Here is a 43623-nt window from a genome sequence, read left to right as displayed (position 1 = left end):
ACCCACCGAGCTGTTGGGCTCCCCAAACAAAGAGAGTAAAACATCCTAGTTCGTAGCGAGCCAGGGCCTTATTAAAGATCGCGAGGTGAACTCGCTCCTACCACCGCATCAGTACTGAGCTGCATGGTCGGAGGTGGTTTACCCGCCGAGCTATTAGGCTTCCCAAACAAAAAGAATAAAACATCCTTCTTCGTAGCGAGCTAGGGCCTTATTAAAGATCGCGAGGTGAACTCGCTCCTACCACCACATCAGCACTGAGCAGTATGGCTGGAGACGGTTTACCCGCCGAGTATTTGAGAGCATGAGGCAGCTATATGGTTTTATGCAATAAGGGCTATAAGGAAAGGTTAATTAACGATATGATGGGTTAAAAACAGGGGCCTTAGCGTGTCATTTCATTTAATTGCACTGTTGGTAATATTTGCATTGTTTGGCACTTCAGCCACTTACTTAATTCGTTTTATGTATAGCTATTGGATTAAGAAGAGGCTTGAAGTGAAGTATATTGTTAACGCGAGTATTTGTGCGGTTTTAGTGATGGTGATCTCAGTGATCAATGAGCTTGTTCGATGACCTGAAGGCTCACTAGTTTATAGAGGTACTGCCTGACAGGTATGCGCAATACATAGTGTTTGTATTGGCATCACAGGTTCACAACTAACCGCTGGTGCTTTTTCTTTGTTATTCAGCTTTTCTTGCTCTGTAATAGCGCTAACAACAGTTTCTACATCTTGCTCATCAGTATGCTTCGTTGAATAGATCAGATATTCCCTTGGTCCACCACAGGTTAATCGTTCACCTACCCCAATTACTTTACACTGGTAGCTTGCATCACAGCCTAAATGTGCTCTTATCTCGGTGAGTGTATGCGCAGTATTAGAGCGACTTGTGGCATCGCTTGGCGTCATTTCACAGCCTGATAATGCCGCAATTAGTGTACCGATGCAGGCGAGAGAAATAGCTAACTTCATTATTGCCTCTAGTATGTAGGACGACTATTTTCTAGTTTAACACACTTATTTTCAACGCATTGCGTTGCGGGTTCAATTAAATGCTGACAGATACTCATCATTTGATTTTGCATATTATAGGCGCGCTCTAATGTAGTAATTTGCTCCGCTAATTGTTTTACTTGTGCCTCATCTGCTGATTTAGTTGAATAAACCTGATAAGAGGAAGGGCCGCCACAGGCGCGATCGCCAACGGCAATGACTTTACACTGGGTATCGTTATCACAGCTTTTGTCGGCCACGACGTTTTCCAATGATTGTTTATGGGCTTTGATATCAGAGGTGTCGAGCTTTTTACCCTCTTGTTGAATAGGTAAGCTTGCTTCTTTTGATTCTTTAATTTCAGTGTGCTTTTCGCTTACAGGTTTGGCTTCCTGCGCTTTTTGTTCAGTGGTTTCTTTTTTAGTTACCTCTTCTTGGCAGCCAAACAGCAGAAAGGTTGCGAGTAAAGTGGGGATCATCTTATTCATTATATGCTCTCCTAATGTTTGCTAATTAAACTACGCAAGTCTTTAAGGAATAGCAAGTTCTGCAGCCTGCATACACTATATGTGATTGCAGGCTGTGAACGATAGCGTTATAAACCGCCTTTGGTGAGTTTTTGCGGATCGAGTAATGATTGGAGCTCGTGTTCACTCAGATCGGTTTGCTCAGCAGCGACCTCAATAATTGGACGCCCTTCTTTGTAAGCAAGCTTGGCAATTTGTGCTGCTTTTTCATACCCGATCACAGGATTTAACGCGGTAACTAAAATCGGGTTTTTAGCGAGCGCCTTTTGAATATTCTGCTCATTCACTTTAAAGCTTGAAATAGCTTTGTCTGCAAGTAGCCTCGAGGTATTCGAGAGGATCTCAATACTTTGCAAAATATTTAATGCAATCACTGGCAGCATAACATTCAGCTCGAAGTTGCCTGACTGGCCCGCAACACTAATCGTTGCGTCATTACCGATGACTTGAGCACTGGCCATTGCTGCCGCTTCTGGAATAACGGGGTTTACTTTACCTGGCATGATTGAAGAGCCGGGTTGTAGCGCCTCAAGCTCGATTTCACCTAGGCCAGCAAGCGGTCCTGAATTCATCCAGCGTAAGTCGTTGGCTATCTTCATTTGTGCTACTGCAAAGGTTTTAAGTTGGCCAGAAAGGCCCACAATCGCGTCTTGTGAACCGATGTGATAGAAAAAGTTGCTACCTTTACTGAAACGGATCCCGATGTTAGTGCTCAGGTTTTGGCTAAATAATTTTGCGAACTGTGGATCGGCATTAATACCTGTGCCTACCGCTGTTCCACCTTGACCTAACTCGTAAACCTTTTCTAAGGAATGAACAATGCCCTGACAAGCGTTATCCACCTGCGCCTGCCAGCCACTTAATGTTTGTGCAAAGGTCACCGGCATTGCATCCATCAAGTGCGTCCGGCCAGTTTTGACATGATGACCAACTTGCTCTGCTTTTTGTTCAATACTACGAGATAAGTGTTTTAGTGCTGGCAGAAGGTCATACACTGCTGTGATTGCACTACTCACGTGAATCGCTGTTGGGATCACATCGTTTGAGCTTTGGCCCATATTAACGTCATCATTAGGATGAATTGCTACGCCGCTTAATTCAGTAGCCAACGTAGCTATCACTTCGTTGGCATTCATATTGGAACTGGTACCAGAACCAGTCTGAAAGACATCTACAGGGAATTGGTCTAAGTGTTTGCCATCAATTAGCTGCTGACATGCACTCACAATTGCTTTTGCTTTATCACTTGATAGATGGCCAAGGGATTGATTGGTTTCTGCTGCAGCTTGTTTGATATAGGCCAATGCTTTGATAAAGCTAGTTGGCATTGTGATCCCGCTAATAGGAAAGTTATTTACAGCGCGCTGTGTTTGCGCCTTGTAGAGCGCATGCTCAGGAACATCTAATGTTCCCATACTATCGGATTCTTGACGAAATGTAGTCATCGTTGCTCCTAATAAAAAGGGTTAAACTGTTGGCAGGTTTGGCACGCATCTCGCTGGAGCTTCAGAAATTGCTGTGACGAAGTATGGTGCTGTTTATAAAACCGTTTTAATGCCAGCAAAGGTTTAAATAATTGATCCATGCATTGTTTACGTATGGCTGTATCAACGAGTGGATCGGCAATCTGTTCTAACAGTTCGGACAATGTATTTTTAAGATAAAGCTCTTGCAGCAGCGGGTTATTATGGCGCTCGTACCATTTCGCCATGCCTATGCCTGCCGCAATATATTCCGCAACCAAGAGTGGTGCTTCAAGTTGTGGTCGCTGGCAGTGGCGATTAAGCTTCGCACGGTAAGTCTGTAATAAAGTAGCTAGCTGCATGAATACAAAACCAAACGATGTAATGATAATGGTTATCATTACATCGTTTGTTTGGCAATTCAAGCTTTAGTATTTGCATTGCCAATCAATTTGTTTAGCATTCACCATAGCAGCCCACTATGAGTCTGAAATGAATTTAAAAAGAGTGATTGAGTTAATTATAGCCGAGGAGATATTGCTGCTCTGAATGCTCTTTCTCTTGTTCTTCGAGTTGCATTAGGTTGGCGACTTCTTGTCGGTAAGCGCGACCTTTAGTGAAGGTATTTTTACGCTTCTTCAGGACGAGTCCCTCGCTTTTAAGTTGGCTTGGCATTTGGGTGATCTCTGAAATTTTCATGCTCGCTTCTCCTCTTGGTACACTTTAAACTTAGCAGAAGTTGTACCAAAATAAATTTCTTTTCTAATTTTAATTGCTTAGTAGAAGTTTTAGCTGTTTGCCTTGCAATTGAGATAAATTCTTGCCTCAATGAGGCGCATAAACCGATCAAAATAGTGCAAACGAGATGACAAAACCTTACTCTCAAGCGTGTGAAAACAATAAACAGCCAATATTAGAAAAGCTCACTCCTTATCTAAACAAGTCTTTGGAAGTGCTAGAAATAGGCTCTGGTACGGGCCAGCATGCGGTGCACTTTGCTGCGACGTTACCACATTTAACGTGGCAGACAGCGGACCGAGAGGTCAATCACGCCGGTATTCAAGCGTGGCTTGATGATGCAGAACTTGAAAACGTTTTACTGCCACTGGCGCTAGACTTACACCATGCGTGGCCTGTTAATCAGCGTTATGATGTGATCTATACTGCTAATACTTTGCACATTGTGTCATCAACGCTCGTTGAGCGCTTAATCGCAGGAGTTGGACGACACCTTAAAGAAAGCGGCTACCTGATAGTTTATGGGCCTTTTAATTATCAAGGTGAATTTACCAGCGAGAGTAACCGAGAGTTTGATACGTATTTAAGGTCACAAGACAAAGAGAGTGGCATTCGCGATCAAGAATGGGTATTGGCGCTTGCGGCAGAGCAAGGACTTACACTACAGCAAGACTATGCGATGCCGGCTAATAATCGCTTATTGGTGTTTAAACGGTAGTTTTGCTCGACACTCGGTAAAGTAATGCTCGAGTGCGTCAGCTTCGCGCTTGGTAAAATCCTCAAGCGCTCGCTGAAAGTCAGGTTGAAATAAGCGGTGATACGATTGCCTCCACACCGGTTCAAAACCCCTCACTAACTTGTGCTCGCCTTGAGCACCTGCGTCAAAGACAGCAAGCTGATTCGCAATGGCGTACTCTATGCCTTGATAGTAACACAGCTCAAAATGCAAAAAGTCGTAACTATCCTCAATTGCGCCCCAATAGCGACCATACAAGGTATCACCATCCACAAGATATAAACTGGTGGCGATAATTTCGTGGTTTAAGTAAGCGCAGCAAAGACGAAGCTTATCTGGCATTGAGGTGATAACTTGCTGAAAAAAGTCGCGAGAGAGATAGCCGTGGTGCCGCGAGCGTTTAAGATAGGTGAGCTGGTAACTGAGAAAAAACGCATCGAGTTGTGCTGTGCTTATTTCTCTGCCAACAGTCCATCTTATGTTAATACCTTGGGCGGTCACAGCTTGGCGTTCTTTCATGACCATTTTACGCTTTCTTGATGTGAGTCGAGCGAGAAAATCATCGAACTCGGCGTAACCTCGATTATGCCAATGAAATTGCACATTGCGCCGCATCGTTAAATGACTTTGAGTGAGAAAATCGCTTTCACGACAAAAATTAATATGGACTCCACTAATGCCTAGTTGGGCGAGGCTCATGAGCGTAGTGTCAATATATTCAAGCAAGCAAGAAGATAGACGTTTCGTTAATATTCTTGGTCCTTGAGTTGGCGTAAAGGGGACGCCACACAGCCATTTCGGATAGTAATCTAATCCATGGCGCTCGTAAGCTTCAGCAAAAGCCCAATCAAAAACGTACTCGCCATAAGAGTGCGATTTAATATAGCCTGGTAAAATTGCAATCAACTCGCCCTGGCGTTCAATCATTAGGTGATGTGGTATCCAGCCAGTCTCTTTGCTGGTGCAGCCGCTCAACTCTAATGCAAGCAGCCACGCGTAGCTCGTAAATACATGTGATGGTGAAACGCAGTCCCACTGTGCTTCTGTCACTTCAGTTAGAGAATGAATAAACCTATGTTGGTACTCAGTCATTGTGGCCGTCAAAAAATGCGAGCAGTGCTTGCTCAAAGTTGCTGTAATCAGGGTTAAACGTGATCCGCGCAAGAGCAGTGTATTGCGTCATGCTTTTCTCGTGACGCTCGCCAAAATGGACGGTTTTACCTGTGCGGCAGTTAATAAAGGCCTGGTCTTCTAAGTGGTAACTGGTGCAGTTACGATAAGGCCCTTTGCGGCCGTAAAAAATATGTTCAGGTGGTTGCAAAATACCAATATGAGACATATCGATAATATTGTCGGCTTTCACACTCCGATACTCCACTCCTTGCTTAGTCGATAGTGTTTCCGAGTAGATAAATTGGGTCAATGTTGATTTAGGTTGCCACTTTTCTAGCAGCTTTGCCGTTGCGTGATTGTCTATGGTGGTATCGACATCGCTATAGCTGATAAACATCGGTACATCTGGCAAAGTGGTGAGTGATTTGAGTGGCGCCATAGCTTGATGGGCTAACGTTGCGCCATGCCATGGGAAAGATTCATATTTGGCGAAATCCAAATCTGCGTCTTCATCTATCCAATTGACAAATGGCACGTAATCAATCCATTTGGCTAGCCAACCGTTCTTATTATGTGGCTCCGTAGCGGGTGAGATAAGTGCAACAGAGCCTAAATTATTAGGCTTGTGCTTCGCTATGCTACTTAGCACCAAGGCAGCACCAGTGGAGTAACCAAGCACGGAAAAATGCGTAAAATCTTGGCTCGTCTGTGCGATGGCATAATCCGTGTGGGTTTGCCAATCGTCAATATCAACTTCGGTTAAATCGCTTGGTGCAGTCGCGTGGCCTGGCAGTAACATGGTTCTGACATTGTATCCTGCTTCATAGAGTGCTGCCGCAAGGTAGTGAAAAGTAAAAGGAGAATCGGTCAGACCATGGATAAGTAAAATGGCTTGATCTTTGTTGTCATGCTCAAGTGAAAATGGCGCGATTAAGTCACTTACCTTGGGGGTTGTCAGGTTGAGTAATGTTGCAGTGGGCGTCATTAACGGGCACGGCAGTGTGGCGCGGGGATTGCGGCTTTCAATAAGTTGCTTGGTCGAACGAATATAATCGTTATAGTTTTTTATATCCCCTACATCGACTGTGACGGGGCCTTTATCGATTGCGTCGCGGAATAATCCCGACTTTTTGCTCTTGGTGAATAGCGACATATCACTCACTTGGGTAACACAGTCTTGTGCGATGACCAAAGGTGAGGCAAGCAGGCTAAAAGCAAATACTGTGGAGGTAAGGTAGTGGCGCATTGTCGGTCCTTATGAGCATAAAATCACATGCAGTATAGCGAGAACAGATGACGATAAAAATGGTTAGCGGATCGGTAATATGCGTTTTGCAAAAGTTTGCTTTAGTACAATCGTTGATTCAATCCCGCTAATTACCTTACAGGCCCCCAGTTGATGTTTGGCAAATTGTTCATAGCTGGGCAAATCCTTTGCTACGATTTCCAGTAGGTAATCATAACTTCCGGAGATCACTGAACAGCTGATCACCTGATCTTCAGATTCCACGTGTTGTTCAAATAAATGCGCTGCAGTTGCGGTATTTTCACTGAGTTTTATAAATGCATAAACCAAAATACTTAGGTCAACTTGCGCTCTATCCAGTGCCGCATGATAGCCTGAAATTACTCCTGTATCTTGCAAGCGTTTTACGCGTCGAAGACAGGGAGTATCGGAAAGGTTTGCCTTTTCGGCAAGTGAGGCATTACTCAAACGTGCATTATGTTGCAAGGCGTTAAGGAGCAATTTGTCCTTGGCATCTAAATTTACCGACATAAACCAAATAAAAGAGTGATTCTTGCTAATCAGTATTAAACTTTTAGAGAAAATTGGCAAATTATGCTCGTGGTGATTTGCTAGCCTTAACTGTGGAATAATCACGAGAAGTAATCATGAGTCCATTAGCCGTACAATTTGACGCTTGGATTAGAGGTCCGTTTGTCGACCTTAACGACAAGCTTGAACATCTTTATTGGCAGCAGCAGGATAAAGCAAACGTTGAAGGCGTTGGTGAAACGCTAAAAGCACAGTTATTAGAAGAAGGTAATCAACTGATCCAAGCCTTGCTAGAAGAAGGCAATACCGACGAAGGCTTTGAGCAAGCATTCGACTTACTCGGTAACGTTGGTCTATTTATGGCTGCATGCAGACGCCACGAAATTACCGAGCCAAGCCGTGAAAAGGTGTCTCCACTAACGCAAGCATCGGCATTGGCCATGCACATTGGTGCCTCTTTGGGGGTTACGCCGCGCTTCGCAACGGCTCATCTCACCACACATAACCGCGCAATCAACGGCGTGTATAAGCGCTTTACTTCTCATCCGGCAGAGCGCTTATTCATCGACTACAATACGCAGGCCATTCTTGCCTATAAACGTGCGTCTGAATCGTTAATGAAAGTGCATCATTTGGGAATTTCTCATCCCATGTCATTGGTGCTACTCAAACAAGTTAAGCAAGCGCTGCTTGAGGTGATAGAGTCTAATCGAGAGTTATTTAAGGAGCTAGATACCGAGGCATTCTTTTACGTTGTACGACCCTATTACAAACCTTACCGAGTTGGTAAAGAGGTCTATCGTGGTGCAAACGCTGGAGATTTTGCGGGTATCAATGTTATCGATATGATGTTGGGGTTATGCCCAGCTAATGATATTAGCTATGGTCAAATGCTGGTGGAAAAATTCCTCTATATGATGCCAGAAGACCAAGCAACCCTGCGGGAATGCATGCGCACGCCTAATTTAATGGATGCGTTTCTGAGTGCATTGAAAGGGCCGAAAAGTGATTGGTTTGGCCCCGCCTGTAGTTTGTTTGTACAAGTGTGTAAGCTGCATGGAGATACGGCCATACAACATCACAATCAACTCGTCGAAAAGTATATCGCCAAACCTTCGCAAGCAATGCAGCAACAGCACTTAAGCAAAGTGACCGCCAGTGGTCCACCGATTGAAGTCTTACTCAAAGAACTCGCAGACTTAAGAGATAGGCGAGCCGCTGCCGAGCGCGATGATATCTTTACTCGGCATCACGACTTAAAACGATTACGCCAAGCAATAGGGATTAAGCATGAAGCAATATAAGGATGATTTTCACCTGTCTACGGGTCCCTATTTATTGAGTCATTCTGTTGGTCGTATGTTGAAATCTGCAGCGGAAGATTTTCATCAGCAATTTATGGTGCCGTGGCAACTACAAAACCAGGAGCCTTGGCAGCAGTGGCTAAGCGGTATTGATCGTTTTACTTCGTCCTTAGCCTCCCTATTACACACTGATCCTCGCTTGTTTTGTCCGCAAGCAAATCTTTCCAGTGGTTTAACGAAGTGGGCGATGAGTTTACCCGAAAGTGGCATTCGCAAAGTGCGCGTGTTAATGAGTGAGCAAGACTTCCCCAGCATGGGGTTTGCGTTACAAAACGCGCTGGACAATATTGAGATTGTTTATATTCCCGAAGCGATGAATATGCACGACCTTAGCGTGTGGCAGCAATATATTGACGAGCAAATTGACTGGGTATTTGTCAGTCATGTTTATTCGAATAGCGGTCAGCAAGCCCCTGTCGCCGACATCATTGGCCTTGCTAACCAATACGGCTGTAGAAGCATTATTGATATCGCTCAGTCACTTAGTGTATTACCAATAAATTTAAGCGAATGGGGCGCGGATTGCGTTATAGGCTCTTGTGTGAAATGGAGCTGCGGTGGCCCTGGCGCCGGTTTTATCTGGGTGAATGAGGATGTTTTGCCTTATTGCGAACCAAAAGACGTTGGCTGGTTTTCACATCAAAATCCATTCGAGTTTGATATTCATCATTTTGCGCTGAGTGAAAGTGCGCTGCGTTTTTGGGGCGGTACACCAAGTGTGGCACCTTATATCTATGCGGGGCATAGCCTTGGCTATTTTGCTGAGCTCGGGGTTGAGCAAGTAAGAGCGTACAACTTTGCTTTGTTGTCTGGGTTACAAGCGGCATTACCTGAATTTTATCGCTCTCCTACAGCACAGAGTGCTTGCTCTGGGACCGCTATTTTGCATTTTGGCTCGCGGCATGAGGCAGTGATGGAGCAGCTTAAGCGTGCAGGCATTGCTGTGGATAATCGTCGCTACGGTATTCGCGTCTCACCACATATTTACAATAGTCAGGAGGACATTGCGCGGTTGGTGCAGGTTATAAACGAAAGCTAGCTTCCTAATCCTAGTGCTTTTTTGGTCTTCTTCTTCACCGAGCGCCAATGTGTCATTGGCTGCTTGGGCGCGTGCGCTATCAATGCGTTAAAATCAATTTCTTCAGCAAGTACCTCTCCTTGGTGTGCCAAAATCACGGAGTGGGGTTTTAGTGCCTTTACTTTGGCAAGAGATTGGCGATACAAGCGTGGATAGAATACCGGAAAAGGCGCAACAAATTGTCCTTTCACTTTTACCGTCAAATCCGCCACATAGATGCGCTTACTGGGGAGATGATACAAACTCAAATCTCTATCCGTATGACCGGGTGTGTGTATCGCTTGCCATTCGTTAAAGTAGGGTAAGCTATCACCATCAGCTAGGAAAAAATCTGGTGATAATTGTCTTGGATACCAAAGGTTACGTTTGGCCTTGCGCTTTCGCCCAGCAACCCAAAGTGCCAGCGCCATATCGGAGAGATGCATCATGACACCATCAATACCTCGATACCACTGACTGGGGGCATTTGCGGTCGCAATCTTTGCGCCCGTGAGTTTTTTGAGTTTGTGCGCGCCACCGGCATGATCTGGGTGCATATGCGTGACCACAATCAGCTTTAGTGCGCTTAATGGTTTTTGCAATTGCAGGATGTAGTTGCAGACCAACTCAACATCGGCACGACAGCAACCATCGAGTAATAGCAGATCCGTTTCGTGCTCGACCAGATAAATATGTTGAATATAACCTTCTAAGACATGGATTTTCATTCGTCACACTCATTTCCCCAATCAGATCTCAACATAGCATAGGATAAAGACATCTGACCAGTTGTGTATGGCAGTGATAAATCGCAGACATAAAAAAACCGCAATTAAGCGGTTTTCTTATAAGTGATGGCGGAGAAGGAGGGATTCGAACCCTCGATAGGGCTACAAACCCTATACTCCCTTAGCAGGGGAGCGCCTTCAGCCACTCGGCCACCTCTCCGACGCAATACTTTAAAAATGGCGGAGAGATAGGGATTTGAACCCTAGATACGCTATTAACGTATGCCGGTTTTCAAGACCGGTGCTTTCAACCACTCAGCCATCTCTCCATGGGCAAAGATAATACTTAGCGATTTAGGCGCTGTAAACCGTTTTTAAACTGTTTGCTTAAAAAATGTTCTAAAAGTGAGGTTTTTTTTAAAATTGTGCTAGAAATTAGCGGTTTGTCGAAGAGGTTTTGTACAAAAGTGCTGGTTGAATAGGTGCTTTTATGGTCTATTGAAACAAATGCTGACGAGAGCATGGCGGGTTGGGGCGCCATGCTCTGTGCAGACTTACTTATACATAATCACGTCTTTTAACGCTAAGTGTTGACCACATACTGCCAACCACTTCGTCCAATTGATACGACGTTGTTTAGTTGGTTGTGTTTGGTTAAACGTGTTTTGTGATGGGCTGCAAGGTGCAGCTGAATTAAGCATGTCTGGCTCCTAATAAGTTATGATTGAAAACGAGGTTATTTTGCCCGCAATTTGTTTAAATTTAAAACGATAAAAATTGATGTTTTCGGATAAAAATAACTAATGAATTAATGCTTTATTCATTTTTGTTTTAATGGCTTTTTTGAATGGTTATGCATAATTGTGATTGTCTTAACTAGGCTTTACCCCAGTTATTATAGGTGTTTGTGGTTTTTGCTTTTTATTTTTGGTTTTAGTTTTGGTTTTTTATTCATATAAGTTGAGTTTTTGTATTTAAGGGGTTTTATGCTGGTGGTAGTCAACCCTTTAGCGGGTGCTGAGGGGAAAGCGCAAATTGCATGGTTAAAGCAACAATTAAAACAACAGCAGTTGACAGCAACTTGGTTTAATACCACTGGAAACTTTGTCGCAGATAGGGAGGCAATTGCTCAAGCCGCGACGGCGGGAGCTAGCGTGGTGGTGATTGGGGGAGATGGCACTTTGCACCTAGTCGCCAATGCCATTGCTGAACGGGATAACACGCTTGCGCTGCTGCCAGCGGGTACTGGCAACGATTTTGCTCGGCAGTTTAATTATTCCAAAGTACAGTGGCGAGCAGCTGTATTTTCAGACAAGTTTACAAGTATTGATTTGGGTAAAGTGGACGGACGCTGGTTTGTCAATGTTGCTGGGATTGGCTTTAACGCGCATGTGATGAATAACCTAGGACAAACCAAACGCTTGGGAAAGTTGAGCTATACCTATGCGGGACTAATGTCGCTGTTTACTGCCAAGCTCATTCGCTATCGCAGCAAAAAATGGCCTGAGCAGGGTATGATGTTGTTACTTGCGAATGGCAAACACTTTGGGGCAGGGTTAACTCCCGCCCCAATGGCTTGTCTTGATGACGGTCAGTTAGAGCTGCTGTGGTTCACGCCGCAAACGCATTGGCAGCGAGTGATATTATTTGTCAATATGCTGCTGAAACGTCATATGGGCACGAGAAATGTGCATCACAGCCGCATTACTGAGCTTTTTATCGCACAAGAGGGGTATGACATTGAGGCGGATGGTGAGATTGTTGGGTGCACGCCTGCAACGATAACCTGTCGCCGCCGGGCGCTGTGCATAAAAAAAGCGCCATTATAAAATGGCGCTGGAAAGTAAGAAGCTAAAGCATTGGTAAGACTTCAACTTCTAACTGGGGACCGAATGGACAGCCAAGCGTAGATGCGATCTAAAGGTGTGAGTACAATCGCATTACCTAGGATGACCAAAATAAACCCAATAAAGGTGTTTTGCTGCCACTCAAAGCCTTCAAATAAGGTACTCAATGCCACGGCAACAAAAGGAAATAACACTATCAAATAACTCGCTTTCTCAGGCCCAATATTCTTGAGTAGTGAGAAATAACAACCAAAGGCAATAACGGTGCCAAACACGCTGAGGTAAATCAGAGACCACCAATATGATGCCGGCGCTTGGTTGATAAACTGATGTTCACTCAAGGCGACATAGGTTGCTAACATGACAGCGCTGTAGAGCATGCCCCAAGCATTTCCCGCCATAACATCAATTTGCTGATTGGAATTGCGTACGCTCACCATATTTCCGAGTGATGCGACCACTGTTCCTAATAAAGCTAATGATAATCCCAAGAAGGCCTCGCTTTGCAAATCAAATGCGACCAAATCGTGCCAAAACAAGCTGACTATCCCAAGCGTGCCCAATGACGCACCAAAGTAAATTCGTTTTGCAATAGGTTTGGCAAAAAATAACTTAGTATTGACAATGTTAACGACCAATAATAATGAAAACGCAATTGATGCCATCGCTGACGTTAGATGTGCCTGAGCCCAATATAAGAAGAGATAGTTGGCACCAAAATTACATAGCGCTAAGAGGATAAAAAAGCCGTGATCTTGGCGGGAAAAGCGCATTGGCACACGCTTATAGATAACAAATGCCCACATACAAATCGCGGCGAGACCAAATCGGTAAAACAGTGACACAAACTCGTTGATGCTGCCAAGTTGATATTCAATGGCAAGCCATGTTGATCCCCAAATCAACACAGTGATGGTGTAAAGAAATAGATTTTTCATGATCGGCTCTAGATTTAAACAGCAGTGGAAGTCTGTAGTTTACGCTGTTATTCTGTATAAGCTATATACAGAATTTGCTAATTTATACCTATACAGATTATTGCTTATGAGTACCGTTATTCAACGCCAACATTCCGCCTTTCTCTATCAGCAGGTGATCCAAATGATCTTGTCGATGGCAGAACAAGAGTCCATTTTACCGGGCGAAAAGCTTCCTTCATTGCGTGTTATGGCGCAAAACTTAAATGTCAGTATTCCAACGGTAAAGCAGGCCTATCAAGCACTTGAAGACCAAGGAAAAGTGGTTGCCAAAGAAAAGTCAGGCTACTTTTTATGCCAAAGAGCTTCGCACAACGACTCGCCAAAGCGTGCAAGATTACCCGCCAAACCCGTAGTGGTTAACAAGCAGGCGTTGATTGAACAAGTCTATAATGGGATCCATCAGCCACATACAATCCCTTTAGGTATCGCTAACCCCATTGCCATCGCTGGTACTGAGCAAGTACTTGCCAAAATTATGCGCCGTGTAATGAAAGAAGCTGGGAATGAGCTCATCAATTATGGTCCTATGGATGGTTTAGATAGCTTAAAAAAGCAAATCGTGCGGCGTTATTTGGATATGGGCTTAGCAATAGACATGGATGAAGTGGTGATCACCAATGGCGCGCAAGAAGCATTAGCGATTGCGTTACAAGCGGTAACTAAGCCTGGAGACGTGATAGCGATTGAATCTCCTTGTTATTTTGGCATTGTTGAACTGGCTGAAAACTTGGGACTAAAGGCCATCGAAATCCCTGTTTGTCCGGATGACGGCATTTGGCTGAGCGACCTTGAGCGTGCGCTTGAAAAACATGATATTCGAGCTTGCGTGTTTTCTACCAGTATTAGTAATCCGCTCGGTAGTTTTATGCCAGATACGAGACGTGCGCAGCTGGTGGCACTATTAGAGCAACGTGGCGTGGTGTTGATAGAAGACGATGTGTATGGCGATTTATACTTTACTGAGCAGCGTGGCATACCAGCACAAGCATTTAGTCAAAAGGGCTTAGTGATCACCTGTGCCTCATTCTCAAAAACCGCTGCACCTAGCTATCGAGTGGGCTGGATGGTTGCCAGTCAATTTAGTGCAAAAGCAAAGCGCATAAAACGTGCGTTGAGCTGCTCGTCATCTTTAATGAATCAATGGGCTCTGGCGGACTTTCTCAGCTCAGGGGGTTATGAGCGCCATTTAAAGTTGGTTCGTAAACGGTTAATTGAGAATCGAGATCGCATGATCCAAGCGGTGAATGCCGCATTTGGTAGTGAGGTAAGAGTCAGCCGCCCGCAAGGTGGTTGTGTGCTGTGGCTAGACTTAGGTAAGCATGTTGACGGAGCCTTGCTGTTCCAAAGAGCTTTGGAGTGTGGGATCAGTATTACGCCTGGTACGCTATTTAGTGCCAGCAAAAAATATCAAAATTGTATACGTATCAGTTATGGCTTGCCTTGGGGGAATTCGGTAGAGCAAGCGATTAAAACCCTGGGTGAGTTGGCCGATGCACAAAGAAAAGGGTTGGCATAACGTACCCTTAATTAAATTGTAAGTTATGCCAACGTCGGATTATTTAAATTTAAACAGTTGGTACTCTGACATGGCAGGGATAGACTTTGCGACAATGGCCTCGTTTTTCGCTATTTGTTCAAAGTCGCCACACAGTGCATCTGCTTTTTTCTCAATAGATTCTGCTTGTTGTTCGACCTTAGTTTCAATTTGCGTTGCGAAGTTTTCCATCCGTTGTTCAAAGCTGCTTATATCACCGTTTGCATCCGACATTTCGTTGCCAATTGCAACCAGTAAGCTACCTATCGATTGCATCATGGCCCCCTGTACTGCCGTTTCGATTTTTTCTTCAAACTGATTATCGAAATTTTGGCCAAACTCATCAAAAGTTTGCTTGCCCATCACGAACGCACCTTGCTGATAAAACGTATTTTGCACTTCTGTTTCGAGGTCATCGATCACTGCATGAATACTATCTAAACTGGTTAAATTAAAGGTTTGCGCTACTTCATTAAGGGCAACGCCCGCTAATTTTATGCCTTCAAAAGCAATATCAGCCACTTGTGGTAGGCGGCCTCTTAGTTCATCACCATATTGCGTGAGCATCGTTTTTTGCTGCGTATCGAGTGCAATGCGCTCGCCATTGAGTGTCAGTTCGCCAAGGTTGTTGATCTCAGCTGTTTTGTTTTTGGCTGTTGTGATCACCAAGTTATCAGGCGTGATCCTAACGTCATTCTGAAATTCTACTTCACAATTGTCACCGCTAAACGTGATGTTATTTTTTTCGTGTGCAGCGACAGTGGCTGTCATCATCGTTGCTGCTGTTAGTAGTAAAATTTTATTCATGGTCGATCCTTATTGGCTCAGTTACATGTTTTTTGTATCAAGAACAATGCCAAATATTAGTTGTATTAAGATCAATGCTTTATGTTTTTTAATTGAAAACTTATGTGCTCAAAAAGTGATGGAATTGACTAAAATATAGTTATTTTTATCAAAAAGAATTAGCAATAAAAAATTTTTATTGTAAGGATAAGAAACTCTCACTTTTCAGAATGACAATTTAGCGCTAAATAGTGATCTTGAGAGATGGCTCTCATTTTATTAATGACTATTTTATTTTGGAGTAAGTTGTGGGTAAGACATTCTCTTACGATGCGCTTGATGATGATTTTGCAGACGATGAATTTGAAAAGTTGGGTCGTAACCAACATGACAAGCAAAAGCGTAAAGTCAAAAGAAAGCTAGACGACTACTTAGAGCAAAAACGCCTACGTAGAAATCTAGGCGATGATGATTTCGACTATATTGATGATTGATCACTAGACGTCATCTACCAGTCTAGCACTGACAGTAATTCAATTTGGCTATGTGATTAAGCAGGGCTATGGGTTACTAGGTGCATTGTCTGAGTTACTGCGTTGTTGGTGTTCACTAAACAAGTGACGAAATATTCAGATAGTAAGCAGCCGCAAATATGCGGCTGTTTTGTTTTTATACGATCTGCGTTCTTAATCTTTAAATGATTTGTGGCAGTCTTTACAGCCTTTTGCCCAATCTTTAAATGCAGAAGCAATCAGTTTTTTGTCGCCAGAGTCAGCTGCAACAGCCAATGCTTGGGCATACTCGGCAAATTGTTTGGCTTTGCCATCGAACTCAGCTCTGTTTGACCAAACGGCTGGTAGAGCATCAGTATTGCCTTTGTCAGAGCCGTCAATGAATGCTTCCCAAGGCATTTGCGATAATTGCGCAGCATTGTGAGCACGTTGTTTAAATACTTCAGCATCAAATGGTACTTTGCCTTTTAGCATGTCGCCCATATTACCAATCTGGAAACGGATCAATTGAAAAGATGCTTTGCGATATTCAATCGCATCTTCAGCTGATTCAAACATGGTGTTAGCTTGCGCTGTCGCGGCAAGGCAGCTAAATAGTGTGACGGTAAGTAGTTTCTTCATAGTAAACCCCTAATATTTTTCCCTATTTTCAATGTAAATTACAAATATAATCAAATAACTGCGATTAGTGCCCTGTGACGGAGGCAGCTAGTTTTAAATAGTCAGCTCTCTATGTCTTTGAATATCATACCCCTGCGCATACTGCGGGTGGCTAAAAAGATTTCTCCAAGCAAAGAGACAAATGCGCCAATGAGCAGCACCATAGCGGCGATAAAACAAGACGATAAAGTAATGCCTAATGGCATACTGTACAAGTGTGACATGAACAGTAGCATAACCACTGCACATACAAGCAACGCACTGAGTACACTCATGCTAAATGCAACGTGAATAAAGCGAGACCGTTTTAGCAGTGCACGCATTTCTCGACTAAAGTGCATTTTTAGCTCTTCATCTTGCGTGGTATTGATCTTGCGGTCAAGTAAACGAGCTCTATCTGTGATCCGTGCTAAACGGTTTGATAGCACTCCTAAGGTCGCAGCAATACCCGTAATTAAAAATACAGGGGCAACGGCGGTTTGGATAACTTTGGCCATCGTGAGAATGCTAACGACTTCTGGATTCATATAGTTACCTCGTTAATTCCAGTTTAGTTTTGATAAAGTGTTGGGTTGCTCACCGATAAGGGTTTGCATCACTTGGTTATGCTCATCAAGCAAGATGACTCTTGGAATGCCTTTGTTGGCATACGTGTTGTAAATATCTCGATTGGGATCGGCAACAAGATGTATGGGCAATTGCATGGCTTCGTTGAATTGCTCAAGCGTAGTGTTATTTTCTTCTCGGCCGATGGCAACGATGGTTAAATCTGCTTGGATGAGTAGTTCCGATTGTTTTAGTTCGCTCAATAAACGCTGCGAATCAGAGCACCACGTCGCGAATAAAATTACGAGTTTTTTGTGTTTAGTATCGAACTGAATGGTTTGGTTTTTTATATCCGTAAATTGCAAGTGCTTGAAGATGTCACCGGTATGGATGTAGGTCTGATAGTCATCAGCTGCTTGTGGTAGCGCCTCGTTTGAGGCTTTACAGCCACTTAATCCGGAAGTGAGTACAGTACTGAGTAGTAACATTTTTATTGTTGTTTTCATGTCTATTCCTTGTTGCCGTGTCAGTGTTTTTGAAGTCTTGCACGCATTTCAGTATATTGCCCCACTTAGATGATTTCTTAAAGTCCAATTTCTTGTAGCCGTAGATATGATTTACCTTTCTTTATTTGGGCTTGCTTTTATTGCTGCAACCCTATTACCTGCGTCGTCTGAGCTAGCACTGAGTGGGCTTGTTGCGAAACAACAGGGCGAACTGGTTTGGTTATGGCTGGCCGCTACAGCGGGAAATTTACTTGGTAGCTGTATTAACTATTATCTTGGTTGGTTTATCGTTAAATGGCGGGATAGGCGCTGGTTTCCAGTTTCTCAAAAGCAGTACGATAAGGCTTGTGGGTTGTTTAATCGTTACGGTAAGTTTTCATTGCTATTTGCTTGGCTGCCCATAGTCGGTGATCCTTTAACTGTGGTCGCTGGATCTTTGCGGACCTCTTTTGGGTGGTTTTTTGTGTTAGTCGCGCTCGGTAAAGGTACCCGTTATGCTCTAGTGATCTACCTTGCTCTTCAGGTGGCTTCATAAGCTCTGAAGGCAAGGAGGGAACTACCAGTGTCAGCTCGCTTAGTTCCTGTGCCAATCAAGTGTGAGCGACACTGAGTCAGCGAAACGCAAAGCGTGTGGCTTATCTACGGTGACTTTTGCATAGGTCACGTCTTGATGTTGATGACATTCAGCGAGTATGTCAGCCACTAACTTCTCAAGTAACAAAAAGTGGCCTTCTTCTACTCGCGTGATGACCGCTTTAGTTACCGTTTTGTAATTAAGCGCATGGGCCACGTTATCATGATCTAAACATGCCGTATCAGCTGGGTAGTGAATTTCAATATTGATCACGACATCTTGCTTTTTCTCCCGCTCTTCGGGATTAAAACCAATAAAGGTACGTAATCTTAAATTTGTCACCTTGATAATGGCATTCGACATAGCGTGTTTATCCTTTCACTAACTGTAAAAACTCGTTGCGGGTTTTGGGGTCGCTTCTAAAGTTACCAAGCATGACTGACGTTCGCATGCTAGAGTTTTGTTTTTCAACTCCACGCATCATCATACACATATGTTTGGCTTCAACGATCACGCCAACGCCTTTTGCGCCAGTGACTTCCTCAACGGCCTTGGCGATTTGATGAGTTAGCTGTTCTTGGATTTGAAATCGACGGGCAAACATATCAACAATTCGGGCAAATTTAGATAAGCCAAGCACTTTACCGCTAGGTATATAAGCAATGTGGCAACGACCAACGAAAGGTAGAAGGTGGTGCTCACACATAGAGTACAATTCTATATCTTGGACCAGCACCATATCATCGGCATCCGAGCTGAATACCGCGTTATTGGTGATTTCATCCAGTGTTTGACGGTAACCCTGAGTCAGATATTCCATCGCTTTCGCTGCGCGCTTTGGTGTGTCTAATAACCCTTCGCGGTCTGCATCTTCACCCACGGCTTCAATAATCGTTTTATAACTCTGTTGTAATTTGTCTTGCATAATGCGTTACCTCAAATGGCGGCCACCGTCGATTTGTACCGTGCGTCCTGTCATATAGTTGCTAGAGAGTATCATGTCGACACTATTGATAACTTCTTTGCTACCAGGCTCAATTCCCATAATAGACTTTTTCAAAGTTTTTGCCTTGTACTCATCACTATCGTCTTGATTAAAGATGATGAGAGAAGGTGCGATGCTATTCACTTTGACTTTAGGTGCAAACTTAGCGGCAAATGACCGAGTTAAGTTATCTAATGCAGCTTTGCTAGCGGCATAGGCAATGTGTTTTGGACTGCCTTTTTCTACTACATAGTCAGTAATATGGATCACATCACTGACGTTATTGTTGGCAGTCAATAAATCGCTCAAGGCATGATTGATCAAATAAGGGACTTTAGCGTGGATCCGCATCATATTATCGAATAATGCTGAAAAATCAGGGTTGTTAGCTTCACAATCCCAGCTCGATGCATTGTGGATGATAGCACTGAGGGTGCTGGTATGAGCACGAATTTGATTGTTGAGCTGCGTGATTGCTTCTGGCTCGTCAAAATCAGCCTTGATACAAATGGCACCTAGCGATTCTAGTTCATCGATAATTTGGTGTCTGGTGCGATACGTCAGTATGACGGCTTGCTGTTTAGCGAGAAAGTGTTTCACCAAAGCAAGTCCAATGCGCTGTGCGCCACCAGTAATTAAAATAGGTGCAGCTGCTGGGCTCATAAGTTAATCACCTTGTGAATTGAGAGGTTAGGGGGCAGGATGAATAATTAACTAGTTATCTCCTGCCAACAATACTATTGTTCGTCGTATACCGTAGGAATTGGTTGACGCTTGTGTTGTGTACGCTGATAGATGGCAATAAGTTTGTCGCTCACTTCGCTACTAACGGGCTTACCTTCAAGAAAGTCATCAATATTGTCATAGCTTAGTCCCAGCGCTTCTTCGTCAGAAAGGCCTGGGCGGTCGCACTCAAGATCGGCTGTTGGCACTTTATGTACTAATCCAGCAGGTGCTCCGAGAAAAGCAGCTAGTGCGCGAACTTGGCGCTTTGACAAGCCAAATAAGGGCGCTAAGTCGCAGGCGCCGTCACCAAACTTGGTGTAAAAGCCGGTGATGTTTTCAGCGCTATGATCGGTGCCGACCACTAAACCACGAGTCAGGCCAGCGATTTCATACTGCGCAACCATGCGCTGGCGTGCTTTTACATTTCCTTTAATAAAATCCACGCTGGCTTGTGAAGGCAGTGATATGCTTCCACCCGCCATAGCAGCGAGCGCCTGCTCGTGCATGGCATCAGCTGCAGGTTTGATATTGACTGTTAAGCGCTGACTAGGTTGGATAAACTCAAGTGCTAGTTGAGCTTCATCTTCATCAGCTTGAACACCATACGGCAAGCGCATAGCAATAAATTTATAAGCCCCGGTATCATGTTCAGCATTAAGCTCATCAATAGCTAGCTGGCATAGACGGCCGCAGGTTGAAGAGTCAACCCCTCCGCTTATGCCGAGCACAAGGGTGAAGCAGCCAGAGGCTTGTAATCGTGCTTTTAAAAATGAGACACGTCGTTTGACTTCAAATTCTGGGTCAATAATTGGCTGAACTTTCATTTCGGCCATGATTGCTTCACGCATACTGGTTCCTCAATACTATCGGGGCGACAAACCTCTATTATGTTGGTGCTGACGCGCTTTTTAAAGCCCTAAATGTGCTTTGATGGTGGCGAGTTCTTGCTTTAATTGTTCAATTTCTGCAATCAAGCTTTCGATTTCACTGTCATTTTGTGTGCCTGCTAAAGATTCTGCTGAGGTGACTGCAGGTTCAACTACTTGATCGCCAAACAAATGTTGATATCGACTTTCTCGTTTTCCAGGCTCTCTGGCGAGCTTAACCACATAATCATGTTCTTGCATCGCACTTAATGTTGATTCAACATCTTGTACGGAACTAAATTCTGCGAGACGGTTGCTGCGGGTGCGCAGTTCACCGGGGGTTTGTGGGCCACGCAATAACAATAAACAGATAATCGCTTTTTGTTTTGCGTTGACTTTAAGGTGACCAAAATCACTGTTACAAAAACGCTGACTATACTTGTCGACGCGACCTGACAGTGCCTCGTCACAGGTAATTAAGCGTTTTTCTTGTAGGCGGGTCAGTGTGTCTAGTACGTCATTTTGAGAGAGTTCCATCACCGGCTCGCGATTCGATTTTTGATTGCACGCATTGGTAAGGCCGTTGAGTGACATTGGATATTGTTCTGGGGTGGTGACTTGCTTTTCGATTAAGCTACCCAGTACACGTTGCTCTTGAGTATCTAATTGCATCACTTTCCTTATTTTTTGTTGCTAATGAGATGAATAACATCATCTTGATAGTAGCAATATAATACCAATCTTAGCTGTAGCAAAGCGCATGAACTAACTTTGTTGGACTGTAGGCGAAGGCGTCTGAGTTGTTTGCTGTGGTTTTATTTGTAGAAGTTTGGCTTTTAGTGCTTCAAAGTCAATGGGTTTGGTGAGATAGTCATCCATACCTGCATCAAGGCATTTCTCTCTGTCTCCTTGCATCGCATTGGCGGTTAGCGCTACGATCACGCTATGCTGATGGGTTTTTCCAGCAACACCTTGGCGGATTTGCTGTGCTGCTTGATAACCATCCATCACTGGCATCTGGCAATCCATTAAAATCACATCATAAGATTTGCTAGTTGATTGTAAGTGTGCAAGTGCTAACTCCCCATTTTCTTGACAGACCACTTTGGCGCCTAGACGCTCTAACATCGTCATCGCAACGGTTTGGTTTATCCGGTTGTCTTCTACCAATAAGATTGAGCATTCTAACAGGGGGTTAGTGCCGCTTGATGAGTCAGTTTTGGCGTATTTCGGCTTGTCTGGATCTTGATAATCAGAGTTGAAAACCTGAAGCGCTGCATGAGGTGTAATGGGGTAGTATATCTGCTCACAAGAGGAGAATAACGAGAGCGTTTCGCGACTTTGCTGTTCAAAGGCAATCACATGAACGATTTGTTGTTGTGCTAGCTGGGTTTTGAGAGCTTGTTGCATCTTACGCGGCGCAGCATCGAGTAACTTAGCATCCAAAATAACAGCAAGATGTGAGGATGGTTGTTGTAGTTGTGTCATGAGCATATCAAGTTGCTGCATGTGTAAACACGTAATATGCCAAGGCTTCAGTAGTTTACTGTAGTCTTCGTCGGTATCGGTTAAGATATATAGTGTTGAATTGTCTGATTTCTCATGCACGGTAATAGGCTTAGCTTCTGTCAAAAGCACATTGCAGGAAAACGTGCTGCCAACGTGTTCCTTACTAAATGCTTGTAGGTCGCCACCGAGCAATTGCGATAACTGCTTTGCAATGGTGAGACCAAGCCCTGTGCCACCATATTGCCGAGTAGTTGATAAATCAGCTTGGGTAAATGAATCAAACACTTTATTGAGCTTATCCTTTGAAATGCCAATACCGGTATCTTCCACACTGCACCATAGCCAAGTTTGATCGCCCGCTTGTTCGGTATGACAACTTAATGTCACCGAACCATCATGGGTGAATTTAATCGCATTGCTTAACAAGTTATTGAGAATTTGTTTGAGGCGGTTGGGATCCGTTTGCGCGGACTGGATTTTCATACCAGATAAATCGATATGTAGTCGGTTATTGTTGGTATCTGCGGCGTTTACAAACCCTGACAACATACTACTTAGCATCTCGATAAGATCGAACTCGACAAACTCTATCGTTAGTTTACCAGCCTCGATTTTTGAGAAGTCGAGAATATCATTAATGATGGTGAGCAAAGATTTCGCTGAGCCATGCGCCAAAGATAGCTGGTGGTGTTGAGTCGGAGTGAGCTGTGAGTGCATGACGAGCTCAACCATACCCATCACACCATTGAGGGGGGTGCGTATTTCATGACTCATGCTAGCTAAAAACTCAGCTTTCATTTTTGCAGATTGCTCTGCTAAGTCTTTGTCAATGATGGCTTGATTTTTTGCCTTTTGATGTACCTTATTAATAAATAAGCTACCTAACATCGCGGCAATAGATTTTATTAAACGGATATCGCTTTGGCCCCAAGCAGGGCTCACGACGTCATACTCGGCACAGAGTACGCCTAGGTTTTGATTCTTATGGCTGATTGGACAACAGAGCATTGCTTTAATTTCAAAAGGTTCAAGATAAGTTGTGGTCAGAGCCATCGTTGCTGGATGGGTTTTTGCTTGCTCAGCTGCGATTAATTGGCCTTTTTCGATTTCACTAAAGAACTCAGACGCTATCGCTTTTCGCCAAGGGGGAAAATGTTCAAGACTATCTGCGGTTGCATGCGAAAAACACACGGGTATTAAGAAGTTTTTATCATCGTTAAACTGCCAAATACTAACTCTATTGACCTCAGCTCCTTTTTTACAAGCGTCTGCGCATAGTGATAAGGCCTGATTTAGGTGGTTATTTAAAATGGCTTCATGTGAGCTCAAATAAGCAAGCAGCTCATTGTTTTTGGCAAACTTATCGTGTTCTATCTCCATCATCTTTCGTTTATGAATATTTTGAATCGAACCAAAAATGTGGGTAGTGCGTTTGCCACGGCGAATAGCGCGCGCTTTCACCAACACCCAAAGTTTACGAATATCGTGCGTCTGGATGATAAATTCTTCTTCAAACTCATGGCCTGTTTTTATCAAGTCATCCACACAGTCTTGCAAACGCTTTCTGTGCAAACCGGCTTTAAAAAATTCAGTAGTGTTCATCCAAGTAGGTTGAAACTGTCTTGGTACGCAAAAAATATTACGGGTGACGTCTGACCAAATAATATCTCGGGTTTTGATGTTGATTTCCCAAGCACCAACTTCAGCAAGCATACCCATATTGGTAAGCGACAGCGCATTGCGCTGGAGTTGCGATAGGAGTTGATTTATAAAGATAAATGCGCCAACAACGATAATAATAAGTGCGATGATGGCGAGGCGAAAAGGCCACACTGCGGTTGCTTCTGGATGCCAGCCTATACGAGGCACCGCATAAAGCTCCCACTCACCTGAGGGGACGTTAACCTTAAAAGAGATAGGCGCGAGCGCATGAATATCGGGATTGCCGTAAAAATAATCTCCCTCTCGGCCTTTGCCATCGACGCCTTGAATTGCAATGAGATATTGACTTTCAAGAGCAGTAAAGTTCGCTTGTTGATAGAGGTTATCCATATCGAGTACAACAGAGAGCAGTCCCCAGAACTGAGTTTTTTCAGTGTAGACAGGAACTCTAGCAATTAACCCTGTGCCACCCTGAATCAATTCTAGAGGTCCTGCCATCACGATTTCACGACTCTCTTTGGCGAGTAACGCACCGTATTTTTGTGTGGGATGAGTTTGATAGTCTAGGCCTACGGCTTTTTCATTGCCTTTCAAAGGGTAGATGTAATCGAGCCGCATACCTGGCGCCGCCCCGATGTTTCGCAGAATTTGACTGCTGTCGAAAAGTGGTCTCGCGAGCTGTTCGAAGCGAGCTTGAGATAGCTCTGACTGATCTGAAAGTGCAATACCTAACCCTCTGACCAATTGAACATTTTTTGCCAAAATTCCTTCCATTTTGGTACGGTAGACATTTACTTCCTCAGTTGAGCGGCTCTTTTCTATCGCGATTAAGCGGCGATAGTTTACTTGATCAACATACCATGCCACCGCGATGATCACGACTAGCAACAGCCAGAAGCTATATTTTACAAAGCGAAATTTAAGTGGTGATGTTGATAGTTCAGAGATCATGGTGCTTCTGTGTTTAAGATGATGACTTAACTATAGTTCAGTCCTCACAAAGCGAAATCTAATTGACTAAAATAAAACGCTTTAACCTGATTGCCTTATATCTGTGACACAGTCGAGAATATTGGTTTATTGGCTGATGACATGATATATCTTCTAGACATAAATTAGCGCTGAATACATTGTGAAAGGATAGCCATGCTTACTTGGATTAAACGAATTGTTGTTGTACTGCTGTTACTCGTATTATTAGGGACTGCCACTATCTATGGTCTGCTAGCTTTGAGTTTACCTGCGCTTGATGGAAAAGGAAGTGCTACCACGATAGATAGTACCGTGACGATCGCGCGAGATGCGATAGGGCAAGCGGTGGTGTCGGCGGACTCGCGAGCGGATGCATCTTATGGCTTGGGTTTTGCGCATGGTCAAGATCGCTTTTTTCAAATGGATTTATTGCGCCGTAATGCGGCAGGTGAGTTGAGTGAGTTGTTCGGCTCAGCAGCAATAAATCTTGATGAAAGCATGCGATTTCATCAGTTTAGGAAGCGGGCAAAGCTTATTGTGATGTCTTTACCGGAATCATATCAACTAATGCTTGAACGTTACACGCAAGGCGTAAATGATGGTCGGGCGCAGTCTGGATTTACTAGCTTTGAGTATTTGTTACTTGGAACTACGCCAAAACCTTGGCTGCCAGAGGATAGTTTGCTGGTTATTTTCAGTATGTATTTAGATCTACAAACGGCAAACTTTGAACGCGATGAAGCCTTGATAGCTCTTAAGCAGCAGTACGGTCAAGGTATGCTCGATTTCATTTTGCAGCCCAGTCACCATCAAGCTGCGTTGGATGGCAGTGTAATAACCGCACCAACTGCTGCAATTCCGGTTATCGAGCCTCAGCTGGCACAACATCAACCCTCGCATATTGAAGATATACCACTTTATGGTAGTAATAACTGGGCGGTAACTGGTGCGCTAACGAAAACGGGAGCAGCAATGTTATCGGACGATATGCATTTGGGCTTAACCGTGCCATCAATTTGGTATCGCGCACAGCTAAACTATCAGGAGCGAGGCAAAGAGGTACAAGTAACAGGTGTGTCTTTACCTGGTGCACCTGCTATTGTTGTTGGTAGCAATCATCACATCGCATGGGGGTTTACGAATGGCTATTTAGATGTTGCCGATTGGGTTGAACTTAATAGCGACACCAAAACACAGCAGATTGCTGAAGAGATTATGTTACCCAGCGGTGAGGTGCATACCTATCAGTTGGAAATGAGTGCCTTTGGCCCAGTAAAACAGGTAGGTGATAAAAAGTTCGCGCTCAGCTGGGTTGCGCACCAGCCTTATGCAGTCAATTTAGAGCTTTTACAGTTTGAGCTGTTTTCTGAAGTTGGAGAAGCGACTGCGCACGCAAAAAATGTTGGCATTCCAGTCCAAAATTTGGTGGTAGTCGATAGTCAAGGTAGTGCTGCGTGGACGCCGATAGGTGCTATTCCCGCTCGCAAGTTTGCTCGTGACACTGCGCTGAAGCAGGAAGAATATGAATCTGCTTGGCAAAACAACGAGCGCATTCGCCCGGTGGTACAAAACCCAGAAAGCGGTAAGTTATGGACTGCAAACGCTCGAGTTGTGTCTACCGAAGATAATCAACGCTTTGGGGATGGAGGCTACGCACCGGGAGCGCGTGCAGTACAGATCCGGGACGGTTTGATAAGTAAACAAGTGTTCAGTGAAGCCGATTTTTATCAGTTACAATTGGATAACCAAGCAAAGTTTTTAACGCCGTGGCATGAGCGCTTAGTCAAGTTATTGCAAACGCAAGACTCAACGTCTTTTGAAAAAGACTTAAGGCTACTTAAAGATTGGCAGGGTTGCGCTTGCGCAGATTCGGTTGGCTACACTTTAGTGAAAGCCTATCGTAATGCGTTGATAGACACTCTATATGCGCCGTTAGAGCAATATTTACAAACGCAGAGCTTGTCGCTGAAATCTGTTAAAGGTTATTTCGAACCAGGCCTTTGGCAGCTGTTAACTGAGCAGCCAAATAGCTGGCTTGGCGCGCATAGCAGCTGGAATGAACTCGAGCTGGCAGCATATCAACTCGCTAAGCAAAAACTCAGCGAGCGCTACGGCAGTAATATGGCGGCTTGGCGTTGGGGTGATGTGAACGCACTCAAAGTGCAGCACCCGTTCTCCAAACAAATGCCAATGCTCAGTGGGTTATTGGATATGCCAACTACGCAGGCCTTTGGTGATACCTTTATGCCAGCGGTGCAAGGTAAAGCATTTGGTGCGTCACAGCGTTTTATTGCTCAGCCTGGTCACTTAGAAAATGCGATTCTGACGGTTGCTGGTGGCCAAAGTGGACATCCGTTATCGCCATTTTATCGTACTGGGTTTAATGACTATGCCGAAGGGGGAGATACTCCTCTGTTACCAAGCAAAATAACCCATCAGATAGTTATCACACCTAATTCCTCTAAGTAAAATAAATTTATAGAATGTATGAGGGAGTTAACTTACTCCCTCCGATACGCGCAAAATCGGTGCTGCAGTAATCCGGTTTCGTCCAGAGTGTTTGCTGTCATAAAGTGCTGCATCGGCATGTTGAATGATGACCTCAAAAGATTGGCTGGGATCCCAACTGGCAACGCCAAAACTCATGGTGACTTTAAGAATTTCGTTTTCAAAGCTTATGGCTTCAACGGCTCGTCGTAACTTTTCCATACGCTGCATTGCCTCTCCGCAAGAGCAAGGTGCCAGCACGATTAAAAACTCTTCGCCGCCCCAACGAACGGCAATATCCGCAGGGTAAATATGTGCTTTAATCGTTTCGGCCACGCTTTTTAAGATTTGATCTCCTTTGTCATGGCCAAAGGTGTCATTGATTTTTTTGAAGTGGTCAATATCCGCCATTACTAAACATAAAGGAGAGTGAGTAGAGATACAGCTTTCTTTCGCGTGAGTGATAAGCTCGCGCGCATAGCGGCGGTTGAACATTTGTGTGAGTGGGTCGTGTGCAGCGAGTTCTTCTAATTTATCTCTTTGTTGAACCGTCATTTTTCGTATGTGGCTGATCGTATAAATCATGGGTATACCGCATATGAGTACGTTGGCAAAATGCACGTACGGGAGCAACTGTTGATAGCGATATTGATAGGCAATATCACCGAACAACAACTCCAAGGCTGCGAATAGTGTGATCAACACAACGGAATAAATAACGGCATTACGTAACCTGAGTTGGTAATCTAACAACATAAGGCAAGATACTGTCCAGAGGTAGTATTGAAATCCAAGTGACATACCTAAGTAGGCACATACCAGTGTTGCATGTATGGCCACTTCTAGACAGAAAACCCGCAGTGCGATAGAGGGTTTACTCGCATCAATGAGTTTAATTCCGGTGTACCACATCAGCACACTCCACACATTGATCAAAGCGAGTATGTTCACCTCTAGATGCCAAAACACACCTATAAGACCGGCATGTAGCCACATGCAATACAAAGCCACGCGTCGTAATAATGCAAATTTTAATGCTTCTACTTGGTCTGGTTTGCTGTAAGGGTGGTATTTAGTCAAACGTAAGCTCTTGTGGTGTTCACAATAAAATAAGTATAGAAGCTCTATTGTGATTTGCCGTCTATTTGGCCTAAGCTCAGTTTATTCGCTCAGCATTCAGCAAGGTTGGCTGTAGTAGAGTGAGAGATAGGTAGATAACATAAGCTTTGGAGTTGATATGTCTATAGAAAAAGCGCGGATCACGCTATGTAACTTAGAAAAGTCTGACTACGATCAGGTCAAGTCATTAATGGATGAAGCTTACCCTGATCTTGGTGGTGCTTGGCCTAGTCATACGATATTTAGGTTGATTGACCAGTTTCCTGAGGGACAGATCGGCGTGAAAGATGGCGATCGTATAGTGGGTATTGCGTTGAGTGTTCAAGTTGACTATCAAACCTTTTCTAACCCACATACTTATGAAGATATTGTTGATGCGCATAGCCGAATCTTCAGTGATAGTAATGCCGATGCACTGTACGGACTTGATGTAGTGATAGCCAAAAGCCACCGTGGTCTGCGTCTCGGTCGGCGACTGTATGATGCCCGTAAAGAGCTTTGTCGTCAGTACAACTTACGTGCGATTTTAGCTGGTGGTCGGATCCCGCTTTATAAGCAATTCCGCAGCAGCATGTCGCCAATGGAGTATATAAACAAAGTCGACCATAAAGAATTACACGACCCCATTCTAAGCTTCCAACTTGCCAACGATTTCCAAGTAAAGCGATTGTTGAAACAGTATCTACCTGAAGATCAAGACTCCGAAGGCTATGCGACGCTGTTGGAGTGGAATAACATTCTCTTCGAGCCTACCGATACTGTGATCGAAAGTAAAAAAACCATTGTCAGAGTAGGGGCGGTACAGTGGCAAATGCGCCGGGTGGAATCGGTAGAGGAGCTCATGCAACAGGTAGAGTATTTTGTGGACACAGTCTCTGATTATCAAAGTGACTTTATCCTGTTTCCTGAATTTTTTAACGCGCCCCTAATGGGCCTTGGAAGCTATAAAAATCAGACCGAAGCTATCCGAGCATTAGCAACGTATACAGAGCAGTTTAGAGCCGCTATGTCGCAAATGGCGATTGAGTACAATGCCAATATTATCACGGGCTCTATGCCGCTACTTGAGGGCGATAAACTTTATAACGTCAGTTACTTGTGTCACCGCTCCGGCAAAGTGGATGAACAACGTAAAATTCATATTACTCCTCACGAAGACTACGATTGGGTTATCAAAGGTGGCGATAAAATTGAAGTGTTCGATACGGATGCGGGCCGAGTGGGGATCCAAGTATGCTACGACGTGGAGTTTCCAGAGCTATCGCGGATCATGGCTGAAAAAGGGCTGGATATTTTGTTTGTACCATTTTGGACTGACACAAAAAACAGCTATTTAAGGGTAAGGCACTGCGCGCAGGCCCGTGCGGTTGAAAACGAATGCTACGTTGTTATCGCAGGAAGCGTTGGTAACTTGCCACAGGTAGAAAGCCTAGATGTGCAGTACGCCCAGTCAGCGGTGTTGACGCCATCGGACTTTGCTTTTCCTCATGATGCCGCACTCAACGAAGCAACACCAAATACGGAAATGCTGTTATTTAGTGACTTAGACTTAGATAAACTCAAAATATTGCATAGTGAAGGAACGGTGCGTAATTTACGAGACCGAAGAAAAGACCTGTATTCTGTGGAGTTGAAACAAAAATAGTATGGCGTGGGTTTATTTAATTATGGCTGGCTTGTTTGAAATAGGGTGGCCCGTTGGTCTGAAAATGGCTCAGCAAGCCGATACTCGTTGGTTAGGTATAGTGATAGCCGTTGGTTTTATGGCCTTGAGTGGTTGGATGTTATGGCTGGCACAAAAACAAATTCCACTGGGTACCTCGTATGCGGTGTGGACGGGTATTGGCGCGGCTGGCACATTCTTAGTGGGTATCTTTTTCTACGGTGACCCAAGTAGTTTTATGCGCTACTTGGGCGTGTTACTTATCATCAGTGGGGTTGTGGTACTTAAGTTAGCATAACCAAAATAGCGGCGATGGCGATGAGTAAGAGCCCCATTGAGTCGCGCTTCCTTACCGGTGCTTTGAGCCATAAGAAAGAGATAAGCAAAGTGAAAAACACTTCGATTTGGCCGAGTGTTTTTACGTACGCTACATGCTCTAGGCTCATTGCGCTAAACCAGCCTATAGAACCGATGCAACTGCTAACACTAATGGCCAGCGTCAGTTTGCGGCGTTGCCACAGTACGCGCCAAGAGTGTGCTTCGCGTATCGTCAAATACATACTCAACATCACAGTTTGGCAAACCAGTACTAACAATAACACCCAGGCTGCACTGTAAGGAAAAGGTAGGCCCGATGCGATACTGGCTTCACGTACCCAAAGAGAAGTGAGCGCGAAGCTTGTTCCACAGGCAAGTCCCACTAGTGCGGTTTTCCCATTGAAAGCACGCAGGCTAAACCCACTTAATAACAACACCGCGATGGCACCAATAAAGACACCAAGCCAACCAAGTAGAGTTAAGCTAGAGCCAAAAAAGAGCACGCCCAAAATTGCCGCCACGAGTGCCTCACTCTTCGCAAGTCCAGCACCTATGGCGTAATTACTCTGCTTAAACAGCACCACCATTAACCCCGTCGCGATGATCTGCATGACACTGGCCCCCAGTACATAGGCAAGAAAATCATTGCTAATGACAAGTGGCCCTGCGGGAGCAATCAGGTAAAGACTCCATAGATATAACCCTGCGAGTGGACTGGCTAGAATAAATCTTGCTAGGGTGACACTGGCTGTGGAGGCGCTTTCACTCAATTTGCTCTGAAAGGCATTTCGCCAAGCCTGAGAAAAAGCAGCTAGCAAGGTGAATAAAATCCACATAAAAACTGTCCCTACAATGCTCAAATGTAAATCAGCATACCGGAACGGAGCTTATCTGGATAAATGAATTATCGTGATAGTGAAAATAATTCATTTATTTAAGGTGATAGCAGATTGCACTACTGACTTGGTACCGCGACAATTTGCCACATGGTTAATTTCCAATATCACGATATGATTAAGATCGATGCTACAAGATTGGGCCATAGGTTCGGGTATCACGTATCCACTTATGGCTTTTCTTTTTAACGCTATTCTGCTCTACTGAGTTGAATAATCAAAAGGTTGAAGGAGTATCTTGTGGGTATACTAATCATCTGTGCAATTCTTGCCATCTTACTACCTTATTTTGCCAAAATTCCTGTGGCAGTAGCGATGAACAAAGAAGGGGGCTATGACAACAAGCACCCACGTGAACAGCAAAAGAAACTGACAGGGCTTGGAGCAAGAGCGCTGGCTGCGCATCAAAACTGCTTTGAATCATTAGCTGTTTTTGCTGTCGCCTTGGCCGTTGCGTTCGGCACCCAAACCTATACTCCTCTGGTCGAATGGCTAGCCATCGGACATATTGTCGCACGAGCACTGTATTGTGTGCTGTATTGGGCGAATATTGATGTGCTGCGTTCTATCGTATGGGCGCTCGGACTTGGCTGTGCCATTGCCATTATTGTGGTGTGTGGTTTGTAGTCGTTCTTTGCGTGACTCCACACTTAGGTCAACTGAATTAACTCTGCTGAAATCTCTTTCACTTCAGTAGAGTTAACATCCAATTGTGTCAATGCTAAGTTTGCAATACGCACTCGGTATAAATCGATAACCCGATAACCACAGTAATGTGCCATTCTTCTAATCTGGCGATTGAGCCCTTGGCGTAACACTATTTTAAAGCGGTCATGAGCGATTTGTTCAACAGTACAGGGCAGGGTTATTTGCCCCTTCACTGGCACGCCGGCTGCCATTTTAAGGCAAAAATCTGGGTCCAGAGGCTTATCAACTTGCACCTCATATTCTTTCTCTTGATGATGGTCTGGGTGGATTAATTGCTGACACAGTGCCCCATCATTGGTGAGGAGTAGTAATCCTCGACTGTCTTTATCTAACCGACCTATTGGATACACACGACATGACTCTGGTAGTACATGGTAGATACTGGCAGGGTCATCTGGGTTTACTTTGCAGTCTATACCAACAGGTTTATGGTAAACAAAGAGTCTTCTCGCTTGTGGCGGCGCGACCGGTTCACCATCGACCATAATGCAATCGGTCAAATTGATATGATCTATGTGATTGGCCAAGCGGCCATTTACAGTCACTCTTGCTGTATCAATTAGGCGAGACGCTTGTCGCCTAGAGCAAACACCGCAGTGGCTGAGATATTTAGCCAAACGCATCGGATAGGACATAGACATTCACATGATCAAAAAGAGATAACAGCGCGTATTGTAGGGCAACAAACTGTTTGGATCTATGCATGGGAGACTATCAATGGCCATTGCGTTTTCAAAGTTAAAACAGCATCAACCGCTGCAAAAGGTAATAGTGCATTCCATTGATTTAGCGCTTTATCAAGTCAGCGTGCTTATTAATAACGTGGAATATTATGTCACGGAAGAAAATGGCGAATTTTTAAAAGCACACAACCCGCTGCAAATTCAAAAACGTCTGCTTGATATTAGCTACCTAGAAATGGTGATTAGGCATCAAAGTGCTTATGACGAAATGATAGGGCACCCAGTATCAGCAGATGATAATACGCTGGAAGTACCCTTTGGCCGTAATGACCTACTGTAAGCGTCATATATGTTTTGTGAGCACTTCAGCTATTGCGGTGGCAAAATCGCGTTGGTGAGAAATCCCCAAATCAATCAACCTTGTGTCTTTCAGAGCGCAATCTTGTGGTCTTGTGGCATCGTCACTCGGTTGGCTCAGCGGTACGAGATCTTGCGTCGGTAGCTGCAAAGCCTGCGCCATGACCTGCGCCATTTCATACTTAGTGAATGCTTGATTGCCACTGATATGAATAATCCCACCAAGGCTAGGCTGTGCGATAATATCTTTGAGCGTTAGTGCAATATCACTGACATGGGTTGGGTAGCGAGTAGCCCAGTGGTCGTGACTTGAAGCAGGGTTGGCTAACAGCTGTTTTGCAATAATGGTTACCGCAGATTCTTCCAGCGTTTTTACCTCGCCGTATAAAACTGGCACTCGTACTATGGTGTGTAATGCGCTATCCGCCAGTATGGCACGCTCCGCAGCTTGCTTGGTTTGGCCGTAGAAGTTCACAGGATTAGTGATATCTGTTTCAACGTAAGGTGCTGAGGTGCCGTCAAACACATAGTCAGTACTAATAAAGAAAAATCGAATATCTCTTTTGCGGCAGGCTTGGGCTAAGAACTCGGTTGCTGCAACATTGAGCGCAAGCGTTGCCGCTTGGTCTTGTTCACATTGTTCTGGTCTGCGCTCTGCTGCGGCATGAATAAGTATCTCAGGGCTATGATTATCTAAGAAATCTAAAACCGAATTGTGGTCAGCCAAATCAAGCTTGTGAAGTGGTGCGGCTGCTCGGCTAAAGCCACACCCTAGAATCTCGTGAGTACTACTTAGCTCTTGGCAGAGTGCGCGGCCAAGCAGGCCGGTTGCGCCGGTGATCATAACTTTGGACATAGATTATGGAACCCCTTTTTGAACGAGTCAGTACAGTAGCAAAGGCGAATGAAAAACTACAGGTTTGTGTCGATTTACGTTAAGTTAAATGATAACTAATTAAACAGGGAACAAGAATGAATAATAAAGTTAAGTTGTTAAGCATGTGCATGTTGTCTACATCAGTAAATGCAACACAGATATTTATGAAAGGAAGTGAATGTCGGCTTGATGAATCGGCTCAGCCAATAGAGTTATTTACCCAAAGTTCTGACTCAATTTATGCAGTTGCAGGCAGAGACCCAAGTAGTAGGCAAGTTCGAAAAGTAGCAGGTGAGTTGAGCGATGATGTAAAGTTGAAGCTATTCGAGATGCTTTCGACTAAAGCGCAAGCTTATCCGCATGGTGTTATCGTAGATAGAGTGGTGCTTAAAGAGCGTCTTAAAGACACCTCTAAAGAAGTGAATGTTTCTGGTCGTATTGTCGCTTACCCAGTTACTACCTGTGAGACTTCGGAAGTCATCACCGCTAAAAACTATGACATGATAACCGCCACATCGTTTTCAGGTAAAACTCAACGAATTACCTTTAACGTGGAAATAGACCCAAACCGTAATGCGTTTGTGCGTAAATCAACGCAAGTTGATGATACGGTAATATCCCAAAAACAAGTCTTTGGTATTGAGTTGGGCGATACCTATGCTGTTGCTGAGAAAAAAGTTGGGCGTTTTACATTAGTTTGGCCACTCAACGCACGGCAAAAGCTTGCAACCATTGGCAGAAATCATGCGTTGCTATTCGAAAATAATCGGTTTGTAGGCTATCAATATGCTTTCAATCTGTTGCCTTCAAGTCTCGCCAATCTCATTAATATTTACGACATTAACCTAGCAAGTCACATTCAAGGCGAAGCCATTGAAATCACAAATGCTGCATTGAGCGAAAAGATGGTAGCAGCTATTAAAAGCGATTTTTCCGGCGCGACATTTTATCAAGAGGGAAAATACACCAAAGAGCCAAAGACTAAGCTTTCTGGCCTACAGGTTGGTGAATTTAATGTCACCAAACCAGTCGCACTTAGCTGTTATAAAGGTCAAAGTGATATAGACGAGTTTGTAAAGCAGCACCAGCAAAGTCTAGCTCAATGGCAGAACGTGGATGCAAAAACGGTGTTTTACACTGGCTGTAACCAGCTAGTTGAATTAAATAAGCTTGGAAAGGTGACTTCGGTCAAACTACTTGAATCTTGGTCACTATCTAATGCAAATCTAATTGGACTTGCTGATATGAAAAGCGTGCTTTCACCTTGGGAATTTTATGGAGTACGTTATTTAGACCCTGAAAACAAAGCCTCTTTGATAGGAGATATTGAGGACTTTTACGGCACAATTGAGGTCACTGCTAAGCAGTGGGTTGGTCATTTCAAATCTTATGATGGTCAGCTTGTTTCTGCTGAATTTGAGAAGATGTAGAAGTTATCACTCCTACATCTGCATTTTATCTAAGCCGTTTGCTCTGTCAGCGGCTTTTCAGATTGCTTTTCCCAATGCTTGGTTTTTAGGCCAAGTACACCGACAAATACACCAATACCGATAGTAAATAGTGCAATTTGAAGGTACAGGTTGGGTAAGTCTTCGATATTATTCGGATCAAAGCTACCGGCGAGCAGACCCGAGAAGATATTACCAATTGAGTAAGTCAGTACGAAAACCCCCATCATTTGCCCTGCAAAACGCTTGGGAGATAACTTACTTACTGCGCTTAACGCCACAGGGCTTAAGCAAAGCTCACCCACAGTGTGCAGAAAGTAAGTGGTGATCAACCACATTGGCGCCACTTGCAGGCCCTGGGCTGCATATTGGGAAGCGAAAAACATCACAATAAATCCGCTCGCCATGATGATAAGGCCAATCGCACATTTCACGCTATAGGTTGGCGTGATCATCCGCTTAGCCAAGTTAATCCATAGCGCAGCAAAGAAAGGAGATAACACGATAATGAAAAAAGCGTTGGCTGATTGGAACCAAGCGGTTGGAATACTAAAACTGCCTACTAATCTGTCGGTGTAATCGCGGGCAAATAGATTAAGCGATGAGCCTGCTTGTTCAAAACCAGACCAAAAACAAGTGGACGCAACGCAAACCAAAAACAGTGCCCACATCCGGCGCTTTTCATCGGCATCAAGATTACCGCCAAAGTAGATATAACCGTAATACAAAAAGAATGTGACAGTAAAAGCAATCGCAACATATTTTGCGAGCTCTACAGGATTAATCACAAAAACACCTATAAACGCCGCTGCCGTTATTGCTGCAACAGCCGTAATAACTATAGCTATCGCCCCCCAAGCTTTAGTACTTTGACTTCCCGTCATTGGGTTAGTTGGCGCATTGCCAACGGTAGCGATGTGTTTGTCTGTTAGGCGATAATTGACTAAACCGATTGCCATGCCTACCGCGGCTGCACCAAAGGCCCAGTGCCAACCAACGTTTTCCATAAAGTAACCACATACCGCATAGCCGATCACAGACCCAAGGTTGATCCCCATATAGTAAATCGCGTAGCCACTGTCGCGGCGGTTATCTTCATCGTTATAAAGCTGGCCAACCATAGCGCTAATATTGGGTTTTAATAAACCGGTTCCACTGGCAACAAAGATAAGGCCAACAAAAAAGGAAAATTGACTTGGGATGGCAAGAATGATGTGGCCGCACATAATGATAATGCCGCCGTACCAAACCGCACGTTGGCCACCTAATAAACGGTCTGCTATCCAGCCTCCCGGTAGGCCTAAGAAATAAACCGAACCAGTATAGAGGCCATATATTGCGGCAGCGGAGGCAACGGTGAAGCCAAGACCTTCTTGCTGTAAGGTGGCTGTCATGAAAAGTACTAACATGGCACGCATGCCGTAATAACTCATTCGTTCCCACATCTCGGTGAGAAACAAAGTCTGTAGGCCTTTTGGATGACCAAAAAAGCCTGTATCACTTGTTGTGTCCTGTGATGACATATTTCACTTCCATTATTATCGTTTTTTGGAAGTCAATATTAGTACGTTATTCAAGCACCGAATGCAACCGCATGAAAGGAAACATTACATCATCTTTTTTAACATTTGTATGTCATCGATTTCCACATTGGCTAGTCCTTTGTACTGGTATGGCACAAATTGATTGCGAAGCCAAACACTAGGGCAGCCGGCACGGTGTGCTCCTTGCACATCTGTATCTAAGCTATCGCCAACATGCAGAAGTTGATGTGGTGCAAGGTTAAAATGCTGGCAGGCAAGCTGGTAAAGCTCAGGGTGAGGTTTGGCGCGGCCATCAATTCCGGCGCGAAGCACTAAGTCAAAACTATCGCGAAGATTGAACTTATCTATCTCGACATTACCATTAGTGATAGCAATGATGTGATATTGGCTGCGTAACTGAGCAAGCAGGTTGATGACGGCGTCGCTGACAATGATATTACTGCGGGCATCGGCAAAGGCTTGATAGGCCTGTAGTGCGCGCTGTTTACTTGTTGCGGCATCAAATCCCAGTGCTGTGAAGCCCCACTCAAGTGCCACTTGACGCCACTTTGTCACATCTTCTGCAAGTGCACTGTTTTGTTTGAGCACTTCGCTTCGACATTGAGACCAGAATGATTGCCCCCTCGCTTGCCACTCGGGAATAGTATTCAGGTGCGCTGTCATGGCGTTAACAGCCGCAATGATAACAGGCCTGTTATCGTATAGCGTATCGTCTAAATCAAAACTGATGGCGGCAATGTCTGAAATGGGCTTATTGAATCGCATTGTTACTCGTCTTTTTGCTTTTTTGCTCTTGGGTGAGCGCTATCATACACTTTTGCTAAATGTTGAAAATCTAAATGGGTGTAGACTTGAGTGGCTGATAAGCTGGCATGCCCAAGCATCTCTTGTACCGCGCGTAAGTCACCGCTGGATTCTAGCATGTGGCTGGCGAACGAGTGCCTCAGTTTATGGGGATGAATAGGTGTACTAACTCCTTGTTTCAGACCCCATTCTTTCATTCTTGCGCGGACATGGCGAGGACTGATCCGGCGTTTTAATTTACTCACAAAAAGCGCAGGCTCTTCCGATGTTGCAAATTGCGGCCTTATTTTGAGCCAATCAGCTAGCGCGTTTAGCGCTTTACCGCCGACAGGCACAACGCGCTCCTTACCGCCTTTACCAAGCACGCGTATTTCACCGTCTTTGACGTCCAATAGGTTTGCACCAACCAACTCGCTTAATCGCAAACCACTAGAGTACATTAATTCCATCATGGCTTTATCACGAATGGCAAGCGCATCATCTGCCTGAATTTCGAGAAGTTGCCCCATTTGGTCAACATCAAGGTTCTTTGGGAGTGGCTTTTGAAACTTAGGCCCTCGGATCCCTTGCGCGGGATTGACGACAGCCTGTTGCGATTGTGACTTGAGCTTGAGAAATTTATATAAGCTCCGAATACAACTGAGCTTAAGGTTGATGGTTCTTGGGCTGTAATTTTGACCGCGAAGCTTCATGCTGTAGCGGCGAATTTGCTCGCCACTGACTTCTAGCCAACAAGAGGCGTGGTCACAAAAATACTGCGCTGCTTGAATAAGCTGAGTGTTGTATTGAGTTAGTGTATGTTCTGAGTAGTGCTTTTCGTGGCGCAAGTGTGCCATAAAGGCGGTTACTGGTTGCGTCCAATCTTCCGATAGTGGTGTTAGGCTCATGCCAGCGCTTCGAGCTTAAGCGATAATGTTTGAATAAAAGCCGTGATCAACATATTGTCATGTTGTGGCGAAAAGTGTTCTGGTGAGGGGCTAGCAAAGGCCAGAATAAAGCGACCTTTGTCCGACGCATCAACGCGGTAAAGTGCCACCGAGCCCACTTCAATACCAGCAAACAAGAGTTCAGCTTGTGACTGGCTGAGTCGTCCTAAGTAGCAGTTGTTACTGCTCAGTTTAGCTGACACTAGTTCCAAAAGCGTATCATCGATGTTGATGAGTTTACATGCTTGGATGTCCGGGTGGTCCTCAAAGCGCTGTGCTAACGTATGATTGATTGCACTCAACTCTGTACAACGCATGATAGCCAATTGGCATTCACTCAATTGCTTGAAAATCAGCTCGTTGGCTTTTGCATAATGGACCATGTCTTTGATCTGCTGCTGTAGTGAGTTGACTTCGTCGCGGAGCATCCGCTGTTGGTGCAAAGCAAGGTTTGGGAGCCCTTGCTGCTGGTGGTGTAGCTGCAAATCCAATAGCACATAAGGGTGTCTGAGCAAAAAATCAGGATGCTTGCGCAGGTACTCAATGACTAATTGTTCAGTCGAATTTGCTTCTTTTATGGTCATATTGCGATTTGCCCATCAAAAACATGCTCCGCCGGTCCGGTCATTTTCACTACTTGACCTTGGCCGCCCCAACGTACTTGAAGACTGCCACCTGGTAGGTCGACCCTAACGGTTTCTTCTAACTTGCCTTGCATTATGCCTGCAACTACGGCAGCACATGCTCCTGTGCCACAGGCAAGCGTTTCGCCAGCGCCGCGCTCCCAAACACGTAGCTTAACGTGTTCACGAGAAACTACTTCCATAAAGCCAATATTGGCCTTTTGTGGGAAACGTTCATGGTGTTCAAGGAGCGGTCCAAGTGTCGCTACCTCAGCGGCTTCTACACTATCGACAATAATCACGCCATGAGGATTGCCCATAGAAACCGCGCTACAAAACACCGTATGTTCGTCGGCTCTTAAAATATAGGTGTTTTCTTGTTTGTTTGCACGAAATGGAATGGCTTGTGGGTTAAAGTTTGGTTTGCCCATATTCACGGTAACTTGGCCGTCTTTTTCGGTATAAAGGGTGAGATTGCCGCCCTTTGTAGAGACACAAACTTTGTGTTTGTTCGTTAAGCCCTTCATGCGAACAAAACGAGCAAAACAGCGAGCACCGTTACCACACTGCTCAACTTCGTTACCATCGGCGTTGAAAATACGGTAATGAAAATCTAAGTCCGGGGAATAAGGCGCTTCAACCATCAATAGCTGATCAAAGCCAATTCCAAAGTGGCGATCTGCTAACTTCTTAATTTGGTCTCGAGACAAAAACACATTTTGGGTGACATTATCTATCACCACAAAGTCGTTGCCTAAACCATGCATTTTTGAAAAGTTTATAAACATAGAGTGGTTATCTTTTGGTATAAAACCATGGCCTCACTTTACTAATACTTTGCCATGGATACTTCGGCTAGGGAAGCGGGCTTGACATTAAGCCTTGTTTTGCATCCCAAGGATGTATCCAAGTCGATTATTGTGGCAGTAGTTGTTCATATTGCCACAGAGATTCTAACGGCTCTCTTTGGCGGATTAGATGGTGTTGGTTGTTATCAACCATGACCTCCGCACAGCGGGGGCGAGAGTTGTAATTTGAACTCATGGTAAAGCCATAAGCGCCTGCGCTGCGCTGTACTAACAAGTCGCCAGCCTTTATTTTAAGTACTCGGTCTTTACCTAGAAAGTCACCCGTTTCACAGACTGGGCCAACCACGTCGTAAGTTATCGCGTCAACATCATCTCGCGGTATGACAGGCACGATATTTTGCCAAGCCTGATAAAGCGATGGGCGCAGCATGTCGTTCATGCCAGCATCAACAATGGCAAAATGCTTATGCTCGGTTGGCTTAATAAATTCGACTTTAGTCACCAACACACCGGCATTGGCAGCAATCGCACGACCTGGCTCAAAAATGAGTTCTAGATCATTGAACTGCGCCAATCGTGCTTTAATCTCTGCAGCATAAGCACTCGGATGCGGCGGTTTTTCACCGTCATAAGGCACGCCAAGACCGCCACCGATATCGAGGTGATGCAAGTAAATCCCCGCTTTTTCAAGTTGAGAGATTAGAGCCAGCACTTTATCTAACGCCGCTAAAAATGGATTAACCTCAACCAACTGAGAGCCGATATGAAAGTCGATCCCAACCACTTTTAAACCCGGTAGGGCATAAGCTAGCTGGTAAACATCAAATGCGGCTTTGATATCAATACCAAATTTGTTCTCTTTTAACCCAGTTGAAATGTAAGGGTGAGTTTTTGCATCGATATCTGGGTTTACGCGCAATGAAATTGGCGCAATCTTATCCAGTCTGGTTGCCACTTCACTGATGCGGTGAAGCTCCGCAATCGACTCAACATTAAAGCATTTAATCCCAGTCTCGAGTGCAAACGCGATTTCATCTTCCGTTTTCGCAACGCCAGAAAAAACGACTTTTCGAGGATCTCCCCCTGCTTTTAGCACTCGTGCAAGTTCACCCTTCGACACGATATCAAAACCAGAACCAAGCTCAGCCAAGACGTTCAGCACGGCGATATTTGAATTCGCCTTTACTGCGTAGCACACTAAGTGGGGATGACCAGCTGCGGCGTCCGTAAAAGCGTGATAGTGCCGTGCTAAAGTCTTCTTCGAGTAGACATAGCAAGGAGTGCCATATTGCTCAGCGATAGTGGTTATGGCGACATCTTCAGCGAATAGTTCGCCATCTTGATAATTGAAATAATCCATTTTAACGCTCCTGTTGTTCTGCTTCAGGCTGGTTTGCTTGTGCTGCTTTCGGTTGGTTTGATTTTTTAGCCTGTTGTTCAGGCAAATAAAGCGGACCGCTTTGACCGCAACCCGATAATCCGATTAAAGTAGTAAAAACAAGTGCCGTTACGCTAAATTTATAAGGTGTCGCTTTCATTAGATAATTCGTGTCAGTGCCTTTATAATCGCAGAGTAACAGAATTGATAAAAAAAGCAGCTTTTCGCTATTGAAATTTCGTCTTCATCAAATTGCTCAAATAGCGAGTTAAGCTTAGGCACCATGCCGCAGTGCGTCAGTAAGAGGAAATCACGATGACAGAAAGTGAATATCATGAGTTAGCCGATGCGCTAATGTTGACTATTGAAGAGCAGATCGATGATTGTGACGCTGATTTAGATTACGAATCAGCATCGGGAATTCTAGAGATTATTTTCCCTGACAAGAGCAAAATTGTTATTAACAAACAAGCACCATTGCACCAAGTCTGGGTGGCGACTAAGTTTAATGGTCATCACTTTGAACTGCGTGGCGATCAGTGGATTGATAATCGCTCAGGTGCTGAGTTTTGGCAATTTATGAGCGACGCGGCGACGAAGCAAGCAAATATCGCAATAGAGTGGCAGCACGATTAATGTTGGAGTTTGTAGATTATCCTGCCAAAGGACAACATAAAGCGAGTATTATTTGGCTCCATGGATTAGGTGATTCAGGCAACGGCTTTTTACCTATTGCATCTGAGTTAAACCTGCCTGAGGAATTGGGTGCACACTTTATTTTTCCACATGCACCACAGCAGCCGGTCACCATAAATGGTGGCATGTTGATGCGTGCATGGTATGACATTAAATCATTTGATCTGGATAAAAGAGCGGATGAGCAAGGTGTGCGAGACTCATCAGCTCAGGTTGAAGCGTTAATTCAGGCAGAGCTAGATAAAGGTATCCCAGCTAACCGCATTGTCTTAGCTGGATTTTCTCAAGGGGGGGTGATTGCGCTCCATCTTGCACCGCGTTTAACTGTTAAATTGGCTGGTGTCATGGCACTATCGACTTATATGTGTGTGCCTGAAAAGCTCAGCGCAGAAGCACAGCAAAGCGAGCTCACTATTTTTATGGCGCATGGCAGTGCTGATCCTGTCGTACCTATGTTTGCAGGTGAGCATGCACTTAACACGTTACAACAGCAAGGTTATGAAGTGAGCTGGCAAGACTACCCAATGGAGCATCAGGTATGTCTTGAAGAATTAAAAGCTATTCGCGCTTGGTTAATTACGAGACTGAGTGATTAATATTAAGTGGTATAAGGTACTGGTGACAGATACAGGAGCAAAGCAATGTCACAAAAGATTGTCATAAAAACGTCGGTGAGTAAGCAACCCTCAAAGCCCTCAGCGGTGACCTATCAATGGCACTGGAAACGCATTTTTATGGCAACGGCAGCGTTTGCTGGCATTGCAACCGCGGGGATTTATGGTGTCGTGGATAACGTTAACGCAGATGAAGACGATGTCCAAGTGGCAGTACCTATGCATGCCACCAATACGAAAACCGATACTTCGCTGAATGACTCTCCTGCATCAGTAGACTCTAATGAAGAGCGTGAGGGCGAGCAGCTAAGTGCGGATACCTCACCTGATACCGTTTTAACGACGCCCGAGCTCACCCCTACTGGTGCCGCGACGACCTCAATAGAGGTCGCTCAAGTCATTGCACTAGACCAAGAACAGCAACAAGCTTCTGAAGAAACAGAAACAGAAACAGAAACAGAAACAGAAACAGAAACAGAAACAGAAACAGAAACAGAAACAGAAACAGAAACA

48 protein-coding genes, 2 tRNA genes and 1 pseudogene are annotated in these 43623 nt (G+C 44.5%); 17 read left to right on the top strand and 34 right to left on the bottom strand.

The features are described 5' to 3' along the window. Positions 1–387 precede the first annotated feature (387 nt). The gene (locus DRB05_RS01150) at positions 388–573 is read left to right on the top strand and encodes a hypothetical protein (RefSeq protein ID WP_128725308.1); all 186 of its coding nucleotides are present in this window, start codon (positions 388–390) and stop codon (positions 571–573) included. 17 nt (positions 574–590) lie between these two features. Here the strand turns inward: DRB05_RS01150 and DRB05_RS01145 are convergent, their stop codons facing one another. From DRB05_RS01145 to DRB05_RS01125, 5 genes are all read right to left on the bottom strand, one after another. Further along, complete coding sequence (locus DRB05_RS01145; protein ID WP_128725307.1) at positions 591–971, bottom strand: hypothetical protein; 381 nt, start codon at positions 969–971, stop codon at positions 591–593. An 8-nt stretch (positions 972–979) separates the two neighbouring features. After that, positions 980–1480, bottom strand: coding sequence for a hypothetical protein (locus tag DRB05_RS01140; RefSeq protein ID WP_128725306.1), 501 nt, complete (start codon positions 1478–1480; stop codon positions 980–982). A 107-nt stretch (positions 1481–1587) separates the two neighbouring features. Beyond that, positions 1588–2964, bottom strand: a complete 1377-nt coding sequence (locus DRB05_RS01135) for a class II fumarate hydratase (protein ID WP_128725305.1) — start codon at positions 2962–2964, stop codon at positions 1588–1590. 8 nt (positions 2965–2972) lie between these two features. Beyond that, positions 2973–3383, bottom strand: coding sequence for a hypothetical protein (locus DRB05_RS01130; protein WP_128725304.1), 411 nt, complete (start codon positions 3381–3383; stop codon positions 2973–2975). Between the two features lie 115 nt (positions 3384–3498). Then, on the bottom strand, positions 3499–3681 hold the full coding sequence (locus DRB05_RS01125; RefSeq protein WP_128725303.1) for a hypothetical protein: 183 nt from the start codon (positions 3679–3681) through the stop codon (positions 3499–3501). 166 nt (positions 3682–3847) lie between these two features. Here DRB05_RS01125 and DRB05_RS01120 point away from each other — a divergent pair, with 166 nt between their 5' ends. Beyond that, the gene (locus tag DRB05_RS01120; protein WP_128725302.1) at positions 3848–4438 is read left to right on the top strand and encodes a DUF938 domain-containing protein; all 591 of its coding nucleotides are present in this window, start codon (positions 3848–3850) and stop codon (positions 4436–4438) included. Here the strand turns inward: DRB05_RS01120 and DRB05_RS01115 are convergent. The 3 genes from DRB05_RS01115 to DRB05_RS01105 all read right to left on the bottom strand — a co-directional run bounded on the left by DRB05_RS01115 (position 4418) and on the right by DRB05_RS01105 (position 7346). Next, entirely contained in the window at positions 4418–5548 is a 1131-nt protein-coding gene (locus DRB05_RS01115) for a GNAT family N-acetyltransferase (protein ID WP_128725301.1), read from the bottom strand. The genes DRB05_RS01120 and DRB05_RS01115 overlap by 21 nt on opposite strands. Next, positions 5541–6815 (bottom strand): alpha/beta fold hydrolase, encoded by a 1275-nt coding sequence (locus DRB05_RS01110; protein WP_128725300.1) that lies wholly within the window; start codon positions 6813–6815, stop codon positions 5541–5543. Before DRB05_RS01110 ends, DRB05_RS01115 begins: the two co-directional genes overlap by 8 nt. Before the next feature lie 63 nt (positions 6816–6878). After that, a complete protein-coding gene (locus DRB05_RS01105) occupies positions 6879–7346 on the bottom strand; it encodes an Lrp/AsnC family transcriptional regulator (protein WP_128725299.1) in 468 nt (155 codons plus the stop codon). A gap of 116 nt (positions 7347–7462) precedes the next feature. On the opposite strand from DRB05_RS01105, the gene DRB05_RS01100 reads away from it, so the two are divergent. Beyond that, positions 7463–8650, top strand: a complete 1188-nt coding sequence (locus DRB05_RS01100; protein ID WP_128725298.1) for a monodechloroaminopyrrolnitrin synthase PrnB family protein — start codon at positions 7463–7465, stop codon at positions 8648–8650. After that, positions 8637–9749 carry an aminotransferase class V-fold PLP-dependent enzyme gene (locus DRB05_RS01095; protein ID WP_128725297.1) on the top strand — a complete coding sequence of 371 codons (1113 nt, stop codon included), beginning with the start codon at positions 8637–8639 and terminating at the stop codon, positions 9747–9749. Before DRB05_RS01100 ends, DRB05_RS01095 begins: the two co-directional genes overlap by 14 nt. Here DRB05_RS01095 and DRB05_RS01090 read toward each other — a convergent pair. The 4 genes from DRB05_RS01090 to DRB05_RS22705 all read right to left on the bottom strand — a co-directional run bounded on the left by DRB05_RS01090 (position 9746) and on the right by DRB05_RS22705 (position 11196). Next, entirely contained in the window at positions 9746–10495 is a 750-nt protein-coding gene (locus DRB05_RS01090; protein ID WP_128725296.1) for an MBL fold metallo-hydrolase, read from the bottom strand. The two genes, DRB05_RS01095 and DRB05_RS01090, sit on opposite strands and share 4 nt — an antisense overlap. Before the next feature lie 127 nt (positions 10496–10622). After that, positions 10623–10715 (bottom strand) — tRNA-Ser (locus DRB05_RS01085). Between the two features lie 18 nt (positions 10716–10733). Continuing rightward, positions 10734–10824 (bottom strand) — tRNA-Ser (locus tag DRB05_RS01080). Positions 10825–11049: 225 nt separating this feature from the next. After that, positions 11050–11196, bottom strand: a complete 147-nt coding sequence (locus DRB05_RS22705; RefSeq protein WP_017219379.1) for a hypothetical protein — start codon at positions 11194–11196, stop codon at positions 11050–11052. 285 nt (positions 11197–11481) lie between these two features. On the opposite strand from DRB05_RS22705, the gene DRB05_RS01075 reads away from it, so the two are divergent. After that, entirely contained in the window at positions 11482–12324 is an 843-nt protein-coding gene (locus tag DRB05_RS01075; protein WP_128725295.1) for a YegS/Rv2252/BmrU family lipid kinase, read from the top strand. 41 nt (positions 12325–12365) lie between these two features. Here the strand turns inward: DRB05_RS01075 and DRB05_RS01070 are convergent, their stop codons facing one another. Next, positions 12366–13280: a DMT family transporter gene (locus DRB05_RS01070; protein ID WP_128725294.1), complete on the bottom strand. Its 915-nt coding sequence runs from the start codon at positions 13278–13280 to the stop codon at positions 12366–12368. Here DRB05_RS01070 and DRB05_RS01065 point away from each other — a divergent pair. Further along, entirely contained in the window at positions 13279–14838 is a 1560-nt protein-coding gene (locus tag DRB05_RS01065) for a PLP-dependent aminotransferase family protein (protein WP_128725293.1), read from the top strand. The genes DRB05_RS01070 and DRB05_RS01065 overlap by 2 nt on opposite strands. A gap of 39 nt (positions 14839–14877) precedes the next feature. Here DRB05_RS01065 and DRB05_RS01060 read toward each other — a convergent pair whose 3' ends face one another. Further along, positions 14878–15663 (bottom strand): DUF2884 family protein, encoded by a 786-nt coding sequence (locus tag DRB05_RS01060; RefSeq protein WP_128725292.1) that lies wholly within the window; start codon positions 15661–15663, stop codon positions 14878–14880. Positions 15664–15950: 287 nt separating this feature from the next. Between DRB05_RS01060 and DRB05_RS01055 the strand changes: the two genes are divergently transcribed. Continuing rightward, on the top strand, positions 15951–16136 hold the full coding sequence (locus DRB05_RS01055) for a hypothetical protein (protein ID WP_010604204.1): 186 nt from the start codon (positions 15951–15953) through the stop codon (positions 16134–16136). A gap of 192 nt (positions 16137–16328) precedes the next feature. On the opposite strand, the gene DRB05_RS01050 is transcribed toward DRB05_RS01055, so the two are convergent. The 3 genes from DRB05_RS01050 to DRB05_RS01040 all read right to left on the bottom strand — a co-directional run bounded on the left by DRB05_RS01050 (position 16329) and on the right by DRB05_RS01040 (position 17866). Then, complete coding sequence (locus DRB05_RS01050; RefSeq protein ID WP_095727085.1) at positions 16329–16775, bottom strand: cytochrome c; 447 nt, start codon at positions 16773–16775, stop codon at positions 16329–16331. A 101-nt stretch (positions 16776–16876) separates the two neighbouring features. After that, positions 16877–17341 carry a DUF2721 domain-containing protein gene (locus tag DRB05_RS01045; RefSeq protein WP_017219384.1) on the bottom strand — a complete coding sequence of 155 codons (465 nt, stop codon included), beginning with the start codon at positions 17339–17341 and terminating at the stop codon, positions 16877–16879. A gap of 12 nt (positions 17342–17353) precedes the next feature. Continuing rightward, positions 17354–17866, bottom strand: a complete 513-nt coding sequence (locus DRB05_RS01040) for a thioredoxin-like domain-containing protein (protein ID WP_128725291.1) — start codon at positions 17864–17866, stop codon at positions 17354–17356. A 106-nt stretch (positions 17867–17972) separates the two neighbouring features. Between DRB05_RS01040 and DRB05_RS01035 the strand changes: the two genes are divergently transcribed. Next, the gene (locus tag DRB05_RS01035; RefSeq protein ID WP_128725290.1) at positions 17973–18401 is read left to right on the top strand and encodes a YqaA family protein; all 429 of its coding nucleotides are present in this window, start codon (positions 17973–17975) and stop codon (positions 18399–18401) included. 39 nt (positions 18402–18440) lie between these two features. On the opposite strand, the gene folX is transcribed toward DRB05_RS01035, so the two are convergent. The 6 genes from folX to DRB05_RS01005 form a co-directional block, all read right to left on the bottom strand. Continuing rightward, entirely contained in the window at positions 18441–18803 is a 363-nt protein-coding gene (folX, locus tag DRB05_RS01030; protein WP_128725289.1) for a dihydroneopterin triphosphate 2'-epimerase, read from the bottom strand. Between the two features lie 7 nt (positions 18804–18810). Beyond that, positions 18811–19365 (bottom strand): GTP cyclohydrolase I FolE, encoded by a 555-nt coding sequence (folE, locus tag DRB05_RS01025; protein ID WP_128725288.1) that lies wholly within the window; start codon positions 19363–19365, stop codon positions 18811–18813. A gap of 6 nt (positions 19366–19371) precedes the next feature. Further along, entirely contained in the window at positions 19372–20088 is a 717-nt protein-coding gene (gene folM, locus DRB05_RS01020; RefSeq protein WP_128725287.1) for a dihydromonapterin reductase, read from the bottom strand. 74 nt (positions 20089–20162) lie between these two features. Then, positions 20163–20999 (bottom strand): ammonia-dependent NAD(+) synthetase, encoded by an 837-nt coding sequence (nadE, locus tag DRB05_RS01015; RefSeq protein WP_128725286.1) that lies wholly within the window; start codon positions 20997–20999, stop codon positions 20163–20165. A 60-nt stretch (positions 21000–21059) separates the two neighbouring features. Then, complete coding sequence (locus DRB05_RS01010; RefSeq protein WP_128725285.1) at positions 21060–21689, bottom strand: DUF480 domain-containing protein; 630 nt, start codon at positions 21687–21689, stop codon at positions 21060–21062. Between the two features lie 93 nt (positions 21690–21782). Continuing rightward, positions 21783–25139 (bottom strand): ATP-binding protein, encoded by a 3357-nt coding sequence (locus DRB05_RS01005; protein WP_128725284.1) that lies wholly within the window; start codon positions 25137–25139, stop codon positions 21783–21785. A 195-nt stretch (positions 25140–25334) separates the two neighbouring features. Between DRB05_RS01005 and DRB05_RS01000 the strand changes: the two genes are divergently transcribed. Then, positions 25335–27629, top strand: a complete 2295-nt coding sequence (locus DRB05_RS01000; RefSeq protein WP_128725283.1) for a penicillin acylase family protein — start codon at positions 25335–25337, stop codon at positions 27627–27629. Positions 27630–27656: 27 nt separating this feature from the next. Here DRB05_RS01000 and DRB05_RS00995 read toward each other — a convergent pair whose 3' ends face one another. Continuing rightward, on the bottom strand, positions 27657–28727 hold the full coding sequence (locus DRB05_RS00995) for a GGDEF domain-containing protein (protein WP_128725282.1): 1071 nt from the start codon (positions 28725–28727) through the stop codon (positions 27657–27659). 157 nt (positions 28728–28884) lie between these two features. Between DRB05_RS00995 and DRB05_RS00990 the strand changes: the two genes are divergently transcribed. Together DRB05_RS00990 and DRB05_RS00985 are read left to right on the top strand one after the other, a co-directional pair. Then, the gene (locus tag DRB05_RS00990; RefSeq protein ID WP_128725281.1) at positions 28885–30411 is read left to right on the top strand and encodes a bifunctional GNAT family N-acetyltransferase/carbon-nitrogen hydrolase family protein; all 1527 of its coding nucleotides are present in this window, start codon (positions 28885–28887) and stop codon (positions 30409–30411) included. A gap of 1 nt (position 30412) precedes the next feature. Then, positions 30413–30727 carry a multidrug efflux SMR transporter gene (locus tag DRB05_RS00985; protein WP_010604216.1) on the top strand — a complete coding sequence of 105 codons (315 nt, stop codon included), beginning with the start codon at positions 30413–30415 and terminating at the stop codon, positions 30725–30727. Here DRB05_RS00985 and DRB05_RS00980 read toward each other — a convergent pair. After that, complete coding sequence (locus DRB05_RS00980; RefSeq protein WP_128725280.1) at positions 30714–31583, bottom strand: multidrug transporter; 870 nt, start codon at positions 31581–31583, stop codon at positions 30714–30716. The two genes, DRB05_RS00985 and DRB05_RS00980, sit on opposite strands and share 14 nt — an antisense overlap. Before the next feature lie 300 nt (positions 31584–31883). Between DRB05_RS00980 and DRB05_RS00975 the strand changes: the two genes are divergently transcribed. Further along, positions 31884–32270 (top strand): MAPEG family protein, encoded by a 387-nt coding sequence (locus DRB05_RS00975; RefSeq protein ID WP_039491002.1) that lies wholly within the window; start codon positions 31884–31886, stop codon positions 32268–32270. 23 nt (positions 32271–32293) lie between these two features. On the opposite strand, the gene DRB05_RS00970 is transcribed toward DRB05_RS00975, so the two are convergent. Continuing rightward, on the bottom strand, positions 32294–32986 hold the full coding sequence (locus DRB05_RS00970) for a pseudouridine synthase (RefSeq protein ID WP_128725279.1): 693 nt from the start codon (positions 32984–32986) through the stop codon (positions 32294–32296). A gap of 82 nt (positions 32987–33068) precedes the next feature. On the opposite strand from DRB05_RS00970, the gene DRB05_RS00965 reads away from it, so the two are divergent. Next, positions 33069–33374, top strand: coding sequence for a DUF6482 family protein (locus DRB05_RS00965; RefSeq protein WP_128725278.1), 306 nt, complete (start codon positions 33069–33071; stop codon positions 33372–33374). A gap of 3 nt (positions 33375–33377) precedes the next feature. Here DRB05_RS00965 and DRB05_RS00960 read toward each other — a convergent pair whose 3' ends face one another. Then, entirely contained in the window at positions 33378–34247 is an 870-nt protein-coding gene (locus DRB05_RS00960; RefSeq protein WP_128725277.1) for an SDR family oxidoreductase, read from the bottom strand. Positions 34248–34363: 116 nt separating this feature from the next. On the opposite strand from DRB05_RS00960, the gene DRB05_RS00955 reads away from it, so the two are divergent. Continuing rightward, positions 34364–35698 (top strand): hypothetical protein, encoded by a 1335-nt coding sequence (locus DRB05_RS00955; protein ID WP_128725276.1) that lies wholly within the window; start codon positions 34364–34366, stop codon positions 35696–35698. Positions 35699–35727: 29 nt separating this feature from the next. Here the strand turns inward: DRB05_RS00955 and DRB05_RS00950 are convergent, their stop codons facing one another. From DRB05_RS00950 to DRB05_RS00920, 7 genes are all read right to left on the bottom strand, one after another. Continuing rightward, positions 35728–37239, bottom strand: coding sequence for a peptide MFS transporter (locus DRB05_RS00950; protein WP_128725275.1), 1512 nt, complete (start codon positions 37237–37239; stop codon positions 35728–35730). Between the two features lie 84 nt (positions 37240–37323). Then, the gene (locus DRB05_RS00945) at positions 37324–38025 is read right to left on the bottom strand and encodes an HAD-IA family hydrolase (protein WP_128725274.1); all 702 of its coding nucleotides are present in this window, start codon (positions 38023–38025) and stop codon (positions 37324–37326) included. A gap of 2 nt (positions 38026–38027) precedes the next feature. Then, positions 38028–38951, bottom strand: a complete 924-nt coding sequence (locus DRB05_RS00940; RefSeq protein ID WP_128725273.1) for a tyrosine recombinase XerC — start codon at positions 38949–38951, stop codon at positions 38028–38030. Then, positions 38948–39574 carry a DUF484 family protein gene (locus DRB05_RS00935; RefSeq protein WP_128725272.1) on the bottom strand — a complete coding sequence of 209 codons (627 nt, stop codon included), beginning with the start codon at positions 39572–39574 and terminating at the stop codon, positions 38948–38950. Before DRB05_RS00935 ends, DRB05_RS00940 begins: the two co-directional genes overlap by 4 nt. Continuing rightward, positions 39571–40401, bottom strand: coding sequence for a diaminopimelate epimerase (gene dapF / locus DRB05_RS00930; RefSeq protein ID WP_128725271.1), 831 nt, complete (start codon positions 40399–40401; stop codon positions 39571–39573). The genes DRB05_RS00935 and dapF overlap by 4 nt, the downstream gene beginning before the upstream one ends. Positions 40402–40528: 127 nt before the next feature. Then, positions 40529–41782, bottom strand: coding sequence for a diaminopimelate decarboxylase (gene lysA / locus DRB05_RS00925; protein ID WP_128725270.1), 1254 nt, complete (start codon positions 41780–41782; stop codon positions 40529–40531). Position 41783: 1 nt separating this feature from the next. Next, on the bottom strand, positions 41784–41960 hold the full coding sequence (locus tag DRB05_RS00920; RefSeq protein ID WP_010604229.1) for a lipoprotein: 177 nt from the start codon (positions 41958–41960) through the stop codon (positions 41784–41786). A gap of 155 nt (positions 41961–42115) precedes the next feature. On the opposite strand from DRB05_RS00920, the gene cyaY reads away from it, so the two are divergent. From cyaY to DRB05_RS00905, 3 genes and pseudogenes are all read left to right on the top strand, one after another. After that, positions 42116–42436 (top strand): iron donor protein CyaY, encoded by a 321-nt coding sequence (gene cyaY / locus DRB05_RS00915; protein ID WP_010378141.1) that lies wholly within the window; start codon positions 42116–42118, stop codon positions 42434–42436. Further along, positions 42436–43092 (top strand): alpha/beta fold hydrolase, encoded by a 657-nt coding sequence (locus tag DRB05_RS00910; RefSeq protein WP_128725269.1) that lies wholly within the window; start codon positions 42436–42438, stop codon positions 43090–43092. Before cyaY ends, DRB05_RS00910 begins: the two co-directional genes overlap by 1 nt. Positions 43093–43137: 45 nt before the next feature. After that, positions 43138–43623 (top strand): annotated as a pseudogene (locus DRB05_RS00905) (hypothetical protein); the annotation flags it as partial.

The organism is Pseudoalteromonas sp. A757 (assembly GCF_004103285.1).
In the GTDB taxonomy this organism is placed as follows: Bacteria; Pseudomonadota; Gammaproteobacteria; order Enterobacterales; family Alteromonadaceae; genus Pseudoalteromonas; species Pseudoalteromonas galatheae.
The sequence above is the reverse complement of the archived record's forward strand: the minus strand, read 5'-3'. Positions and strand labels throughout refer to the sequence as shown.

Coding starts and splice junctions, on each gene's coding strand:
- DRB05_RS01145 (WP_128725307.1), bottom strand. CDS start 971: ATGAAGTTAGCTATTTCTCTCGCCTGCATCGGTACACTAATTGCGGCA.
- DRB05_RS01140 (WP_128725306.1), bottom strand. CDS start 1,480: ATGAATAAGATGATCCCCACTTTACTCGCAACCTTTCTGCTGTTTGGC.
- DRB05_RS01135 (WP_128725305.1), bottom strand. CDS start 2,964: ATGACTACATTTCGTCAAGAATCCGATAGTATGGGAACATTAGATGTT.
- DRB05_RS01130 (WP_128725304.1), bottom strand. CDS start 3,383: ATGATAACCATTATCATTACATCGTTTGGTTTTGTATTCATGCAGCTA.
- DRB05_RS01125 (WP_128725303.1), bottom strand. CDS start 3,681: ATGAAAATTTCAGAGATCACCCAAATGCCAAGCCAACTTAAAAGCGAG.
- DRB05_RS01120 (WP_128725302.1), top strand. CDS start 3,848: ATGACAAAACCTTACTCTCAAGCGTGTGAAAACAATAAACAGCCAATA.
- DRB05_RS01115 (WP_128725301.1), bottom strand. CDS start 5,548: ATGACTGAGTACCAACATAGGTTTATTCATTCTCTAACTGAAGTGACA.
- DRB05_RS01110 (WP_128725300.1), bottom strand. CDS start 6,815: ATGCGCCACTACCTTACCTCCACAGTATTTGCTTTTAGCCTGCTTGCC.
- DRB05_RS01105 (WP_128725299.1), bottom strand. CDS start 7,346: ATGTCGGTAAATTTAGATGCCAAGGACAAATTGCTCCTTAACGCCTTG.
- DRB05_RS01100 (WP_128725298.1), top strand. CDS start 7,463: ATGAGTCCATTAGCCGTACAATTTGACGCTTGGATTAGAGGTCCGTTT.
- DRB05_RS01095 (WP_128725297.1), top strand. CDS start 8,637: ATGAAGCAATATAAGGATGATTTTCACCTGTCTACGGGTCCCTATTTA.
- DRB05_RS01090 (WP_128725296.1), bottom strand. CDS start 10,495: ATGAAAATCCATGTCTTAGAAGGTTATATTCAACATATTTATCTGGTC.
- DRB05_RS22705 (WP_017219379.1), bottom strand. CDS start 11,196: ATGCTTAATTCAGCTGCACCTTGCAGCCCATCACAAAACACGTTTAAC.
- DRB05_RS01075 (WP_128725295.1), top strand. CDS start 11,482: ATGCTGGTGGTAGTCAACCCTTTAGCGGGTGCTGAGGGGAAAGCGCAA.
- DRB05_RS01065 (WP_128725293.1), top strand. CDS start 13,279: ATGATCGGCTCTAGATTTAAACAGCAGTGGAAGTCTGTAGTTTACGCT.
- DRB05_RS01070 (WP_128725294.1), bottom strand. CDS start 13,280: ATGAAAAATCTATTTCTTTACACCATCACTGTGTTGATTTGGGGATCA.
- DRB05_RS01060 (WP_128725292.1), bottom strand. CDS start 15,663: ATGAATAAAATTTTACTACTAACAGCAGCAACGATGATGACAGCCACT.
- DRB05_RS01050 (WP_095727085.1), bottom strand. CDS start 16,775: ATGAAGAAACTACTTACCGTCACACTATTTAGCTGCCTTGCCGCGACA.
- DRB05_RS01045 (WP_017219384.1), bottom strand. CDS start 17,341: ATGAATCCAGAAGTCGTTAGCATTCTCACGATGGCCAAAGTTATCCAA.
- DRB05_RS01040 (WP_128725291.1), bottom strand. CDS start 17,866: ATGAAAACAACAATAAAAATGTTACTACTCAGTACTGTACTCACTTCC.
- DRB05_RS01035 (WP_128725290.1), top strand. CDS start 17,973: ATGATTTACCTTTCTTTATTTGGGCTTGCTTTTATTGCTGCAACCCTA.
- folX (WP_128725289.1), bottom strand. CDS start 18,803: ATGTCGAATGCCATTATCAAGGTGACAAATTTAAGATTACGTACCTTT.
- folE (WP_128725288.1), bottom strand. CDS start 19,365: ATGCAAGACAAATTACAACAGAGTTATAAAACGATTATTGAAGCCGTG.
- folM (WP_128725287.1), bottom strand. CDS start 20,088: ATGAGCCCAGCAGCTGCACCTATTTTAATTACTGGTGGCGCACAGCGC.
- nadE (WP_128725286.1), bottom strand. CDS start 20,999: ATGCGTGAAGCAATCATGGCCGAAATGAAAGTTCAGCCAATTATTGAC.
- DRB05_RS01010 (WP_128725285.1), bottom strand. CDS start 21,689: ATGCAATTAGATACTCAAGAGCAACGTGTACTGGGTAGCTTAATCGAA.
- DRB05_RS01005 (WP_128725284.1), bottom strand. CDS start 25,139: ATGATCTCTGAACTATCAACATCACCACTTAAATTTCGCTTTGTAAAA.
- DRB05_RS01000 (WP_128725283.1), top strand. CDS start 25,335: ATGCTTACTTGGATTAAACGAATTGTTGTTGTACTGCTGTTACTCGTA.
- DRB05_RS00990 (WP_128725281.1), top strand. CDS start 28,885: ATGTCTATAGAAAAAGCGCGGATCACGCTATGTAACTTAGAAAAGTCT.
- DRB05_RS00985 (WP_010604216.1), top strand. CDS start 30,413: ATGGCGTGGGTTTATTTAATTATGGCTGGCTTGTTTGAAATAGGGTGG.
- DRB05_RS00980 (WP_128725280.1), bottom strand. CDS start 31,583: ATGTGGATTTTATTCACCTTGCTAGCTGCTTTTTCTCAGGCTTGGCGA.
- DRB05_RS00970 (WP_128725279.1), bottom strand. CDS start 32,986: ATGTCCTATCCGATGCGTTTGGCTAAATATCTCAGCCACTGCGGTGTT.
- DRB05_RS00965 (WP_128725278.1), top strand. CDS start 33,069: ATGGCCATTGCGTTTTCAAAGTTAAAACAGCATCAACCGCTGCAAAAG.
- DRB05_RS00960 (WP_128725277.1), bottom strand. CDS start 34,247: ATGTCCAAAGTTATGATCACCGGCGCAACCGGCCTGCTTGGCCGCGCA.
- DRB05_RS00955 (WP_128725276.1), top strand. CDS start 34,364: ATGAATAATAAAGTTAAGTTGTTAAGCATGTGCATGTTGTCTACATCA.
- DRB05_RS00950 (WP_128725275.1), bottom strand. CDS start 37,239: ATGTCATCACAGGACACAACAAGTGATACAGGCTTTTTTGGTCATCCA.
- DRB05_RS00945 (WP_128725274.1), bottom strand. CDS start 38,025: ATGCGATTCAATAAGCCCATTTCAGACATTGCCGCCATCAGTTTTGAT.
- DRB05_RS00940 (WP_128725273.1), bottom strand. CDS start 38,951: ATGAGCCTAACACCACTATCGGAAGATTGGACGCAACCAGTAACCGCC.
- DRB05_RS00935 (WP_128725272.1), bottom strand. CDS start 39,574: ATGACCATAAAAGAAGCAAATTCGACTGAACAATTAGTCATTGAGTAC.
- dapF (WP_128725271.1), bottom strand. CDS start 40,401: ATGTTTATAAACTTTTCAAAAATGCATGGTTTAGGCAACGACTTTGTG.
- lysA (WP_128725270.1), bottom strand. CDS start 41,782: ATGGATTATTTCAATTATCAAGATGGCGAACTATTCGCTGAAGATGTC.
- DRB05_RS00920 (WP_010604229.1), bottom strand. CDS start 41,960: ATGAAAGCGACACCTTATAAATTTAGCGTAACGGCACTTGTTTTTACT.
- cyaY (WP_010378141.1), top strand. CDS start 42,116: ATGACAGAAAGTGAATATCATGAGTTAGCCGATGCGCTAATGTTGACT.
- DRB05_RS00910 (WP_128725269.1), top strand. CDS start 42,436: ATGTTGGAGTTTGTAGATTATCCTGCCAAAGGACAACATAAAGCGAGT.